The sequence below is a fragment of the Pseudoalteromonas sp. Z9A5 genome (assembly GCF_011378875.1).
GTDB lineage: Bacteria > Pseudomonadota > Gammaproteobacteria > Enterobacterales > Alteromonadaceae > Pseudoalteromonas.
Genome location: NZ_WTLC01000015.1, coordinates 1 through 57,671 on the forward strand (window position 1 = coordinate 1; position 57,671 = coordinate 57,671).

A 57,671-nucleotide genomic window follows, 5' to 3' on the forward strand; every position below is an offset into this window, starting at 1 on the left:
ATATGCACGAAGAGCGAACCCAAAAAGAGATAAAGAAAAAGGACGATTAAAATGCGGCCTGAATCCAATTATCTCTTAATGTCTAACCTATGAAGTATTATTAATATATACAGGGATTGAGCTATTACTAGTAAGTGATGTTGTTTGTTAGAAGCGAGGGCTTTTTAGTCGTTTATTGTTTTGCGTAATATTTAATTACGATAAATCAAACGTGGGTTAATTTAGATTCTCGTTTAAAAAAGGGCAGAGAAATTAATACAACAAGCCAGCACCTATGTGCTGACTTTTTATATGTTTATAACGGCTTATTAATTAATAATATAGCTTCTTTTGCAGTAACAGGTTTTGATTTTAAAAAACCTTGCCCGTAATGACACTGAGTTGCTTGAAGTATTGTAAGTTGGTCAGTTGTTTCTATTCCTTCAGCAACCACTTCTAACTTTAGAGATTGAGCAAGTGATAAAATTGCTTCAACTAATGGGTTCGTAGAGTCTTGTAGATGATCTATAAAGCTTTTATCAATTTTTAAAATATGAATCGGAAGTTGATGTAAATAACCAAGTGCAGAATAACCGGTACCAAAATCGTCAAGGCATAATTTTACTTTTAATGGCGAAAGCCCTTCAATTATTTGTGTCGCTAGCTCTAGGTTTTCTATTAGACCTGATTCTGTAATTTCTAAGCATAAAGAGCCCAGTGGAAGTTGGTATTTATTGTATATAGCATGTATTTGGGCAACAAAATCGAGGCTCGCAAAATGTCTAGACGATACATTAACAGTCACTTTTAAAAAACGATGCCCTTGTTTATGCCAATCTGATATATGTTGTGCGGCTAAATCAAGTAAGTGCAAATCAAGATTTATGATTTGGCCAGTGGTTTCAGCGATTGGGATAAAATTGTTGGGTGGAACAAAGCCTTTTTTAGGGTGATGCCAACGTACTAGAGCCTCAAAACCAACGACTCGGCTTGAGGAAATAGTAAAAATTGGTTGAAAGTAAAGTTCAAATTCGTTGTGTTCTATGGCGTGTTGTAAATCGTTTTCGATGTCGGCGTGAGTTTTAAGTTTTTGGCGCATAGCATTGTTAAAAAACTTAACTTGTCCTCGACCTGATGATTTAGCTTCGTACATGGCGGCATCAGCTTGTTGTAATAATTTATATGCTTTGTCGCTTGTATTATCATTATACGCAATACCAATGCTGGTGGAGGCTTGTAATAAATGACCATTAACATTGATAGGTTTTGAAAGAATTATTTCAATCCGTGTAAGTGCTTCATTTACTTGATTTCGATGAGTGATATTTTCCATGAAAATAGCGAATTCATCACCACCTAATCGAGCAAAGGTATCTGTATTTCGTATCGTACTTTTAATTAACTCGCATATTTTTATTAAAAAATGGTCACCAACTTCATGACCAAGAGAGTCGTTAATACTTTTAAAGCGATCAAAATCTAAATACAAAAGGGCATTACTTGTGCCTTTTTTAGCTCTTGCTAGGCGTAATATTGCATGCTTAATTCGCTCTATTAATAATGACCGATTAGCTAGCCCAGTAAGATCGTCATGAAGTGCTCTGTGTTCAAGCTCCTGGCGGACAAGTTGTCTATCAATAGCCATACTTATTTGCCTACTAACGTAGGTTAATAATGCGCTGTCTTGCTCGTTATAATGCAGTGTTTTATCGTAACTTTGTACAACAATAACGCCGCTCATTTGATCGTTGGTTTTAAATGGTACACCCAACCAAGATTCTGATTGCCTACCCACCATTTTAAAACATCCTTTATCAATATATTCTTGAAAGGACTGTTTATCGAGTAGTAGTGTTTGGTCTGTTTGTAGTAGGTAGTAAGATGCGGTGTCTTTTAGCTGCTCTTTAGATATTTTTTGATGTGCTTTAGTTTGAATGCCTTCTTCTACAATGTAAGCAATATCAAGAATATCGACTTGCTTATCGTACAGCGCAATAAAAAAGTTATCAGCACGTAGTAGGCTATTAATAATAGTATGTAGTGCTTCAAAAAACGTATCTAAATTACTCGCTTTGTAAGTTAAATTAGCTATTTGTAAAAGGCTGTTTTCGAGTTTTTGTGCATTGTTTAATTGTGTTACGGTTTGTTGTAAATTATTGACGGTGTTAACTTGATTTATTTTGGCGCTTAATAAATGGGCAACCGTAGTTAATATTTCAAGGTGAGAGTTAGTAAAGTAATTTTTTACTGGGTGTTCACAGTCAATTACCCCTAATACTTTTTCTTTATATATAAGAGGGACGCACAACTCTGATTGTGCAGGACGTTCATCGGCTATATAACGGCTATCTGTACTGACATCGTCAAGTATAATGGCTTTACCTGTTGAGGCTACAAAACCTGAAATCCCTTCACTAAACCGGATTACCTTTCTCTGTGCTCTATATTTATAACGCTCATGGGCAATGCCCATAGATGCAACTTGATTTAATGTAGAGGCTGAGTCGTCGGCTAGATAAATAACACAGTCAACAAAACCAAGTCTATTTACGACCTGTGTAGTGACGTATTCGAATAGTTCTGCAAGAGTATCAAGTTGTAATAGGCTTGACGAAAACTGATTAATAATACCAAGTTGTTCAGTTTTTATTTCTAGCGCTTTATTGATATCGATTTTGTTCGACATAGGCGATTATTATTTTTCTTATTATTTGTTAGTTCAGGTACTAAGTTAACTCAATCTGAATCGTTCTACAAAACAAAACGATGAATGTTTTTGATTTATGCAAAGTTTAGGTTCATTTTAAATGAGAGAGGTCGCTTATATCTACTGATTGGATAACTTCTACCCTACGTAGCAGACTATAGGAACACATTAGTTATCAAAATTAAGATGTACTCCTTAATAGCGCTTTTTGCTTTAGCCGTTTTACTATAAATTATTTGTTTTGCTGTAAGCCCCATACAGAGGAAAGGTCATCTTTATTTATGTAAATATTGTGATTATTTTTAATAAAATCTTTACTCGAAAACACCATATGCCTATGATCGGATAAATTCAGCCGTGGAACTAAAGTAATGACTAGTACAAATACAGACTCAGTAACAACATTAACGATAACTCGCCCTGATGATTGGCACGTTCACTTACGTGATGGCGATCAGCTAAAAGATACGGTCCGTGATATTAGTCGTTATATGGGGCGAGCGATTATCATGCCAAACTTAGTTCCTCCAGCTACCTGTACTGATACGGCATTAGAGTATAGAACACGTATTATTGCAGCCGGTCCACAAGGTAATTTTGAGCCTCTAATGGTGCTGTATCTTACGGATAAAACAACACCTGATGAAATTAAAAAGGCGAAAGCGACGGGTCAAATAGTTGCTGCTAAGCTTTATCCTGCCGGAGCAACTACAAATTCTGACTCAGGCGTAACTTCAGTTAAAAATATATACCCAGTGTTAAAAGCAATGCAAGAAGTAGGGATGTTATTATTAGTGCACGGTGAAGTGACTGATTCATCAATTGATATTTTTGATCGCGAAAAAGTATTTTTAGACACAATTTTAGGTGATGTCGTTAGCGATTTCCCTGAGCTTAAAATTGTACTCGAACATATTACGACTAAAGATGCAGTAGAGTTTGTAGTTAATGCTTCAGATAATGTAGCTGCTACTATCACAGCTCATCATTTACTTTATAATCGTAACCATATGTTAGCTGGGGGAATACGTCCTCATTATTACTGTTTACCAATATTAAAACGCAATATTCATCAACAAGCGTTAATGGCAGCTGCTATAAGTGGAAATAAAAAATTCTTTTTAGGTACTGACTCAGCACCACATTATAAAGATAAAAAAGAAGCAGCTTGTGGCTGTGCTGGTGCATATACAGCCCATGCACCAATTGAGCTGTATGCAGAAGCGTTTGAAGACGCGGGTGCTCTTGATAAGCTAGAAGGGTTTGCAAGCCACTTTGGTCCTGATTTTTATGAATTAGCACGCAACACCGATACGATTACATTACACAGAAGCCCATGGAAAGTACCTGCAAGTTATACTCTAGGTGATTCTCAAGTTGTACCTATCAAAGCTGAAGATACAATTGAGTGGCAAGTTAAGTAGGTAATGATTAAATAGATAAGTAAGTAAAAGCCGCATTATTGTTTGCGGTTTTTTTTCGTTTTATAAACCATAATTTAAAAATTAAAGGTGCTTAAAAACAAGGTGATTTGTTAAATTTTGGATAAAATTAATGTCAAAGCCATATATCATACAATAATATATTTGCAACTTTTTGCTTTTAAATTAATCAGTTGAAGATATTTAAAAGAATAGATGTGTTTTTAATAAATATTTTATAATTAATAGAGCGAAACAAAAAATAATGTGTTAATCTTAACTTGCTTTGAGTTTTTATGTATTGAATTTACGGATATTGTGCTGCGTTTAAGGTTACCGGTTTGGTTATTACTTGTTCCTGTACTGTACCTCCATATTTTTGAGCATTGACTCGGGGAGGAGATTGCCATAATAATATGGCTGAATTTTAATTATTGACTTACAGGAAAATTTAGTATGTCGGTTACTGGTAAAGTAAAGTTTTTCAACGAAGCTAAAGGCTTTGGTTTCATTGAGCAAGAAAATGGTCCTGACGTGTTTGTACATTTCAGCGCAATCACTGGTTCTGGTTTTCGCACTCTTAGCGAAGGTCAAGCAGTGACATTCAGCATCAAGCAAGGTCAAAAAGGCCCTGAAGCTGAGAACGTAGAAGCAGCATAATTTATTATGTGAACCTTCGTTCAACGTGGTGAAACAGTCTTCTGTTTCACCATAATTCCTCCTAGTACAAATCAATAAATATTATTCAAATACCCCTCAATAAAAATCATTAATAACATTATCAAATATCTCAATAACAATAATTAAAAATTACATATTCCCTCCAAACCTCTGACTGCATCTAATATGTTCCTAATCAATAACAACCTAAAATAATAACTAAATTTAAAGCACATACTTTAGTTTATGCTGATTTATAAAAGGTAAGTGTTATTTATACCAAACTTTCAGAACGAGTTTTAAGTGAGTCGTACATTTCGAACTAAAAAGTTTGTTGTAAACTTAAGAAGCTAAGTTTGGGGGATAATGATAAGTTTTTCTCAATAGTTAAGTATCTAACCAACCATATTTAGAGTTCAATAAACAACGGTATAAGATTTTTATTATTAAGGTTTTTAACAATTATGATAATTAATTACCGATCTAATTATGTTTAATCCTTATTGATTTAACAAAAGTGGAATTTTACCTAGCAAGTGAGTTTTTATGTCATAAAATCCAATTCAATAATGACTTTAATAAATTAAATTAGTTAATTTATTAGTATTAGTAAATAATTCTCAACACGTAGCATTTCTTCAACATCTCCAAATTTTATTTTTTATAAAAAATAAAATTAATATCAAATATCTACAACTTTTACTTTTAAAGAAATAGCAGATGATGATGTTTTTTTGTGCGATAAACGGTTTGTTTTTTCAGGTGAAGTGTTTGAAAGTAACAAAAAAACCATGAATTTGCTTAAAAAATAACTTTTGTAATATATATAAATATTTATTTATCTTTTTTTTTAACCCTAATTTGGTTTTAACTAAATGTTGCATTTTTGTTGTTTTTTCTGAGGGCATACCGAATAAACATACCTCTTAAAAGGCTTTAATCGAAATATTAAGAACGTAACTCGTTACAATAATGTTAACATTAAATTGGTAATACTTTAGTGTAAGCTTGCGATTAAGCATTTATTTACTGAGATTAGTAAACATCAAGTTGACAGCGCTTATTGCATTTAGCATTATTGGAAGGTTGATATCTATTAAAAGATATCAGGGTTGTTCTCTTCGGAGGATAATTAAATTATAAAAGTAACATTACTTAATTGGTTGGGAACTATGTCTGTTAAAATCAGAAAGAGTCTTGTAGCAACTGCGTTGGTTGGCGCATTTGCATTTGCAAGCAGCAATGTGATTGCAGATCCTTTGAATGACGTGCAAAACGCAGGTCAACAAATTCAAAAGGCTGCTGTTAAGTCTCAAACTAAAATTGACAATGTATATGGTCAAACTCAAGAGCTTATAGCTGAGTACCGTAGCGTTGTTGATGAGACAGAACTTATGAAAGTGTATAACGATCATGTATCACGTTTGGTTGATAGCCAAAATGCGTCGATAGAATCGTTTGATCGTCAAATAGCTACTATTGACGGCACTAAACAAAACGTTGTGCCTTTGATGTATCGCATGATCGATACGCTTGAGCAATTCATCAAAGCGGACGTTCCATTTAATCTAGAAACGCGTTTAGCACGTGTTGAAAGACTTCGTGAAATAATGGTTTCTGCGTCTGTAACGACGTCAGAAAAGTTCCGTCAAGTACTTGAAGCATACACAATAGAAACAGCATACAGTTCACTTGTATCTGCTTCACAAGGTACGTTAGAAGTTGATGGCAAGAGCATTAACGTTGATATTGGTCAATTAGGTCGTATTACTTACGTTGCTCAGTCTTTTGACTTAAAACATGCTTGGGTGTGGGATAACAACACTAAACAGTGGAAAGAATTAGGTGAAGAATACCTAAAACCTGTTAAAGAAGTGATCCGTATGGCGCGTAAGCAAGCGACATTAGAACTTGTTAAACTACCAATTTTTGGCGCGGAGTAATCAATAATGAAGAAACTATTTAAAGGTTTTGCTGTTGCAGCAGTACTAACTGTTTCTGCAGGTACCGCGCTTAATGCACATGCAAATACTGATGCTTTAGATAAAATTCTTGAGCAAGTAAAGCAAGAGCGTATATCTGAAGGTAAAATCAATAAGCAACGTGAGCAAGAGTTCTTATCAGAACGTGCTGACAAGCAATCATTACTTAACAAAGCTAAAAGCCAACTTGCTACTGAGAAGTCACGTGGTGAGAGCTTAGCTAAGCAATATGCACAAAACGAAAATACCTTAGCTGAAAAAGAAGCAGCTCTACAAAGTGCTCAAGGTACTTTGGGTGAGATGTTTGGTGTTGTACGTCGTGCAGCTCAAGACGCTATCGGTTCTATCGAAGCATCTTTAGTTAGTGCTGAAAAACCAGGTCGTGCTGAAATATTACGTTCATTAGCAGCTGCTAAAGAACTACCAACAGTTCGTGAATTAGAAGAACTTTGGATTTCACTTCAAACTGAAATGACAGAATCAGCTAAAGTTTCAACTTTTGAAACTGAAGTTGCTGGTCTTGACGGTAACCCGTCAATGAAAAAAGTAACTCGTATTGGTAACTTTAACTTAGTTACAGATGATGGTTACTTAATTTATTCACCAGAAACTAAGTCTATTCAACCTCTAGGTAAACAACCAGATGGTTACATTTTAGACGGTATCACGGCTCTTGAAAATACTTCATCAGATAACTATGCTGGTGTTTTCATTGACCCGACTCGTGGCGCTATCTTACGTATCAACACTCAAAAAGCGACCCTTATGGAATACTTCCATCAAGGTGGCGTAGTTGGTTATATCATTACAGCTTTACTAGCTTTAGGTATGCTAATTACTCTAATTCGTTTTGTTGACCTTACACTTACTACAGGTAAGATTAAGAGCCAACTTAAAAATGTTGCTACACCGAATACAAATAACCCATTGGGTCGTATTCTTAAAGTGTACCATGACAACAAGAAACAAGATGTTGAAAACCTTGAGCTTAAACTTGATGAAGCGATTCTTCGTGAAACGCCACGCATCGAAGCTGGTATCAATATAATTAAGATTCTTGCTGCAATCGCACCATTACTAGGTCTACTAGGTACAGTAATCGGTATGATCTTAACGTTCCAAACAATCACATTGTTCGGTACGGGTGATCCGAAGATCATGGCAGGTAACATCTCTCTAGCACTTGTAACTACAGCGCTAGGTCTAATTGCTGCATTACCACTTATTCTACTTCATGCTCTTGTAGCTGGTCGTAGTAAGTCGGTATTACACATCCTTGATGAGCAAAGCGCGGGTATCGTTGCTAGCCACGCGGAGAAGGAGAAAGCCTAATGCTAGTCCTGATGGAGATATGGGAATCTATCAGGGATTTTGTTGGCACAGGCGGCCAGGTTTTATACGTGGTCGCGATAGCACTCTTTCTAATGTGGGTTTTAATGATTGAGCGCTATTGGTTCTTACTTGCAGAGTTTCCTCGCACAGCGAAAGAAATTGTAGCAAAGTGGGATGCCCGCCAAGACACTACGTCTTGGTACGCACACAGAATCCGTGAAGCATGGATTTCTGAAGCGTCTGAAAAATTAGATCAGCGTATGTTGTTGATTAAAACATTAGTAGCTGTTTGTCCTTTAATAGGCTTACTTGGTACTGTTACTGGTATGATTTCGGTTTTCGAAACCATGGCTAGTCAAGGTACGGGTAATGCACGTTTAATGGCATCAGGTATTTCAATGGCAACAATCCCAACAATGGCTGGAATGGTTGCGGCACTATCTGGAGTATTCTTTAGCTCACGTCTTGAGACAAAAGCTAAAATGGTGAAAGCCAAACTTGTAGATAGCATGCCTCATCACTAGAGAGAGAATTAAATATGGCACGTAAACAACGTTTTCGTGAAGAAGAAGAAGCAGCGGTCGATATGACGCCGATGCTTGACATCGTATTTATCATGCTTATTTTCTTTATCGTAACTACATCGTTCGTTAAAGAGGCTGGTATCGAGGTCAATAAACCAAAAGCTGCCCAAGCTACTAAGCAAAAAAATGCTAACATTTTTATTGCTATTCGTAGTAACGGCGAAATCTGGGTTGATAAACAACAAATTGATGTTGAGCGTATTTCAGCAAAAATCGAAAGTTTATTAGCAGAACAACCTACTGAAGTTGTGATTATACAAGCTGATAAAGAAGCTAAACACGGCACAGTGGTTAAAGTTATGGACCAGATTAAAGCGACGGGTGATAACCTTAGAATTTCAATAGCTGGAGATCAGTAATGATTCGTTTTCTGTTTTCACTGATTGCAGGTGGGGCAGTTACTTTCGGCTTGTTCTACTTCATGGCCTTCCTCATCTCTGGTGGGGCTGACCGTAATACGGAACAAAAAGAGCAGATCATAGTCGAAATAATGACGAATCCGCCTGAATCTAAGGTGCAGGAGAGGAAGCGTGTACCGCCTCCTCCTCCACCACCGCCAAAGCAGCCGCCTAAACCGCAGCCGCCACAGCCGGAAAATAATAATCCAAACCCTGGTGCTATGTCATTTAATATGGGAAGCATTGATGTTGGTAGTTCGGCAGGTGGACTAAGTGGTCCTGGTGCATTTGGACGAGATGGTGATGCGACACCAATCGTTCGTATAGAACCAAAATATCCAACGCAAGCAGCACGTGATGGTAAAGAAGGTTGGGTTCAACTTTCATTCACAATTGATGAGTTAGGTGGCGTGACCGACGTTGAAGTAATCGACGCAGATCCAAAACGTATCTTTGACCGTGAAGCTAAACGAGCATTGCGTAAGTGGAAGTACCGTCCTAAAATTATTGACGGAAAACCACAAATACAACCAGGTTTACAAGTTCAATTAGACTTTAAACTTAACCAAGGCAATTAAGGAGGCGAGTAATGAGAAATTTTTCTAAAGTAACTGCTCTTGCAATTCTTATGTCTGTGTCGGGTGCAGTATTAACTACATCTGTTTTAGCGGCGCCAGATTACGCAAAGATTGAAGAGCGTAAAAAAGCAAAAACTAAAATCATGGGCGAGCGTACTGGTAAAAAAGTAATTAAAGCGTTTGATTTGTATGGTGAAGAAAAGGTTGAAGAAGCAATTGTTTTGCTTAGAGAAATTGAACCTTCAAATGACTTTGATAAAGCGACTGTAAATCGTTACTTAGGTAGCATGTACGCGCAAGTAGAAAAGTACGATGAAGCGATTCAATACACTAAGCTAGCAGTAGCTCCTGATGTTTTAAATTTCGCAGATCAAGAGCAATCACTTAAGCTATTAGGCGATTTACTTATTGGTACTCAAAAGTATCAAGAAGCTAAAAAAGCGTATGTAGCTTGGATTGACTTTACTGGTGATGAAGATCCGAAAGTTTATACGCGTATAGCGCAAGCTAACTACGAGTTAAAACAATTTCGTGATGTTTTTGAACCAGCAAACAAAGCAATATCGCTTCAAAAGGAGCCTAACAAGGCACCTTACCAATTAAAACTAGGTTCTTACTTTGAGCTTAAAGACTATAATAATATGGTCGAAGTTGGTGAAGAAATTGTTCGTGTTTGGCCTGATGATAAGAAAGCTTGGGTTAGTTTAGGTAAATATTACCTACAGACTGAAGACTACAAAAAAGGTCTTTCGACCATGGAAGTAGCTTACAAGCAAGGTTATTTTGACGCTGAAGTTGATTACAAAGTATTGTCTAACTTTTATTCTTTAAATGAAATTCCTTTTAAAGCGGCAGTAACGCTAGAAAAAGCAATTAAAGAAGATAAAGTTAAGCGTAATAAGCAAAATGTTAACGCAATTGCTAGTAATTACCATCGCTCAAAAGATCTAGAAAAAGCTGCTAAGTATTACGAAGAAGCTGCTAAATTTGATGAAGATGCTGAGCTTTATCGCAAAGCTGGTTCATTACTTTTACAATCTGAAAACTTTAGTGCTGCTGTTGTTCGTTTAAACAAAGCACTGGAATTAGGCTCTGATAAAAAGGGTACTATTTACTCAGATTTAGCTGAAGCGTACTACTACCAAGCTAAGTATAAGCAAGCATATGCTGCTATTACTAAAGCAATGGATGACCCTCGCACACGTAAGTTTGCAAAAGGTTGGGCAACGTACATTAAAGATAAAGCCGCTCGCAACGGTGTTAAAATTTAACTTTAATTTGCTTTAGCATCTTATAAAAAGCCCCTCTGGGGCTTTTTTTATTGGAATTAAATATGAACAGAACGCTGACTTTTTCATTGATATTATGTTTTCTTTTAACGGCTTGCTCAAAGCCGTCGCAGCCTTATAACTCATTCGAAGAGGCTCAAAGTGCATTAGAAGTTTTAAATTCTACTTTGGTACATAGAGGCAATATTTCTAAACAAAATTTAGACGAGCAGCAGTTTGCTTTTACTGATGCTTATTTAACTAAGCGACACGCTATTTATCAGCGTTTAATGGAAATGCAATTAACACAATCACAAGTTGAGCAAGTTAACTATATGGTGATTGCAGAGCGCTTTCCTGAGCGTTACTTTGCTTGGCCAGCCCAAATTAACGTATTAGAGAATATGCTTGCATTAGATAGCTCTGAGGAAGGGTTGGTAAAAATTAATAATTGGCTTAAATTTACTCAAAATCAATTAGACAGCGCTAAACAAAGTAATTTAAAATTAAACAAGACTGAACTTGCTCTCTTGCAGGTCTATATTTCTGATGCCATAAATAATGAAAACACACCTGAAGACTTACAGTTAGAATTAACAATACTTGATGATTATTTAACTCAATATAAACCCAGAGGCAGCGCTGGTTTACGAGGTCTTGCGAATGGTAGTGAGTGGTATCAGAGTAAATTAAATTACTTTAGTGGAGCTATTCACTCGCCACTTGAATGGGTTACTCTGTTAGATCAACAAATAAAGACGTTAGAAAAAGCACCATTTAGCTTTGAGTTGCAAACATCTCACGAACATTCATTTTTGGTGCAATTTTTAGAAGACCAAAAACCAGTAAAAGGACTGGATTGGTTAACTGGATTTACAATACTCCCCGTAATGGCAAATGAAAATTCGCTTTCTGTCGCTGATAGAACACTAATGCTAGCATTGATGGAAACAGATGTGGGTATTCATTATCATGCTTGGACTATTCCACAAGCAAGAGTTAACTTAATGAAGCGGTTGAAGATAAATGAGAAAGACGCTCAATATTTAGTCGACGATATTATTCTTTATCCGGCCCAAACATTTAGTTTTGCTCAGCAAATACTGTAATTAAATTATTTAGTGCGCTTATTGCGCGCACTTTTTACATCGTTGCGTTGCAGGGTCTAGCTCAAGTTGCTCCTTGGATATTTCCTCTTCGCAATCACAACAATAGCCATATTGACCAATTTCTATTTGGCTCACAGCAGCTTCTAACTTAGTCATTCGATTAATTAAAAGTTCATACTCAGGACCTAAATTTTCGGTTGCGTAATCTAACCATTCATTGGTTTGTGTTTTATTTAAAATCGTCATTAAATATTGGTGTGTTGGATAAACTGATTGCGACAGCATATTCAGTATTTTAGATTTTACTTGTGCTATTTCATCGTTTAATTTTTTTTGATGAGACATTATCAGTATAACCTTCTTCAATTGGTTTTATGTTATACCGATATTATGTATTTCGTTTTTGTTAGCCGTTATGATTTGAATCAAGTTGAGGTGCTTTGGCATACTTTTTTAGTACACTAGCCACGTCTTCTTTACTTTTTAATCGGCGTATTTCATCAAATAACTCTATTGCCTGAGGGTATTGACGCTTTAAATAACCTAACCATTGCTTTGTACGGGAAGCGAAATACTTTTCATCTTTAGCTGGGTCTTGATGGATAGCTGAATGAATTAAATGGTAAATTATATGCTCCCATTGTAATTCATTATAAGACTCACCATTGACGTGTGCCTTAATTTTTTTAGCTAAATCAGGGTGAGATAACGCACCTCGACCTAACATTAAGTCGCTACAGCCGCTGCGTTTTTGACATAACATTGCGTCCTCTACCTGCCAAATTTCACCATTAGCAACTACCGCAATATTTTTACCTTTTATTATAGGTGGTATTTTCTCCCAATACGCTGGAGGGTTGTATCCATCTCGTTTAGTCCTTGCATGGATAGCAACGCTATTAGCACCTGCACTGACTACCGCATCGACTATTTCTTGGCTATTACTATCATCGTCAAAGCCAAGACGTATTTTTGCACTTACTTCATGCTGGTCATCTACGGCGTCTCTAACTGCTTTTATTATTGAATACATGTGTTCAGGATCTTTAAGCAATACAGCACCACCTCTGCTTCTGTTAACTGTTTTTGCAGGGCAACCAAAGTTAAGATCAATACCGTGAGAGCCTAAATTAATTGCTTTAACTGCATTTTCAGCCAAAACATCAGCAACTTGACCTAATAATTGTATGCGAACAGGCGTGCCAGCACGTGTAAATCCATTATTGGCTAGTTCGGGGCAATAGCGATGGAATACTTTATCAGGTAAGCATGCTTCAACGACTCTTACAAACTCAGTTACGCATAAATCAAACCCACCAATATCAGTAAGTAATTGGCGCATTTTAAAATCAACAACACCTTCCATAGGCGCTAAAACAAGTTTCATAAAGAGATTAATTCTTTGGAAAAAGTGGACGCACAGTTTACCTGTAAATATCACATTGATAAATCCGTAATTATCATCCACATTTTCTTTAAAAAACGAAAAAGTAAATAATATTGAAAATAAATGAAAGTTTTTGTTCTTGATCTGGTCTACTTAACTATACAAACAATATACGAATGTAAAATATATTCGTAATTGGCATAAAATCACAATACTTGAGTTAAGAGAGCCACTAAATGAATACAATTAAAAAAAATACAATCGCGTTAACTTTAGGTGCAGTCGTTATTGGCTCTGCAGGTTTTGTATCAGCTGATGCACAAGCTAACCCATTTGAGTTTCAACAATTAGTAACTGGTTACCAATTAGACGCAACCGAAGGTAAGTGCGGCGAAGGCAAATGTGGTGGCGATGCAAAAGACGCCAAAGACATGAAAGCTAAAGCTGAAGCTGAAGGTAAGTGCGGCGAAGGCAAATGTGGTGGCGAAGGCAAATGTGGTGGCGATGCAAAAGATACCAAAGACATGAAAGCCAAAACTGAAGGTAAGTGCGGCGAAGGTAAATGTGGCGGCGACGCAAAAGATGCTAAAAGCATGAAAGCAAAAGCTGAAGGCAAGTGCGGTGAAGGTAAATGTGGCGGCGACGCAAAAGATGCTAAAGGCATGAAAGCAAAAGCTGAAGGTAAGTGCGGCGAAGGTAAATGTGGCGGCGACGCAAAAGATACCAAAGGCATGAAAGCTAAAACTGAAGGTAAGTGCGGTGAAGGTAAATGTGGCGGCCGTTAATTTATTAGTTTAGATAAGTTATGCTAAAGGGACCTTATGGTCCTTTTTTGTTATGTTAGAGGTGTGTATGGCACAGTATAAAAGCACAAATTTTGGAATGGTGGGTCTTGGTCTACGCCGAGAAATGCTTGATGAATTACTCGAGCATGTACCTAAACAAATTGATTTTTTAGAAGTTGCTCCAGAGAATTGGTTAAAGTTAGGTGGACGCTTTAAAAAGCAGTTTAAAACATTAACAGACGCAAATAACTTCATTTGCCATGGTTTGTCACTCTCAATTGGCTCGCCCGAACCATTAGATATAAAATTTATTAAATCGTTAAAAGTTTTTTTTGATGAGCACAATATAAAAATTTTTAGTGAGCACTTAAGTTATTGCTCGGGAACTGGACACATGTACGATTTAATGCCAATTCCATTTACACAAGATGCTATTGCACACGTTGTGCCGCGTATAAAGCAGGTTCAAGATATACTTGAGCGTCAAATCGCGATAGAAAACGTGTCTTACTATGGCGCCCCTGGGCAGCAATTATCAGAGCTTGAATTTACAAACACCATTTTAGAGCAAGCTGATTGTAAACTTTTACTTGATGTGAATAATATTTATGTAAACTCAATAAATCATGGCTATAACGCGCAAGAGTTTTTAACAAACTTACCTTCAAATCGTATCGCTTACGGGCACGTTGCCGGTCATTACAACGAAGCGGATGACTTAATAGTAGATACACACGGAGCCGATGTAATTGACCCTGTATGGCAACTACTTGATAGGGCATATGAGGTGCATGGTGTATTTCCTACATTGCTTGAACGTGATTTTAATATTCCTACTATGAACGTGCTTACAAAAGAGTTAGATATAATTCATGAGTTACAATCTAAGTACCTTGATTCAACACTTATAAAGCAGAGTGCTTAGCTATGGGCTTTATTGAAATACAAAACGAATTTATGGCGCATATTCGTAAACCCGCTATTAATAAAAAACCTAACGATATTGAAGATAGGCGAATGGCTATTTATCGAGATCTCTTTTTTAATAATATTGAAGGTTTTGTATCATCAGGTTTTCCGGTGTTAAAAACGTTATATACTGATAAACAATGGAATGTACTCGTGCGCCAGTTTTTTAGTGAATATGATTGCCATTCACCGTACTTTTTAGATATAGCAGGGGAGTTTATTAATTACTTATCAAGTAATTATAAAATGAAAAAATACGATCCTGTATTTATGCTCGAACTTGCTCACTATGAATGGGTAGAACTCGACGTATCTATAGCGATGCAAAATGAACTCGAAAAAAGATTAAAAAATACAGATATAACGAGTGCGTCACTTTGTTTATCGAGCTTGGTTCGTAATTTAAGTTACCAATTCCCAGTACAAAATATAAGTACTAGCTATAAGCCCACAGAGCCATCACCTCAGCCTAATTACTTTGTTGTATATCGTGATGAGAATGATGACGTTCAATTTTTGGCAACAAATGCGATGACTGCTTTGTTATTATCAATTATTGAGGCAAGTGAAGGCTCGACATTTGACGAAGTTTGCCAGCAGGTGTTAACTCATGCACCACAATTTAATGCAGAGCAAATTGCTCAAGGCGCATTGGTTACCCTCAGTGCAATGGCGGAACGTGGTGTAATTGTGACAAAAAATCAAGATTAAGGTCTTTATTGATGATTTTACATCGTCTATTATGGCAGCCTTATTTGCCGTGCTTAATAAAAGGTTGTACTAATGTCAGATGATAAAGACTTTAAAGATCCGTTCAACGCGACTTACTTTCTTGCATTTTTAGCTGTATTTGCAGGAATTGGTTGTTTAAATGCAATTTTAGGCTGGATCACTAGCTTAACTTAAATGCATAGCGTTTATTAAGGCTGTTGTTTTACTTCAGCCTTGAATCACTTTATTTATAATTATCCTATATAGATCGTGTTGACCTTTCAGGATTGAAACTTATTTAATCTAGAGGCGTTTTAATTACGGCGCGTGATTTATAACTTAATAGTTTTATAACTACTGCAGCGTTACGCTAATAACTTACACCCTTGTAAGAATAAGTAAAAACAAAGCAAAGCTTCCGCGTCTTGCCTACACCTCTACGTATATTCACATATTCAACAAAGAGTAAATTGCGCCTAGGAAGAACTCAATGGCAGTACATGTTATACCTTTAAACTGTGTTGTCGTGTAATTATAAGAATAATCAGACCACATAAGCTCAGTATGTCTAAAACAAACCTACTGCTCAAATTCAATTTCCAAATATAAATACGCCCATACTTAATACTTCTTTTAAAATAACGTCAAACTCGCATTTAAAGGTCACTTAAGGTTATAATCACCTGCTTTGTAATATAAACAATTGAGCAGTTAAAATTATGACTCAAGTAACACCAGCAATTATCAAAAACAGCATAACTACAATTGCTGATTATCCAAAGCCGGGCATCATGTTTCGCGATGTAACCACTTTAATGGCAAATCCAGAAGCATTTAAAGCTACCATTGACGCTTTTATCGCTGAATATAAAGATCAAGGATTTACTAAAATAATTGGTACAGAATCACGTGGCTTTATTTTTGGTGCTCCACTGTCTTACGCGTTAGGCATTCCATTTATTCCAGTACGTAAACCAGGTAAGTTACCGCGCGAAGTTATTCGTCAAGATTACTTACTTGAGTACGGTGAAGACACGCTAGAGCTGCATGTTGATGCAATCGTACCTGGCGATAAAGTATTATTAGTTGATGACTTATTAGCAACTGGCGGCACAATCGAAGCCACAGCTAAATTAGTTCATAAACTAGGTGGCGAAGCCACAGATGCTGCATTTGTTGTATCATTACCGGGACTTGGTGGTGAGCAGCGCATCAAAAAAATGGGTATTAAAATCCTAAAATTGGTTGAATTCGAAGGCGAGTAATCGATGAGTTATCAGGTTCTAGCGAGAAAATGGCGTCCTCAAACCTTTCATGAATTGGTTGGGCAGTCTCATGTTAAGCAAGCGCTTGTAAATGCGCTTACACAAAATAGACTGCATCACGCTTATTTATTCACTGGAACCCGCGGTGTGGGTAAAACGACCATTGCGCGTATTTTTGCTAAAAGCTTAAATTGCGACGAAGGTATATCTGCAAATCCGTGTGGTCAATGTAGCAGCTGTTTAGATATAGAAGCAGGGCGCTACATTGATTTACTCGAAATAGATGCGGCTTCTCGTACAAAAGTAGAAGACACCCGTGAAATACTCGATAACGTTCAATATGCGCCAACGCGCGGACGTTATAAAGTATACCTAATCGATGAAGTTCACATGCTTTCTAAGCATAGCTTTAATGCGCTTTTAAAAACGCTTGAAGAGCCACCAGAGCATGTGAAGTTTTTATTAGCGACTACCGATCCTCAAAAATTACCAGTCACTATTTTATCTCGCTGTTTGCAATTTAATTTAAACGCCTTATCGCAAAGTGAAATTAAAACACAGCTTGAACATGTACTTACGCAAGAGCAGCTTAACTATGACAATGATGCGCTTAGCATTATTGCAAAAGCCGCTGATGGTAGTATGCGTGATGCACTTAGCTTAACCGACCAAGCTATAGCGCAAACAAATGGTGATATTAATAATCAAGCAGTACAAACAATGCTTGGTTTGATGGATACACATTATAGCCAAAGCTTATTAGCTGCATTACTTGCACAAGATGGCGCTGCGCTAATGAGTGAAGTGGCAAATGTAGCGAGCCGAAATCCAAACTATATTGCTTTGCTTGATGATTTAATTGCGTTGACGCATTTAACACAATTAAGCCAATTAGTACCAGAAGCCGCTGCGCTTGATGAAACGAATGCTGACTATATCGCGCATGTCGCACAGCATACTAATCCTCAACAAATTCAAGTTTATTACCAGTTATTATTAAATGGTAAAAAAGACTTACAATGGGCACCAGAGCCTCGTTTAGGTTTTGAGATGATAATGCTAAGATTGTTAGCGTTTGAGTCTGCTGGTACACAAAGCCAGCAGTCTGAGCCAGTCTCGGGAGCTAAGCCAGTACAAAGTAATGCAGGTCGAGCCGATGCGTTACGCGATATATTGAATAAGAATAAATCAGCGAAGAAAAATTCTGAAGAACAACCAATACAACAGTTAGAACAACGTTCAACACAAAATCCAATACAAAAAAGTAGTCCTGTCGAAGAAAAACATACAGAACAACTTAGCGCTATTGAAGATAATAAAAAAAGTGTAGAAAGTAATACTCAAGCTAATAATCACGAACTTGAGTCCGAAGTTAAAAATTCTCCAGTAACATTAACGCAATCAGGTGGTTCTCAACACACTGCGAATGATAATGAGCGTCAAGTTAATAAAGTAACCGACGAGCAAGCGCAGCGTGAAAGTGAAGACGAAGCGTACATGCAACACAGTGATGTGGAGCAAACACTAGTTGCACAGTTTGATGATGTAATGAATAGCGCGGTTGACCAAGGGTTTAACTCTGTAAATCATTCACATAATAATGCTGAAAACAATTCAGGACCGAGCACCCCGGCTATACAGCAAGACCAAGACAGTGCTGCAAATGCCTCTATTGTAGAACGAGAAGCACAAGCTCAGTCGGCTATTGCACGTATTTTACGTGATAGAAATATATCAGGGGCGGGAACGCTTTCTAGTGCAAACAAGCGTGATGCACAAAGCACAAACAGTAATAAAAGTAATCCGGTAGTAAGTGATACTAATACTGGAAATAGGCACACTAACGTAAATAAAGTGCCTAGCGAAAATTCGACTGCCGCTACTACTATTGATAACAGTAATGCTTTGGCTAATAACAATACTGGTGCAGATGGTTTTAATGCATCATCAAATGGTACAAAATTAGACAACACACATATTGCACCAAGTCATTCAGATAACCCGCCACCGTGGGCTACGGATATGACAGGTGAGAGTGAAAAAAAGCCTGAGCTCCCATTAACCGGGAGCCATACACAAACGCAAGAGCCAATACAGCAAAGGCCTGAGCGAAAAATCGACTTTAGAGAAAAACACCAAACGATTACCGAAAACTTAGCGCCGGAGTTACTTGAGCAAATAAATCCTCAAAAAGTACCTGAAGTTGCTCCTCAAGAGCCTAGTATTCCTACGCCAGATGATTTTCAAAGTCCTATAAGTGAAATAAGATTTGCGCATCAACAAGACGAGTGGGCATATTTAATTAAACGAATGGGACTGGGTGGTCGTATGCGTCAATTTGCATTGCATTCAATTTTTACCAAACAAGGTAACAATTTACATATTGATGTCGACGAATCTCAAAAGCATTTAGATACACCAGTGCTACGTCAAAAGCTCGATGCTGCATTATCAAGTATTTATGAGCATAACGTCTCACTTAGTATTAATTTTGCTAAAGGCGTAATTGACTCTCCTTACCTTATTCAACAAAAAATTGATGTAGGTCGTCATCAACAAGCAATAGATGTGATCACTTCGGATAGTAACATAGTACAATTTCAACAAATATTTAGCGCCGAAATCGACGAAAATAGTATTCAGGCATTGTAATTCCTTACAATAGCCCTTATGTTCATGTTAATTAATGTATTAAAAAAGAAAGAGAGAAAGTTATGTTTAAAGGTGGAATGGGCAACATGATGAAGCAAGCGCAGCAAATGCAAGATCGCATGCAAAAAGCCCAAGACGAAATCGCAACTTTAGAAGTTGTTGGTGAAGCCGGTGCTGGCTTAGTTAAAGTAACTATGCTTGGTAACCACAACGTACGCCGTGTTGAAATTGACGCAAGTTTAATGGAAGACGACAAAGACATGATTGAAGACTTACTTGCAGCAGCTTGTAACGACGCTGTACGCCGTGTAGCAGACGAAACACAAGAGCGTATGGGTAAAGTAACTGGCGGTATGCAACTACCACCAGGTATGAAAATGCCGTTTTAAGTAAATAATGCAACTTTCAGATAGCCTAACCCAGCTTATAGAGGCGCTTCGTTGCCAGCCTGGTATTGGTCCTAAATCGGCGCAACGTATTGCCTTTCATTTATTAGAGCGCGACCGTAAAGGCGGCACTCAGTTGGGTAATGCACTTACCAAAGCAATGACAGCTGTTGGTCATTGTCAGTCTTGTCGTACTTTTTGCGAACAAGCGCAATGTGATATTTGTTTAAGTACAAAACGCCAAGACAGCGGTATATTGTGTGTTGTTGAATCGCCAAGTGACGTACTTGCGATTGAGCAAACGGGTCAATACTTAGGTTTATACTTTGTATTAATGGGGCATTTATCGCCGATTGATGGTATAGGTCCTAAAGAAATTGGTCTTGATGTACTTGATAAAAAATTATCACAAGGCGGTATAAACGAAGTGATTTTAGCAACCAACCCGACGGTTGAAGGTGAAACCACTGCACATTATATTGCTCAACTTTGCCATAAATACAAAGTAGGCGCTTCGCGTATCGCCCACGGAATACCTGTTGGTGGCGAACTTGATTTAGTTGATGGCACTACTCTCATGCATGCCTTTAGTGGTAGAAGAGCGGTTACCGAAAGCTAATTTAAAAGAGCTATTTGATAATAATTTTAAAAGCCCACACAATTTAAATTGTATGGGCTTTTTTGTTTTTAAACGCAGGTATTGTTTTGTTATTCGTAATTTATTTATGAACTGTGTATTCTACGTTATGTATCTAATTGGTAAGGAATGCAATGCAAGATAATAAACAACAATATCAGGGATCTTTGCTTACTAGTAAGCGTTTTTTTCCGCTTTTTATTACGCAGTTTTTTTCGGCAATAAACGATAATATTTACAAGCAATCAGTACTTATTTTATTAATATTTCAAGCCGCGAATGTTGCTGATGGTGCTTTTTATTCTAATTTAGCAGCAGGCTTATTTATTCTTCCTTTCTTTTTATTTTCGGGAATGGCAGGTCAACTTGCAGAAAAAACCGAAAAATCAAAACTGATTAGAATTGTAAAACTGTGTGAAATACCAATTATGGCAATTGGTGTTGTGTCTATTTTAACTCAATATGTTTGGTTGATGTTAGCCACTGTATTTTTAATGGGATTGCAAAGTACATTTTTTGGTCCATTAAAATACTCTATTTTACCCCAACACGTAGCGCCAAATGAACTGACAAAAGCGAATGGTTTAGTTGAATCAGGTACATTTGTTGCGATACTAATCGGGACTATTTTTGGTACTTATTATATAACGCAATCAACGGGTCCCATTTTTATAAGTATTGCAGTGCTAGTGTTAGCTGTTATAGGTTATGCGAGTAGCCGATATATTCCAATTAGTGAAGCGAACGACCCTAATTTAACATTTACTTATAATATTTTTTCATCCACAAAAAGTGTGTTTAAAGCACTTAATTCGCAAACCGAGTCGGTAGGTAAATCTGTTCTTGGTATTAGTTGGTTTTGGTTGATTGGTGCAATAATTTTAACTACTTTACCAAGCTATGTGAAACATGTGATGGGAGGCAATGAACTGGTTGTAACCAGCGCGCTTGTTGTGTTTTCGCTTAGTATTGCAATTGGTTCCTTATTGTGTGAAAAACTATCTCGTTCACGTATAGAGTTAGGTATTGTGCCTTTTGGTGCTATTTTAATTACCTTGTTTTTATACTTACTGAGCCAAGAGCCCGCTATTAGTGCATATACAAATCAAAGTAATGAATTGTTAACTCTTGAACAAGTGCTAAAAACAGGCGATATATTGTGGCATTTTGTATGGATGGCAGGCATTGGTATTGGCTCTGGTTTTTATACTGTACCGCTGTATGCGCTTATTCAACAGCGCACAGAGGAATCTAGTCGCTCACGAGTTATAGCCGCTAACAATGTCTTAAATGCGTTGTTTATGGTGGGCAGTGCTATTTTAAGCATTGTTACGTTGTCTATTTTAAAGTGGAGTATTTCAGAACTTCTGTTGTTACTTGCTGGTTTAAATCTACTTATCTCTATTTATATCTATACAAAAGTCCCTGAGTTCTTTTTACGTTTTGTTATTTATATTTTGGCTATTTGTATGTACAGAGTGCGCACAAAAGGGGAGAGTAATATTCCGGATGAAGGCGCTGCTGTTGTTGTGTGTAATCATGTCAGTTTTGTCGATTGGATGTTTATTTTAGCAACATCACCAAGACCAATCCGATTTATGGTATTTGCCCCTATTTATTATTCACCAGCACTGCATTGGTTATTTAAAATGGCTAAAGCTATTCCAATTGACAGTGAAAAAACCAACCCTAAAGCGTTTAAAAAAGCCTTTGACGAAGTTGCATCCGCGCTTGATAAAGGCGAGCTCGTTGGTATCTTCCCAGAAGGGAAGCTAACGAGTGATGGCTCAGTGGATATTTTTCGCCGTGGAATAGAACGTATTATTAAGCGCTCACCCGTACAAGTTATTCCGGTGCATTTAGGTGGGTTATGGGGGAGCATGTTTAGTCGAAAAGCTAAGTGGCAATTACCCCGATTAAAATGGTCTTTAGTGTCTGTTACCGTAGGTGAAGCTATTGCCGCTGACAAAGTAACTGCTGATGATTTGCGCGAGCAAGTTTTGGCTTTAAAAGCGCTTCATTCTAAAGGTATTGATTAACTTAATGATTAACACAACACCTGAGTCTAACTTGATAGATCATATTATTATTGACGACTTTGTAGCGCCTAAATGCGATGGGTTTATTGACATATTATATCAAGATGATGATATTTTGCTTATTAATAAACCCAGTGGGCTATTGAGTTTATCGGGCAAAAACCCGCTTAACTGGGACTCAGTACATTATCGTTTAGTGCATGGTCAAAAGGGATTAACAGCCGCTTTTCCTGAAGCGAAGTTACCGCACCGATTGGATTTGGGTACGTCTGGCATTATGATTGTTGGGCTAAACGGTGCAGCGTCAAAGCACCTTAATAAACAATTTCAGGCACGCATAATTCATAAGCGTTATGTAGCGATGCTAGAGGGAAGCTTGGCTGTTGATGAGGGGCAAATTACTGCACCAATAGCGAAAGACAAGCTGCTTTTTCCGCGTGTTAAAATTTGCCAAACTACGGGTAAAGCTGCAGTGACTGAATACAAAGTGCTTGAGAGATTCAAACAACCATACAGAACCCTAGTACAATTTACACCCGTGACTGGGCGCACTCATCAATTAAGAATACACAGCCAGTTTATAGGTCATCCTATTTTAGGCTGTGATTTGTATAAAAGCGCGCAAAGCGAACACATGGCAGAGCGCTTGCAGCTGCATGCGAGCGACTTACATTTTGAACATCCAACCAGCGAAAAACGCATTCATGGTCAATGTCCTTGTCCGTTTTAATTATCTAATGTAATAATCGTTAAACGATTATTACATTAATACCAAGGCGTTTAAGCCCCTCTAAATAATTGTTTGGTATATTGCTGTCGGTAACCACGGTGGTGACTGCTGCCGGTTCAAGAATTTTATGTAGGCAAACATGTTCGAACTTAGATGAATCAGTAACAATTATTATTTCAGACGCGATTTTACACATCACTCTATTCAACACTGCTTCAGCTTCAAAGTATGTGGTAATACCGCGTTCCATATGAAAACCATCAACGCCTAAAAATAGTTTATCAACATGTAAATCTTCTAAGCACTTTTCAGCTGAGCTGCCAAAAAAAGACATGTTTTTACGTCTTAATGTACCGCCAAGTAACATAACGTCTATTTCGTCATACACCGACAGCTTATTCACTACATTTAAACCATTAGTAATAATAGTCAAATCTTCTTTATCTTTTAAGTGCGCCGCAATTTGAATGGTGGTCGATCCCGAATCTAAAATGATTGAATCACCAGAGTTAATTAATTGGGCTGCGGCTTTACCAATACTGAGTTTTTCTTCAGCATGGAGTGTTTGCTTTCGGTCTATGGCGAGTTCGGTTTCAATTACATTTGTTTCTTTCAGCATTGCCCCCCCGTATGAACGAGTTGCAATACCTTGCTGTTCTAAAAAACGCAGGTCTTTTCTTATTGTAACAGTTGATACGTCATACTTTACGGCGAGGTGAGGAACTTGTACGCTGCCTATTTCCTTTAACATTCGACTAATTTGCTCACGTCTTTGGCTAGTGTCGCGCATAATTTCCCTTTTATAAAAAGTTTCAAACTTAAATAATGAAGCCTGATTATATATGAAATGAAACATTTTACCAATAAAGCCTTTCGGTTTTATAAATAATTAGAAAAATAATATGCGCTATAAATTAAAGTATAGCGTGATGATTCGCCTACCTATCTTTTCAAGTGTATCAGTAAGAGGGAGAAACTTATTTAATGTAAAAGCCACTCGAGATGTGAGTGGCTTGGTATCAAAAAGAAGTCATAAAGAGTATCGTTTTATTTAACAATTACTAGTTTAAACCCTTCGTTTAAAACTCTGAAACGAGCTTGTCGACAACGGCCTCAAGATAATCTTTTTGTGCAGTATTAAACCCCATATGTTTAACCCTTATGTTCCCATCCTTGCCTATTAGATAGGCTGTTGGCATAGCTATAATTTCGTAATCAGTGCCCACTGTACTGTTATAGCCAGCTACAACAGGGTATGAAACAGGGTGTTGAGTTAAAAACGCATTAGCAGCCTCAGACTCTTGCTCTAAGTTTATTGCAATTACCTCAAAGCCTTTGTCTGTATACTCTTCTCGCAGCGCATTTAAAAAAGGAAATGAGCGGCGACATGGTACGCACCATGACGCCCAAAAATCAACATACACTACTTTGCCTTTATAATCGGATAGGGTGATCGTGTGTTCATCGTTTAATAACGGTAAAGAAAATGCTGGTGCAGTATCTTTTACCGCTAACGGCTGAGCTATACAAAAAGAGCACCCTATATACAACAATAAATAGATAATTGACTTCATTAATTAATCGCCTTTGTTGGCGTCAACTCTAATAATAAGTAACCTTTAAATTGAGTATTTAACTTAGCGTTAGTACCTGAGGTTGTGCCTAAAATTTTATTATTCACATAGTCTTTTATTTGATACTCGCCTTGTTCTAACCCTCTTAGTTCCACTTCGCCATCCCAGCTATCGGCATAAAATGCGTAATACATATTAGCGCCTTTTTGTATTGCATGGGTTTCTGGGAGGTCAAAACCAATATCGTATAACTCCCCTAAATAGATACCTTTAGGCAGCATTTTTTCTTTGTATATATCAATCCATTTTTTCCATGTTTGTTCTGTTTCTTTATCTAAGGCAAATTCAGCGGCAATACCCGTTGAGTTAGGCATGGTAAATTTTGTACCAACAATGCCTCCAATGCCAACTGATGAAGCAAAGTCATTGGCATTATCACTAAGCTCAACATGATCTCCATAATAAGGTGATGATTCGCCCATTAAACCTTTTAGCGTTTTTCCCTTGTGGCGTATTTGCCAAGACGATAACGGATCTGAGCTAACAGTTTGATTCATAAAAGGCAAGTTATGGAAAGCGTAAGATGTGCCGCAAGGACAAATTTCAATCACCGCATCGGGTTTTACTTCTTTTGCTGTTTTAAATATTTCTTCCCAATACTCGGCTAACTTTTCTACAGACTCTTCTGGGTATGCATGATTGTGTGCAGGGTTATAACAAGGCGCAACGCCGTTGAGGTGTTGTCCGTCAATCTTAAGCCCTTCATATCCCCATTCCCCCAGCATTTTGCGAACAAGTGCTTTACTGTGCTCAATTGTGTCTTTGTAGGCAGGGCAAAGGTAAAAACTATTCCACCATGTTACGTCTTGAACAGCTCCATTTTCATCAAGTAATAACATGTCGGTGTGTTCGTGTAATAAGTCGGTGCCAGGATCTACCGCTAAAGGAGCCCACCATAATTTTGCTTTTAGCCCTGCTTCGTTTATTTTAGATACAAAGGCTTTCATATCTTCATCGCCATTAGGGAACTTTTTACGGTCTAAGTACCAATCACCTTCAGCTGTCTGCCAGCCATCATCGAGAACAGCCCATTCTAAACCCATTTTTTTAGCGGTTTCTAATGTACCAAGTACTTCATTTACGTCAAAGTTACGGTCGTAACCCCACGCACACCAAATTGGCTCGTATGCTGAGTCGGGTACATCAGCCATTTTTAACCCTTTATCAGCCATTACTTTGCGGTAGCTTTTAAGTGTGGCGTAATAATCGTTATTATGGACGTTAACAAAGGTTTGAATGGTATTAAGTGTTTCACCTTTTTTGAGTTCATTTCCTTTCTCAAGCTCAACGTGAATTGTTGCACCGTTATCTGTTTTTGTATAATTAAGTGGTAATGAAACTAATTTAGGCGATGTTTCGGTATGACCGACGGCAATACCTATATCTTTTCGCCATAAATCGACTATTGCAGTGCCGCCGCCGTAATCTGATGAGTTCATACCCATGTAATTTTTCTGGCTATAACCAGGTGTGATTGGGGTTATCCAATCTCTTCGATCTTCATAAGAAGCGCCCTGATAAGACCAGTAGGCGGGCTGCTCGGTTTGAACCGTTTTATTGTCTGAAAGTGTGTAGTCGTTATTAACCCATTTAACAATTTTAATATTAGCGTCAGTTGTATTCGTGTAACTCACATTAAAAAATGCCATAGTCGGGTAGCGTTTATATACACTCACAACAGTTTTTTTAAGCAGTCCTTGTGATGATATACCGCTTAGCTCTACTTGGGTGCCGTAGCCTAATTCGTTTTCTATTGGCTGCACTTTTTTTTCAATAAAGTTAAAGTCGCTAATCACGTTTTTATCAAGTGTCACCACATATTCACTAGGCTTAATGTCGCCTAACGCTATTTGGTTTCCGTTTACATTCCCGACAATATGACTATGCAGTAAATTATTAAATTCTAAAGAAAGAGCATCTGTTTTTACGGTGTAAACTATATCATTGTTGATAGTTGAGTTAATTGCTTGTTTAGAGCAGCTTACAAGTGAAAAAGTGCTAATGGCGCAAATGAGTAAGTTAGAGGTGTAATTTTTTTTCATTATTTAACCTTTAAAATAATATATGTTGAAAGTGCAAAGCTAACGATTAGTTTGCACTTATATTGAAAAAACGAACGGCGTTGTTAGCATACAAATTATCAACAACGCTTTTTGGTAATGCCAAACCCACGATATCGCCATCCACTTCAGGCACACTTAATGACTTATCTGTATTTAGATACAGCCAGTCTTCAGTCCATTTTTTATGAGCTTCTTTTTTAAGCTGCATATCAGTAGCGTCAGGAGCGTGAGTTAAATCAGTCGCATATAAAATACGAGTTTGATATTTAATAAAAAATTCACGTACTTTCTGTTTATCGAGTTTTGATTGATACTGAATTTGCCCCATTCTTGCTGCCAAATCGACAACTGCATTTGGGTAGGTATCTAAAAATAAGGCTATTTCATCAACGCTCCACTCTAAACTTGCTAAGTGTGCTCCCATAAAATGCATATTAGGGTGCTTATTAAGCATATTGTTACGAACTTGCATTTGTTGCTCATAGCTTGGCATTTCAGGGTGTAAATACATATGGTATTGCGGATGAGCTGCAAAATATTGTTTATCATTATTTACCGTCATTTTACTCACAGGTAACCAGCAATTTTTAGGCTCGCCTTGATGACCAATCAATGGAATGTTTTTATTGGTTAAATGGTTAAAAATAGGATCGAAAAGAGGATCGTCAATCATTACCAAATTTTGCTTTTGGTTTTTAAAATCCATCCCTATGTTTTTCCATACTTTTACTGCTTTAGCGCCTTTATTTATTGCCAAATCAATGCGTTTAATTACATTGTTTTTCCATTGGGGTGTGTCTGCACCTTGCATTGAAAACGTGGTAACGAAATAAAAATTAAGCGGGTATTTTTTCGAAAGTAACTGCGCAATACTCGCTTGTTTATCAATACTAGGAAAGTCGGGGTAGTCGACGTTTATTGATAGTAACTTTATGTTGTCTTTTTGCGCTTGCTCAATAAAAGCCGCAGACGTGTTATTGGCATGTACATGAGCGTCAATTTTATTTACTGAGTAGTAATCGCTCATTGTGTAGTGTGCGTTGTTAGCTTTATCACTTACGCCTGAGCAACCGGTTAGAGAAAATGCGAAAATAGAAATAGCGCCAATGTGTTTTTTCATAATAGCCTCTCAAAAATTAGTTACTTGATTTGTTATCTTCAGGTTCTATAGCCAATAATATTGCTGCGATAATGGCGAGTATGATGCCTAAAATCTTAAATTCATTCGGGATAATTCCAATAAAAAGAATACTTAATATTGAAGAGATTAAAGGGGCACCTGCGTTTGTTAAAGGCGACACTACCATTGCTTTACCATAACGAAATGCATAAACCAGGCATAAAGCACCAATAGAATTTAGGATTTGAATACCTGCAATTGATGGGATTGTACTAAAATCAAAGTCTTTTAATGATTGTGTATCAGTCATAAAGTAAGCAACAGGAATTAATAGAAGCGCTGTAATTGTCATGTAAAAAAAGATGCTTTCGGCGTTCATGTGGTTATTAGAGAACTTCATAAAAAAAGCTTGTAGCCCCCATGCAGCCATCACTGAAATAGCGAGTAAGAACCATACTAAATTGTGTGTACTTGATTCATCGCCTTGTGAGTATTCAAATAATGGCAGTGTTATTAGCGCTAAACAAATACCAATAGTGCCTAGCTTGCCAGTACGTTCTTTGAGTAATAAAAAAGACAAAACGATAGTGATGAGTGGCGACAATGAAACAATGGGGAAAATAAGGTAAGCAGGGCCGGTATCTACAGCATGGAACAACAGCATTTGACCACCAGAGCCAAGAAACCCAATTGTACACCCCAGTAAAATTGAGTATTTATCAGTTGCTAATTTCCAGCCGACTAATTTAAGCGCAATAACACAAGGTATGACCATCGTCACAGCCCAAATAGAATAAATAATTGTTGAAGGAGTACTGCTTGCGAGCATTGCGGTCAATGCACCCCATAATCCCCACATAACGGTAACAGCGACCGCGAAAAGTAACCAAGGTTTTTGCATTTTATATATCTCTTATTATATTGGTGATATCTTTTTATCGTATTTATATGATGTGAAGTTATATGTAAACGTTGTTATCGAATGCCTATATATTTTATATAGGCATTCGTTTTTAGCACTAAAACTTAAAAAGATGCACGTACGCCTAAGCTAAGTGTTCTTCCATATAATTGAATAGAACCGGGCATATCATCTCGACCTTGAAATGTTTGGTTTGATTCATCAAGCAAATTTTGTGCTTCAACAAAGACTTGAAAGTTTTCATCAATGTTATATTGCAATGACGCGGAAACAATATATTGCTCATCCATAGATGTTTGATAATCATCACCAAGAGGGCTAAATGAGTCAGTTACGTAGTCATCGGTATAATCGAGTGCTATTTGGGTGCTGAATTTATCATCTTCATAAATGAATGAAACAGAGTATGAGTTATCAGCAACGCCTGTTAACGGACCCGCATCTACCCCATCGATTGTTGTACTAGTGTCTGTATAGGCATAGCTTGCGGTAAATCCAAAGCCACTTTCGAAGAATTTCTGTACACTTAGTTCAGCACCTAAAACTTCTGCTGAATCGCCGTTAATAGGCTGAGTTACTTGGAATGTTTCGGATGCAATTTCTACTTGAGTGGTATTTATTGTAATAAAACCGTCTAAGTCTTTCCAAAATATAGCACCGGCTAACATTCCACCTTCTTCAAAATACCATTCTAGAGAAAGATCGGCTTGATCTGAAAATACCGGCTCAATACTTGGGTTGCCACTAATCGCCATAGTGAATAACCCCGACTGTGCGTTATCGGTCGTAAGTGGAGCCAATTGATCTAAAGTTGGTCGCGATAATGACTGTGCTAATGCGCCACGTAACAAAAGATCTTCGCTAAGGTAAAGGCCCGCATTTATTGCTGGGAGCAATTTGCTATAGCTTCCTTGTGCTTCTTGGCCGGCACTGTCTGAATAGGTAACATCCCAAGATGGATTCGCTGCGTCGGGGTTAACGATTTGTATAGACTGAATAGAGTTATAAGAATATTTAGACGACACTTCGGTTTCAATCCAACGTAAACCAACATTGGCAAACCATTCTTCGCCGGCTAAATCGGCTTGAACATAAATTGCGGTCGTATCTTCTGTAATATCATAAGAATTTACAGGGTTAAAAATAGGTGACCATAAATCAGACTCATTCTCGCCAAATGTTCTTTCATTCCCTAAATAGTCTGTAATTGTTTGACCATCTGATGCCGCTAAACCGGCCGCATAATCAGGGATACTAAAAATCGGAAAAGAGCGGGGGATATTTGCAGAATCACCAGCAAAAAAATCATCATAAGGGAATTCTCTGGTAACATCAGCGCCCACTTCGCCAAAAGTGAACGGATAGCCACAATAATTACAGGCGCCTAGTTCATAGTTATCGTAAGCGGTATTTGTTTTATCTCTTGATGTAAACGCAGCACCAAACTGTACTTTTGGCATGTATTTATAATCGAGAAGTAGCTCCGCATCTAATGAAACACCGGTAACGGTGTCTTTAATGTCGCTGCCATCACGAGCAGCCCAGTGCGGTGAAAAATCGTCATTCCCAAAGTCGTCAGATGTTCTACCTTGTGTCCAGTTTGCAATGTAATCAGGTAAACCGCCAGAATTAGATTCGTAATGACCAGTATGCGCACCAGGCGCACCTGCAACAACGTAAGTGTTTTTACCGCCGGAGTCACGCTCAGAACTTGATTGGTAAATATCACCTTTAATAGTCAAGTCATCGGTCGCATTAAAAGTACCACTTAAGCCAAACATTTTGGTATCAACAGTTCTGTGTTCATCCAATGTGATTAATTCCATCGATACATCTGCAATATCCATTGCTGTTACAACATTACCATCGAGAACAATATTAGATAATCGATTTTGTGCAGCGCTTTCGTCTGCCATATAAAAAGACTGCGAGTATCCAGTTGCATCAGATTCTAGTTTGGTAAGCATTACATCGGCAACAAGTTCAAAACGATCGGATACTTTCCATTCAATCGAAGACGTAACACCGGTGCGTTTAAAGTCAGTCGCATAAACACCGAGTGCGTATGAACCAGGCATAACAAGGTTGGTTTCATCAGATGTGATATTTCCATCATTGTTTACATCGTATGATATTTCATCATCGACACCAAAGAAGAAATTATCAAACATCTCATCGGTGCGTCGAGTGCCTGTTGAGTGTGATAAGCCAAAAATGAAGCCAACGGTATCATCAGCGAACGTATTACTATAAATAGCATTTAATTTTTTACCGGTATCTTCTGATAAATCATTGTAATCAGCGGTAGCAGAAAAAAGCATTTGCTGGCCTGGGTTATCAAAGGCACGCGCTGACTTAAGGTTAACAGCACCACCAATACTGCCTTCTATATTTTTGGCTTCTACTGATTTCCATACATCCGCGCCACTTATCATTTCAGAAGGGAGTACATCAAATGCAAAGTTACGACCGCCATCGTCGGTTGCTAAAATTCTGTTGTTAAGTGTTACAATACTAAATTCTGGTCCTAGTCCTCGAATATTTACATATTGAGCTTCACCACCACGTGTTCGGCTAACTGTAATCCCCGAAATGTGAGAAAGGGAATCCGCTACATTATTATCAGGAAACCGACCCAACTCTTCGGCGGCAATTGAATCAACTAAAGATTTAGCCTCTTGTTTTATATCTGACGACTTAGCAAGACTGCCACGTACACCTGTAATACTAATTACTTCAATGTCTGTACTTTCTTGCGTTTCTTGAGCTAGCACTTGTTGATGACATGCGCCAAATATTGCAATCGTCAATAAGGTTTTTTTAAAGCTGATCCTGTTGTTCATAATATTCACCTGTTGGATTTTTTATTGTAATAAATATAGAAATCATTCTACTAAACCGCACAATCATACTGGAGGACATTGAAACTACTGTCAAACGAAAAGTGACAATAAAATGAAATTAAATTAAAGTAATATTAACAATTGAGATTGATTTGCAATCTAAATGCATCTTTTTATTTAACTTTAGTGTTTTTAAATTCAAAGTGAAGCTAAATGAAACTAAAAGTTGTTTACTTGTTTCTATGTTTGTTTCATACTCAGCTCAGTTATTTAAAAACATTTCAGTTTTAACTGCTTTATTAGGAGGTCAATTGAAAGTATTACTAGATTTAATTCAACAGCATAAAATGGGTAAACAAAATGGATTATATTCAGTGTGTTCATCACACCCATTAGTGCTTGAGGCTGCTATGAAGCATGCATTAAGTAAGGGTGAACATCTGATAGTTGAGGCAACGTCTAATCAAGTGAATCAAGACGGTGGTTATACGGGGAAAACACCGAGTGATTTTTATGATCTAATCCATGTTTTAGCTAATAAAGTAGGTTTACCTCTTAATAAAGTTATTTTGGGTGGAGATCATTTAGGCCCAAATTGTTGGCAGGATTTATCCGCTGATGAAGCGATGGCTAAATCAGATGTACTTATAGATGCTTATGTTAGTGCTGGTTTTAGAAAAATTCATTTAGATTGTTCAATGTCTTGTTCAGATGATCCTGTTCCCTTGGGGGATGCTGATGTTGCTAAACGTGCGGCTCGGTTGTGCGCTGTAGCTGAAAAAACATGGCAGAAAGTAGGCGGTGAACCACCAGTGTACGTTATAGGTACAGAAGTGCCGGTTCCAGGTGGAGCGCAAGAAGGGCTCGATTGCTTAGAAGTTACATCGCCTGAAGCGGCGAATGAAACAATTAATGTGCATTATGACGCGTTTAATAAAGTGGGCTTAAAAGATGCTTGGGAGCGTATTATTGGTTTAGTTGTTCAGCCAGGTGTTGAGTTTGATCACCATAAAGTAATTGCCTTTGAGCCAGAAAAAGCGGTCGTATTGAGTCAATTTATTGAGTCAAATAAAAATATGGTGTTTGAAGCACATTCAACTGATTATCAATCCGTTGGGCATTTGAGTGAATTAGTAAAAGGGCATTTTGCCATATTAAAGGTTGGTCCGTGGTTAACATTCGCGCTTCGCGAGGCCGTTTGGGCTTTAGATGCTATTGAAAAAGAGTGGATAGACTTAGAATCACTCTCAAATGTAAAAAGTGTCATTTTAGAAGCAATGCATGAAAATCCAGTCTATTGGAAAAAGTATTATGCAACAGAGGCAAAACAACAAGCCTTAGATTGCCAGTACAGCTTAAGTGACCGAGTTCGTTATTATTGGCCTACGCCAAAAGTTGATTTTGCATTAGATCTATTGATTAATAATCTTCAGCTTTCTCCACCGCCTTTAACGCTACTTAGCCAGTTTATGCCCGAGCAACATCAAGCTATTAAAGATGGAAAACTAAAAATGAATATACGTGAATTAATTTTTCATAAAATTTCTCAAGTATTAGAGCAGTATTCTGTTGCTTGTAATACAGCTGTTAACGCTCAAAAAAAGGACGCTTAACCTATGACTTACTTAAACTATTCTCAAGATTTATTAAAAGAGAAAGACGCGTATTGGACGGCAAAAGAGATTCAACAACAGCCAGCGTGTTGGGATAAAGTGCTGTCTAATTTAATACAAGTTCAGCCTAGTATTGATGCATTTTTGAAACCTATTTTAGCAAAGCCTAATTTACGTATTATTTTTACAGGCGCAGGCACATCTGCTTTTGTTGGCGAGAGTATTGCCCCTGCGGTTTGTGCTAAGTTAGGTAAACGAGTAGAGGCGATAGCTACAACTGATTTAGTATCAAATCCACATGATTATTTTCAATCGGATATACCGACTCTTTTAGTGTCGTTTGCTCGCTCAGGAAATAGCCCAGAAAGTGTTGCATCTGTTGACTATGCTGATTCATTAGTTAAAGAGTGTTACCAGTTAGCAATTACATGTAACGAAGAGGGCGAGTTGTATAAGCGTTGCTCTGGTACTAATAAATTTGCTTTATTAATGCCTCCAGAAACAAACGACATAAGCTTTGCAATGACGTCGAGCTTTAGCTCGATGATGTTATCTGCATTGTATGTATTTTGTCCGGTAGAAAATTTCAAATTACAATTTGAAAAAAGCATGGCCGCTACAGAGTCGTTAATAACGCGCTATGACCAAATAATAAAAACAGTTGCAAATAAAAAGTACGAACGCGTTATTTATCTTGGAAGTGGGATATTTAAAGGGCTTGCTCGAGAAGGTGCATTAAAATTACTTGAGCTTACCGACGGTGTAGCAGTGTCGAGCTTTGATTCTCCGTTAGGATTCAGGCATGGACCAAAAGCAATTGTGAATGATAAAACGCTCGTTATATTATTTATTTCAAATCACCCGTTAACGCGTAAATATGATTTAGATTTACTCACTGAGCTAACCGGTGACTCAGAAGTAGGTGAGATTATTGTCGTTGATGCTAAAGCAAGTGAAGAACACACTGGTTTTGAATGTTTGTCTTTATCAGGAATGGAAAATGCAGAAGATATATTTTTGCTTTTCCCTTATATTGTTTGCGTGCAAATGTATGGTTTTGAGCATGCCTTAGCGATCAATAATACACCCGATAACCCTAGCTCATCTGGAACAATAAACCGTGTTGTGCAAGGTGTAAATATCTATGCTTTATAAGCAAAGATAATTGAACAGGAGAAACAATATGTATTATTTAGGTGTTGATGGCGGTGGAACAAAAACGGCGTTTACATTACTTGATCACGCACATAATGTAGTAGCAAGCCATGAATCTGGAACTTGTTACTATGTTGAAGTTGGCTTAGATGGCGCACAATCGGTTTTAGAGTCGGGTGTTAAAGCACTGCTTGAGCAAGTGAACGGTTCAGTAGATGATATTACTTTTGCTTTTTTTGGGTTACCCGCATATGGCGAAGACAGTAAGTTAATTGATGAAATTAATGCTTTGCCGTCACACTTTATGCGCTCTGATAAGTATCATTGTGATAATGATATGGTCAATGGTTGGGCTGCTGCATTTAATGGTGCTGACGGTATTAACATTGTTTCAGGGACTGGTTCAATCGCTTATGGCGTGAGTAAGAACCAAAATGCTCGCTGTGGTGGTTGGGGGGAGCTTTTTAGTGATGAAGGCTCTGCTTATTGGATTGGCTGTAAAGGACTGCAAGTATTTACAAAAATGAGTGATGGGCGCTTAGCCAAAGGGCCGCTATACTTTTTATTAAAAACGACGTTTCATATTGAAAGTGACCTAGATATTACAGGATTAGTGCTTTGTGATTGGAATGGGGATAGAAGTAAAGTGGCTTCTATTTCTACTTTAGTTTGTAAGGCTGCTTCAGAGGGCGACAAATACGCCATAGCCATTTTAGATGATGCGGCTAACGAATTAGCTGAAATAGTTGAAGGGGTTCGTAAAGTATTACCGTTCGCTGAAGATGAAGAGGTTAAGGTATCTTATTCTGGCGGTGTGTTTAATGCTGGGGCATTAGTGCTGTTTCCTTTTATTAATGCATTAAAGCGTTTTTCGAGCAACTATAAACTTTATGAGCCACTTCATAGCCCCGTTGTTGGTGCTGCTTTATACGCTAAGCGCTTAGCTAATTTAAAAAATATAAAATAAAAATGAAATAATGATTGGGGCGTGTTGATCTTTGGTGGCTGAATTTACAGCGGTGTGCTTGGTATTTAAGCAAGGCAGAGCCTATGATGTGTGGTTGTTCCCCATAAATAGACGATAACGCGGTATAAAGGCAATGCATGCACAGCCCTTTGGGTTCTTTTAGGACCCAAAGGGTGCAGGTAAGCGGCGTGAGCAGGACGCGGAAGCTTTGCTCAATTTTTATTTATTCTTATATGGATGTAAGTCAATAGAATAACGCTGGAGCAGTTATCGAGCCCGCCAGATTACAAACCTCGCGCCGTGATCAAATCGCCCCTTGATTGAACAAATTCCAATTCACAAAGAACAACACACCCTAAGGTAATTTGCTTTTATAGCCTACACGGATGCAGGCTATAAGAATAACGAAAGGGCTGTTTCCTATGTCAAATTATGATTCTCCTGTAATAAACACCTGGGTGAGCAATAAATTAAATAGCTTCTTTTTACTTTTTCTTATCAAAAAAATATTTGTTTTCCCTTGAAGTTCTAACACCTCACCCCATATTAAGTGCATAACGCAGACACTTTGCAAATTGGAGATATATAAATGACTGCAGCACAAAAAGAAACATTAGGCTTTCAAACAGAAGTAAAACAATTATTAAACTTAATGATTCATTCTCTTTATTCTAATAAAGAAATATTTTTACGCGAGCTTGTGTCAAATGCATCAGACGCAGCAGACAAGTTACGCTTTTTAGCGCTATCTCAAGGCGACCTTTACCAAGGTGATGCCGATTTACGTGTACGTATTAGCGCAGATAAAGAAGCAAATACCATTACTATTTCTGATAATGGTATTGGTATGACGCGCGATGAAGTAATTAGCTCATTAGGTACTATTGCAAAGTCAGGTACTGCTGATTTTTTTAAAAATTTAACGGGTGATCAAAGTAAAGATTCACAGCTAATTGGTCAATTCGGTGTTGGTTTTTACTCAGCATTTATTGTTGCCGATTTAGTGACTGTTCGTACACGTAAAGCAGGCGAAACAACGGCTTACGAGTGGGAATCTCAAGGTGAAGGTGAATACACGCTTCAAGAAATTGAAAAAGAAGGCCGTGGTACCGACATCATTCTACATCTTCGTGATGAAGAAAAAGAATTTTCTGACGATTACCGCTTACGTGGCATTGTTACTAAATACTCAGACCATATTTCTACACCAGTACAAATGTTTAAAGCAGAAGTACCTGAGTCTGAAGGCGAAGACGGCGAAAAAATCCCAGCAGTACCAGGTGAATGGGAAAGTATTAACCGTGCAACGGCATTGTGGACGCGTGATAAGTCAGAGCTTTCTGATGAAGAGTACAAAGAGTTTTACAAGCACGTAAGCCACGATTGGGAAGATCCACTTAGCTGGGCACATAATAAGGTTGAAGGTAAAACTGAATACACTAGCCTTTTATACATCCCTAAAAAAGCACCTTTCGATTTATGGAACCGTGAACGTCAAAGTGGTTTAAAACTTTATGTACAACGTGTGTTTGTAATGGATGATGCTGAGCAGTTTATGCCAAGCTACCTTCGCTTTGTAAAAGGTTTATTAGATTCAAACGATTTACCGTTAAACGTATCTCGCGAAATTCTACAAGATAACAAAGTAACGCAAGCTATTCGTAAAGGGTGTACATCACGCATTATTAAAATGCTTGAGCGTATGGCTAAAAACAAAGCTGACGATTACCAAGTATTTTGGAACGAGTTTGGTCAAGTAATGAAAGAAGGCCCAGCTGAAGATGCAGCAAACAAAGAAGCTGTTTGTAAGTTATTACGCTTTTCTTCTACTCATACTGATTCAGAAACGCAAGATGTGTCGCTTGAGCAATATGTTGAGCGTATGAACGAAGGCCAAGACAAAATTTACTACGTTGTTGCTGATACATTCACTTCTGCGAAAAACTCACCGCATTTAGAGATTTTCCGCAAAAAAGGAATTGAAGTACTGCTATTAAGTGACCGTGTTGACGAGTGGATGATGAGCCACTTAACTGAATTTGCTGATAAGCAACTACAGTCAATCACACGTGGTGATCTAGATTTAGGTAAGCTTGACGACGAAGAAACTAAAAAAGCACAAGAAGAGTCTGAAAAAGAAATGGCTGGCCTTGTTGAGCGTATTAAAACAGCACTAGGTGAAGATGTTAAAGAAGTACGCTTTACGCATCGCTTAACAGACTCTCCAGCATGTGTTGTAAGCGACGACAATGACATGAGCTCACAAATGCAAAAGCTAATGGAATCCGTTGGTCAAGCAGCCCCTGAAGCTAAACCTGTGTTTGAGCTAAACCCAGAGCATCAACTTGTTAAGCACTTAAATGATGAACAAGATGAAGATAAGTTTTCACAGTGGTCACATGTTTTACTAGACCAAGCATTACTTGCAGAGCGTGGTACACTTAAAGATCCAACAGGATTTGTTACCCGCTTAAACAAGCTTATGCTTGAACTAAGCAAATAGTTAGCTACTTAACTTAGTCCTGAATTTGGACAAGAAAGTATAAATTATATACTTTAAATAAAAGGGAACATGTGTTCCCTTTTTTAATGCACTGTAAATACACTTGCAACTCATCAATTAGTATAAGTTGCTTGAGTATCGGCGGCGCTTGTGGAAGAATTCAGGCTTTAAAATAATTATCCATACTAGGGGACAATAATATGCGCATTATACTTTTGGGCGCGCCGGGTGCTGGTAAAGGTACTCAAGCTCAGTTTTTAATGGACAAATACGGTATTCCACAAATCTCTACTGGCGATATGTTACGTGCAGCAATTAAAGAAGGCACGCCACTAGGCTTGGAAGCAAAAAAAGTAATGGATGCTGGTCAACTAATTTCTGATGATATTATTATTGGTTTAGTAAAAGAGCGTATTACTAAAGCGGATTGTGAGAAAGGTTTTTTACTTGATGGTTTCCCACGCACAATTCCTCAAGCCGATGCAATGAAAGAAAATGGCGTAGTGGTTGATCACGTTATTGAATTTGACGTTGCGGATGAAGTAATTGTTGAGCGTATGGGCGGACGTCGTGTTCATCCTGGTTCTGGTCGTGTTTACCACATTGTTTATAACCCGCCAAAAGTGGAAGGTAAAGACAACGAAACTGGAGATGACTTAATTGTTCGCGCTGACGATACTGAAGAAACAGTACGTAAACGTTTAGGTATTTACCACGAGCAAACTATGCCATTAGTTGATTATTACCAAGCAGAAGCTGCGGCTGGTAACACTCAATACCATAAATTAGATGGTACACAAGCTGTTGAAGCTGTTAGTTCACAACTTGGTGAGCTTTTAGGTTAATTACAAAAGCACATTAAAAAAACCGCCAACTGGCGGTTTTTTGTTTTAAGGCTGTTTAGCATTACTTAATTAGCACTACTTAATTAGCATTACTTGATCGGCATTACAGCGTTTTGAGTTTCTCGATTATGCTATCGTATTCTGGTTCAGTTGAAAGGCTAGCTACTAACTGTTTATAAACTACTTTATGGCTTTCATCTAAAATAAGCACAGCTCGCGTTAGTAAGCCCATATCTTTAATAATCAATCCATAGTTTTGACCAAAATCACGCCAAACAGAATCAGATAAAGTAATTACTTTGTCGATATTTTCGGCTTTGCAAAAACGTTTTTGAGCGAAAGGTAAATCAGCACTGATTGTTAACATTGCCACAGCGGGGAACTGTTTTGCCACTTTTTCGTTAAAATGCTTGGTTTGCAAGCTGCAAATGCCAGTATCTAAACTTGGAACAACACTAATTAAAATAGCTTGTCCTTTATAGTCATTAAGTGTAACTGGTGTAAACGCATCATTCACAACTTTAAAGTTAGGCGCGCTATCACCAACAGAAACACCTTTACCTAATAAAGTTATAGGTTTACCTTGGGCTGAGACTTTTCCTGCATCAAGTGTGTTTTCAGGGATATCGGATGCTACAGCCACAGAGCAAAATACACTCAAGGCAAAAGCTAATGAACGAAACATAAGGTATTTCCTTTTAAATTAACGCAATAGGCGGCAGTGTATTATACTGCGCCATAGTAACCAAGCGATTATGTAGTTCTAATGGAGTAGTTATTAGTTCTGTCATTTAAAAATTGTAACTGGGTTAAACTTTGATTAACATATAGTTATAAACAATATCTTTAATAATAAAAATAAAATAAAACCAATATAACTTTGATATTTATAACTGGTTTAAAAATAGAGAGATAGTATGTCAACATCAGTACTAATATGTGATGATTCGAAATTAGCGAGGCGCCAGTTAGCCCGCTCTTTGCCTGACGATTGGGATATTAAAGTTGAGTTTGCGCTTGATGGTGTTGACTGTATTAGACAAATAAAATCAATCCAACCTGAGATCCTTTTCCTCGATTTAAATATGCCCGAAATGGATGGTTATGAAGTATTAATAGCTATGCAAGAGCAGGGACTTAATATACTTACCGTTGTAGTCTCTGGTGATATACAACCGAGTGCACACCAACGAGTGCTCGAACTCGGTGCAATCGATTTTATTCAAAAGCCTTGCTCGGCAGAAAAACTAGCAAACATAATTGAACACCATGGCATTAAAGATAAAGCTATGCGTGAGCGCCTTTCTCATTCATTAGGTGAGCAAGTTGACCCTGATGTACGTGATATATACCAAGAACTTACAAACGTGGCTATGGGGCAGGCAGGAGACTTACTCGCACGCTTGCTTAATGTATTTGTAAAACTCCCCATTCCGAATGTAAATATTTTAGAGGTGAGTGAACTTGATATGGCACTGCGCTCTATTGATAGTAATGCATCTACTTCGGGTGTTTGCCAAGGTTTTATTGGTGGTGGTGTATCGGGTGAGGCATTATTATTATTAAATGATTCTAGTTTTAAAGAAATTGCGTCTTTAATGAATTACGATGGTGAGCTAAACGATAAAGTTGAGCTTGAATTACTTATGGATATAAGTAACATTTTAATAGGGGCTATTTTAACGGGTCTTTCAAAGCAGCTTGATATGTCGTTTAGCCAAGGTCACCCCATAGTACTTGGTCAACATAGAGATGTATCCGAATTAGTAAGAGCGAATAAACCTCGATGGCAGCGAACGCTTGCTATTGAGATTAGCTACGGCATAGAAAATCACGATATAAATTGTGACCTTATGCTGTTATTTACTGAAGATTCACTTAAAACTTTGAAATACAAAGTTGCTTACCTATTAGAAGATTGAGTTATGGCTGCTGATTTAGAGATGACTGAGATCCATTGGTTAATGGATATGTTTAATACCGTCGATGTAGGTCTTGTGGTACTCGATAGGGACTATAAGGTATGTGTATGGAATGGTTTTATGGAAAACCATTCAGGACTATTACCAAGTGCGGTAAAAGATAAAGATTTATTTGATTTATTCCCTGCAATAGACGAAAAATGGTTTAGAAGTAAGTCTGAGTCAGTATTTGTATTAAAAAATCGTTCATTTACTATTTGGGAACAGCAACCTTATATATTTCGCTTTAAAAATTATCGCCCAATTACGGGTAAAGCAGATTATATGTATCAAAATGCTACTTTTATTCCTCTTACAAATACCATGGGTGAGGTTAGTCATATTTGCATTATTCTTTATGATGTAACCGATATTGCGGTTAATAAAAAAGAGCTGGAAGACTTAAATAAAAAGCTAGAACAAGTGAGTCAAACCGACAGCTTAACGCAATTGGCTAATAGAGGTCATTGGGAGAGTACGCTAAGACAGGAGTTTTTACGTACAAAACGCAGTGAAGGCTGCAGTACCTTACTCATTTTTGATATTGATCACTTTAAAAAAGTAAATGACGAATACGGTCATAGCTGTGGAGATGAGGCTTTACGTCATCTTTCAAAGTTATTACGCTCAGCGCTACGTGAAACCGATATGGCGGGACGTTACGGGGGCGAGGAATTTGTAATTACTTTACTTGATACAGATAAAGAAGGTGCGTCTATATTTGCAGAGCGTTTAAGGCAATTAATTGAATCAAAACCTGTTTCATATAAAGATCTTGAAATTAATATGACTGTAAGTATTGGCTTTGCCTGTTTTAGTAATGAATTTAAAGATCATGAACGTTGGATTGAGGCTGCTGATAAGGCGCTCTATTATTCTAAAAATAATGGTCGTAATAAAGTAACAGCTTACGATGATATTGAAGTGGTAAAATAAGTTTAAGTAAAGACATTATTTTTCTACTAATTTGTGTCAAACACTTCGAAACGAGCAGTTATGACCCGTTAGCTTTTTCTGGCGATAATCAAATAACAAATTGCTTGTTTCTTCAACACTAAAAGTAACAACATAAATGTGCTTGTTACTATTCAATATTTTCACTCTGTTGTATGGCGAGAGTCATCTTTTGGGCATTGACCAATTATTGAGACCTCATCAAAATTTGACTCTTGTTCTAGTTTTACCTTAAAGCCCCATAGTCTGTAAAGATGCTTAAGCACTTCTTCGTGCGAGTTTGCTAAAGGAATATTGTTATGGGGTACATAGCGTAGGGTTAGTGAACGGTCACCTCTAATATCAACGTCATATACTTGAATGTTGGGCTCATGATTACTTAAGTTGTACTGCGCTGAGAGTGCTTCTCTCACTGCTTTATAGCCATTGTCGTTATGTATTGCGCCAATTTCTAAATGGGGATTATTAGTATGATCAATAATAGTAAATAATTTAAAATCACGAATTAACTTAGGCGATAAAAACTGGCTAATAAAACTCTCATCTTTAAAGTTTTCCATTGCAAAATGCAGTGTATCTAGCCAATTACTGCCTGCATATTCAGGAAACCAGCGTTTATCTTCTTCAGTTGGGTGCTCACATATTCTGCGAATATCAACCATCATATTAAAGCCTAAAGCATATGGGTTAATGCCTGAATAATACTTACTGTTATAAGGTGGCTGATAAACTACGTTGGTGTGGCTTTGTAAAAACTCTAACATGAAAGAGTCGGTAAGTTTTCCCTCATCATATAAGTGATTAAGGATGGTGTAATGCCAAAAAGTTGCCCAGCCTTCGTTCATTACTTGAGTTTGTTTTTGTGGGTAAAAGTATTGCGAAATTTTACGAACAATACGTATAACTTCACGTTGCCAAGAGTCGAGTAATGGGGCATTTTTTTCAATAAAATACAAAATATTTTCTTGAGGTTCAGAAGGAAAATGGCGTACTTTCTTTTTGGTTTCTTGCTGTTGCTCAGGAATAGTCCGCCATAATTCGTTTACTTGCGATTGAAGGTAGTCTTCGCGCTCTTGTTGGCGTTTTTGCTCTTCAAATAGCGATATTTGTTGTGGACGTTTGTAGCGATCGACCCCGTAATTCATTAATGCATGACATGAGTCGAGTAGAGCTTCTACTTGTGTAATACCGTGCTTCTCTTCACAGCGGCTTATGTAGTTTTTAGCAAATACCAAGTAATCAATAATTGAGCCAGCATCGGTCCAGGTTTTAAATAAGTAATTACCTTTAAAAAATGAGTTATGCCCGTAACATGCGTGCGCCATTACAAGCGCTTGCATAGGTAGAGTATTTTCTTCCATTAAGTACGCAATACAAGGGTCTGAATTTATCACTATTTCGTAAGCGAGGCCCATTTGTCCGCGTTTATAGTTTTGCTCGGTTTGAATAAACTTTTTACCGTATGACCAATGGCTGTAGCCAATGGGCATACCAACGCTTGAATAAGCATCCATCATTTGCTCTGCGGTTATCACTTCAATTTGATTAGGGTAGGTGTCTAACCTGTAGTGAGCTGCAACGCGAGCAATTTCACCTTGATACTCATCTAATAAATCAAAGGTCCAATCTGGGCCATCACTCATTCGTTTGTCTTTCATAATGCTACCTCGCTTTAGGCTATGCAGAGTTTTGCTGTTGACGACCTTTTTTAAATAGCTCCCTAAAAATTGGGTAAATATCTTCAACGCTTTGAATATGTTGTATGGCGAAATTATTATGGCTGTGTGTTATGGATTCATATTCGCGCCATAGGCTTTGATGAGCACGAGTGGTTATTTCAATATAAGCAAAATAACGTACTGCGCTTAAGAGCTTATTACGTAAAATTTCACCACACTGCGGGGTGTCGTCCGCCCAGTTATCGCCATCAGAGGCTTGTGCGGCGTATACATTCCACTCGTTTGCGTGGTAACGCTCTTTTATTATTTCGTTCATTAATTTAAGAGCACTTGAAACAATAGTGCCGCCAGTTTCTTGGGAATAAAAAAACTCTTGTTCGTCTACTTCTTTTGCTTGTGTGTGGTGGCGAATATAAACAACTTCTATATCTTTATAGCTGCGTGTTAAAAATTGATAGAGCAAAATATAAAAACGCTTTGCCATGTCTTTTGTTGGCTGATCCATTGAGCCTGACACATCCATAATACAAAACATCACCGCTTTGCTGGTGGGGTGAGGGCGCTTTTCGTAGTTACGAAAACGCAAATCGTAGTTATCAATAAACGGAACCGACTTAATTTGCACTTTTAATGCTGCAATTTCTTTTTGTAATAAAGCAATTGCCGCTTTATCGTTATGTGGACCAGCAAGCAGCAGAGCAAGTTGTTCTTCGAGCTCTTTTAAACGGCGTTTTTTACCTGCACTCATTGCCACACGGCGTGCAAGCGAGCCTTGTAATGAGCGGACAATATCAATATTGCTTGGCATGCCGTCGCTACAAAATCCTGCGCGATGGGTTTTCATTTGTACTAACTTATCAAGCTGGTTTTCTTGTAAGTTAGGGAGCTCTAAATCTTCAAACAGTAAATCAAGGTATTCATCTTTTGATATTGAAAATACAAACTCATCTTGTCCTTCGCCCGAATCGCTGGCGTCACCTTCACCGGCACCGCCGCCTTGTCCGCCTTTAGGGCGCTCAATTTTATCACCTGTAGAAAACTGATCGTTACCAGGGTGAATTTGTTCTCTATTCCCGCCTTGCCCTTGATGAAATGTAGGTTCGCTGATATCGCGCTGTGGAATAGAAATACTCTCACCAGAGCTTGAGTCGGTAACACTGCGTTTGTTAATCGCATCTGAAACCGCTTCTTTAATTTGTTTTTTATAGCGCCTAATAAAGCGCTGGCGATTAAGCGTACTTTTATTTTTTCCGTTTAAACGCCTATCTATAAAATGCGCCATATTGACCTCCTATATACTACGACTATGAAGGTTATTGCGATTTTCTAACCCGTAAATACCACTCAGAAAGCAAGCGAACTTGTTTTTGTGTATAGCCTTTTTCGACCATACGGTTCACAAAATCCTCGTGCTTTTGCTGATCCTCTGCAGACGTTTTAGTATTAAACGAAATTACGGGGAGCAAATCTTCGGTATTAGAGAACATTTTTTTCTCAATAACCGTGCGTAGTTTTTCGTAGCTTGTCCATAGTGGGTTTTTACCGTTGTTGTGCGCACGGGCACGCAATACAAAGTTCACTATTTCATTTCGGAAATCTTTAGGGTTAGAAATACCTGCTGGCTTTTCTATTTTTTCAAGTTCGGCATTAAGTGCCTCGCGGTCAAATAGTTGTCCCGTATCAGGGTCGCGATATTCTTGGTCTTGTATCCAAAAGTCTGCATAAATAACATAACGGTCAAAAATGTTTTGTCCGTATTCTGAATACGATTCTAAATAAGCGGTTTGCAGTTCTTTACCTATAAACTCTACATATTGCGGAATTAAATAGCCTTTTAGAAAGCTTAAATAACGCTCTTCTATTTCGCTTGAAAATTGTTCGCGCTCTATTTGTTGCTCAAGTACATAAAATAAGTGCACTGGGTTTGCGGCAACCTCAGTGGTATCAAAATTAAACACGCGAGATAAAATCTTAAACGCAAAGCGGGTAGAAAGTCCCGTCATGCCTTCATCAACACCTGCGTAATCACGATATTCTTGATACGATTTTGCTTTAGGATCGGTGTCTTTTAGAGTTTCGCCATCGTATACCCGCATTTTTGAATAGATACTTGAATTTTCTGGCTCTTTTAAACGTGATAGCGTTGTAAATTGCGCCAATGTTTTAAGTGTACCTGGTGCGCATGGCGCGTTGTATAGCTCGCTGTGCTCAAGTAATTTGTCGTAAATTTTAATTTCTTCAGTTACACGTAAGCAGTAAGGTACTTTTACAATATAAACACGGTCTAAAAATGCTTCGTTGTTTTTATTGTTTTTAAAGGTTTGCCACTCAGACTCATTAGAGTGAGCGAGGATCATGCCATTAAAGGGCAGGGCACTAATACCTTCTGTGCCGTTGTAGTTACCTTCTTGGGTTGCGGTAAGTAAAGGGTGCAGCACTTTAATAGGCGCTTTAAACATTTCTACAAATTCCATCAGCCCTTGATTAGCTAAACATAAAGAGCCCGAGTAGGCGTATGCATCAGGATCGTTTTGGGCAAAGTGCTCAAGCTGGCGAATATCGACCTTACCCACTAGCGCCGAAATATCTTGGTTGTTTTCATCTCCAGGTTCGGTTTTGGCAATGCCTATTTGGTTTAAAATTGAGGGGTAGCGCTTAACCACTCTAAATTGGCTAATATCACCATTGAATTCTTTTAAGCGTTTGCCAGCCCAAGGCGACATAATGGTTTTTAAGTAGCGCGGTTTAATACCGTATTCTTGCTTTAGTACATCGGCGTCCTCTATTGGGTCAAATAATGCAAGAGGATGGTCGTTTACCGGAGAGCCTTTAATTGAATAAATAGGTACTTGTTGCATTAAATATTTGAGTTTTTCAGCAATGGATGATTTACCACCCCCAACAGGTCCAAGCAAATAAAGCACTTGCTTGCATTCTTCAAGTCCTTGGGCGGCGTGTTTTAAATAAGAGACTATTTGCTCAATGGCGTCTTCCATACCATAAAAATCAGTAAAAGCTGGGTAGCGTGCAACTACTCTATTAGAAAATAACCGGCTTAGTCGTGCATCCGTTGCGGTATCTACCATGTTTGGTTCGCCAATTGCCATGAGTAGGCGTTCTGGTGCGCTGGCGTAGGCAGACTTATCGGTTTTACAAATCTCAAGAAATTCAGCGATACTGTATTCTTCTTCCTGTGCCGCTTCGTATCGTGCTTGGTAATGCTCAAAAATCGTCATAATAACCTCCGAAACCCGCTGTAAAAAGGTGCTTACCTTTTAAAGTCTAGTCGCGAATGTGTATTTTTGTGCAATAAAATTAAAAATTTAAGTGAAAAAAGATCATGTTACTAAAAGTGTTTTATTAAATAGTAAGGTGTTTAGGAGTGATAAATAAGAAACAAAAAAAGACGCCTAGGCGTCTTTTTTACATTAGCGTTTAAAGGCTAATTAAGCGAAGTTAGCGTTCGCGAATTCCCAGTTAACAAGCGACCAAAAACCTTTAAGGTAATCTGGACGAACGTTACGGTAATCAATGTAGTAAGCGTGTTCCCATAAATCCACTGTAAGGATTGGAGTAACGCCATCATCAGTTAATGGTGTAGCAGCGTTAGATGTATTAACGATGTCTAGTGAACCATCAGCAAGCTTAACTAACCACGTCCAGCTTGAACCAAAGTTATTTACTGCTTTGTCATTTAATGCAGCTTTAAACGCATCAAAAGAACCCCATTTAGCGTTGATTGCATCAGCAACTGCGCCAGTAGGCTCGCCGCCGCCGTTTGGAGATAAGCTGTTCCAGTAAAAAGTATGGTTCCAGATTTGTGCTGCGTTGTTAAATACGCCGCCTTCTGATGAACATACGATCTCTTCTAGAGATTTGTTTTCAAACTCAGTACCAGGGATTAAACCATTAAGCTTAACCACGTATGTGTTGTGGTGTTTGCCATGGTGAAACTCTAGTGTTTCTTTTGAAATATGTGGCTCAAGTGCGTCGATTGCATATGGTAGTGACGGTAGTTCAAATGCCATTTTTTTATCTCCATCTTCTTTGGTTGATAGTCCATTTGGTAATACGTAATGCCTGTTGGAACAGACCAGTTACCTATACCAAGCGGTAATATAGTGTTACTATAATTGTTGAGTATTTTACTCAAGTTTAAGCAAACAGCAATGCTATTGCGAAAGACTATTTCAATTGCGGCTTTATTTGCCCATATTAAGTTATATATTTGTGGTCACGATGAGTTATTTTCAAGACCTAAATATATTTAGCTATCGTTACTTTGAGGTTGTAGATGGAAACCATTGATAAAATTAAACAGCAAATTTCAGAAAACCCAATAATCCTTTTTATGAAAGGGTCACCAAAATTACCAAATTGTGGTTTTTCTTCACAAGCATCGCAAGCGTTAATGTCATGTGGTGAACCATTTGCATACGTTGATATTTTACTTAATCCAGACATTCGTGCTGAGCTTCCAGCATACGCAAATTGGCCAACATTCCCGCAATTATGGGTAGATGGCGAATTAGTTGGTGGTTGTGACATTATTATAGAAATGTTTCAACGCGGTGAATTACAGCCGTTAATTACAGAAACTGCTGCAAAATATAAAGAAGCTGACGCAGAGTAATTTTATTACTCAACCTGCTATCAGGTTATCAAGCTCTTTAAACACAAAGCCACTTTTTAAGTGGCTTTGTTGTTTTGAATGTACACTGTTTTAAATAATTTTAACTCGGGTTAGAAATCTACTAACAGGTTAACTATAAAGAGTAGGAGTTCAAATTAAGGTAGCTGTTTATAGACTCACTTTTAAACTATCTTTTTTTATTTTAAAAATTTGCATACATTATCTAGGGCTTGTTTATCTTTCGAGGGTAAAGCCAGTAGGGTAACGAAGAAGCAATTACCGACCCCACTAGTTTACAAACCTCGCGCCGTGATTAAATCGCCCCTTGATAGAATAAATTTTAATCCTGAAAGGGCAGCAGGTCTTCGTGTACTACTATTACTAATTTTTTCAATTATCAGATATGCCTTTTTTATTAAGTTAGTTTCCCAATATAACGAGTTTGAATTAAAAATCACTTAGTAAGCTAGAATTTTACTTAGCTACTCATTGATTCGTGTCCTTGTTATTAAAACCGAATATTTACACCTTTTATAAAATAATCAAATAACCAGCACAACACTTATACCAATCCACAATAATGCTTAATCAATTTGAGGGGTTAAACCTGACGCTAACTGCGTTAAAAATTTTTGCCTTGTTATCGACAAAGTTTTCTTACCTCAAAATAGACCATTTATTTAAGTTAATTGGCATTACATTGTTTTAATAACGATAAAAATAAGTTTTATGGGTACTGCTGCTTAAGAGAAAACATATAAATGTAGGAAAAAATAAATCATAAGTAATTAAAATTTATATGTTTAATATACTTTGATTGGATTTTTAACATGTACTCGAACATAAATAATGTTTATAAAAGATATATCGGTAAATAAAAATTCATTATTAAGAGGCTAAAAATGCCACAAATATTAATAACTATACAAAGGAGCGGCAAAAAGCAGAGAGGTTAAACCATAAAACTTCGTAAATAGCATAAAACTATCTAAATGTTAACTGAATAACTTTAGTTTTCTTGAATATTTATTCACTTGGGTGCTGCTTTACGTTTACGTAAGCTGTATCTTGAGGGGTGTTTGTTTTTACAAAATGTTAAACTTGACACCGGTGTTATGAAAAAATAACGACCAATATAGCGCTAATTGTTAAAATTGATGATAAAAAAGAAATGTTGCTATGAGGTGAGAAATATTCAAGAATGTGAATATGTATTCAAAGTGCTATTGACTCTATTTAAGATAGAGGCTAGTTTTGTCCGTCTGTTAGCAAATCGTCGAGTAGTTCATCCACGCTAACAGTGCAGCAAGGGGAGGGGTCTATGTTATACGACTCAAAGTTAGAAAAAGAAAATTGTGGCTTTGGCTTAATTGCCCAAGTTAATGGTCAGGCTAGTCATAGGCTTATACGTACTGCTATTACAGGGCTGGATCGTATGCAGCACCGTGGCGGTATATCTGCTGATGGTAAAACAGGCGATGGCTGTGGTTTGTTATTACAAAAACCAGATAGTTTTTTTCGTGCTATTGCCAGTGAACATAATTGGCATTTAGGTAAAAACTACGCAGTGGGTATGATTTTTTTAAATTCAGACCCTGTTTTAGCGCAAGCTGCAAAACAAATACTTAGCGAAGAATTAGAAAAAGAGACGTTAAATATTTTAGGTTGGCGTGTAGTCCCAACCGATCCTTCAATGCTGGGTCCTATCGCTGTACAGCAGCTACCAGGGTTTGAACAAATTTTTGTTAGCGCGCCAGAAGGTTGGCGTTCTAAAGATTTAGAACGTCGCTTATATGTGGCACGCCGCCGTGCTGAAAAACGCATTGTTGATGACGAAGCATTTTATATTGCAAGTTTATCTGGGTTGGTAACTATCTATAAAGGCTTAATGATGCCTGCAGATTTACCGAACTTTTACTTAGATTTAGCTGATATTCGTATGACAAGTGCGATTTGTGTTTTTCATCAGCGTTTTTCTACTAATACACAACCACGTTGGCCACTTGCTCAGCCGTTTAGGTATTTAGCACACAATGGTGAAATTAATACCATTGAAGGGAACCGTCAGTGGGCACGCGCGCGCTCTTATAAGTTTGCGTCACCGCTTATTCCTGACTTACAAACAGCAGCGCCGTTTGTAAATGAAACAGGCTCTGATTCATCAAGCCTAGATAATATGCTTGAGCTATTTTTAGCTGGTGGCATGGATTTATTCCGCGCTATGCGTATGCTTGTGCCGCCTGCATGGCAAAAAAATCGTGCAATGGATGACGACTTACGTGCATTTTACGATTTTAACTCTATGCACATGGAACCATGGGATGGCCCTGCCGGTATTGTTATGTCGGATGGTCGTTTTGCGGCTTGTAACCTAGACCGTAACGGACTTCGTCCGGCGCGCTATGTAATTACACAAGATGGTTTTATTACACTCGCATCAGAAGTGGGTATTTGGGATTACACTGCCGATGAAGTTGTAGAAAAAGGTCGTGTAGGACCTGGTGAGCTGTTAGTAATCGATACTAAGCTTGGCAAAATTTGGCACTCTGACGAAATCGACCAAGATTTAAAATCTCGCCATCCTTATAAATCATGGCTTGAAGAAAATGTTAAACGTTTAGTTCCATTTGAAGAACTTACTGAGCAAGACGCCGGTAATCGCTCTTTTGATGATGAAACGTTGGTTAAGTACCAAAAAATGTTTGGCTATACCAACGAAGAACTCGATAGCGTTATTCGTGTAATGGGTGAAAATGGTCAAGAAGCAACTGGCTCAATGGGTGATGACACGCCATTTGCAGTGCTTAGTGAAGGGCACCGTTCGCTTTACGACTATTTCCGTCAAAAATTTGCGCAAGTAACCAATCCACCGATCGATCCATTGCGTGAAAATCACGTGATGTCACTTGCTACCTGTATTGGTAGTGAGCAAAACGTATTTAATGAAACAACAGGTCATGCTAAGCGTTTACAGTTTGATACACCTATTTTAATGTACGCAGACATGCAGCAGTTACTTAATGCTGATGAAGCGCATTACAGCTACTGTAAAATTGATATTACCTACACAGTTGAAGAAGGTTTAGAAAACGCGGTTACGCGTATTTGTGACCAAGCTCAAGAAAAAGCAGCCGCTGGTTGTATCATGCTTATTTTAACAGACCGTAATTTTGATGAAACGAATTTACCAATCCCTGCGGCAATGGCTGTAGGCGCTGTACAAAATCGTCTTGTAGATAACAATTTACGTTGTGAATCAAATATTATTATTGAAACAGCGAGTGTGCGCGATGCGCATCAATTTGCTGTGTTACTAGGTTTTGGTGCAACAGCAATTTATCCGTATCTTGCTTATGAATCACTTGTAGCAATGAGCGATAACAAAATTATTGATAAGTCGTACTGCGAGGTAACTCTTGCGTACCGTAAAGCTATCAATAAAGGCTTGTATAAAATTATGTCTAAGATGGGCATAAGTACCGTTGCATCTTATCGTTGTTCAATGTTGTTTGAAGCCGTTGGTCTATCTGATGCTATTGTTGAAATGTGCTTCAAAGGTGTTGCAAGTCGAATTAAAGGCGCTTGCTTTACAGATTTTGATGACGATCAGCAAAGCTTACACAAACTTGCTTTAAGCAAGCGTAAATTATTAAGCCACGGCGGCTTGTTTAAGTACGTACATGGTGGCGAGTATCATGCTTATAATCCTGATGTAATCCAAACTCTGCAAAAAGCAGTTCGTTCTGGTGAATACAGTGATTACAGTGAATATGCAAAACTTGTTAATACGCGTCCTATTGCCACTTTACGTGACATGCTTGCGCTTAAAATTCCAGAGCAAGGCATTAGCATCGATGATGTAGAGCCTGCAGAAAACCTATATAAGCGTTTCGATTCAGCAGCAATGAGTATTGGTGCATTATCGCCAGAAGCTCATGAAGCACTGGCAATTGCAATGAATCGCTTAGGCGGTTGTTCAAACTCAGGTGAAGGCGGTGAAGATAAACTTCGTTATGGTACCGAGAAAAACTCGCGTATTAAACAAGTTGCTTCAGGTCGATTTGGCGTAACGCCGCATTACTTACGTAGTGCCGATGTTATTCAAATTAAAGTAGCGCAAGGTGCAAAACCAGGCGAAGGCGGTCAATTACCGGGTGAAAAAGTAACCCCATACATTGCTAAACTTCGTTATTCGGTTCCCGGTGTTACGTTAATTTCGCCACCACCACATCACGATATTTATTCAATTGAAGATTTAGCACAGCTGATTTTCGATTTAAAACAAGTAAACCCTAAAGCGCTAATTTCTGTGAAACTGGTTTCAGAGCCCGGTGTAGGAACAATTGCAACGGGTGTTGCTAAAGCATATGCCGATTTAATTACGATCTCTGGCTATGATGGCGGCACAGGTGCAAGCCCACTTACTTCGGTTAAGTATGCTGGTAGTCCATGGGAACTTGGTTTAGCCGAAACGCAGCAAGCCCTTGTTGAAAACGGACTACGTCATCGTATTCGTTTACAAACAGATGGTGGTTTAAAAACAGGTTTAGATATAATTAAAGCGGCAATTTTAGGTGCAGAAAGCTTTGGCTTCGGTACAGGTCCAATGGTTGCGCTTGGTTGTAAATACTTACGCATTTGCCACTTAAATAACTGTGCGACCGGTGTTGCAACACAAGATGAAACGTTGCGTCAAAAGCATTACCACGGCTTACCAGAAATGGCGATGAACTACTTTAAGTTTATAGCGCAAGAAGCACGTGAAATCATGGCAAGCTTAGGTGTTGTAAACTTAACTGATTTAATCGGTCGTTTAGATTTACTAGAAGCAATTGAAGGTAAAACAGCAAAACAGAAGAAAATTGATTTATCGTCTGTTTTAGCTCAACCAAATAACCCAACGGGTGAAACACTTTATTGCAGTACACCAAATAGCTCGCATTACTTAGGTAAGTTAAACGAAAGTTTGCTTGCTAAAGCACAAGAGGCAATCGACACATCAAGCGGTATTTCGCTTGTGAGTCGTATTTGCAATACCGACAGATCGGTAGGTGCAATGCTTTCTGGTTATATTGCTGATAAACATGGCAACCAAGGTATGGCAGCTGATCCTGTAGCAATTGAACTACACGGTACTGCAGGTCAATCATTTGGTGTGTGGAATGCGGGTGGTCTTGAAATGACACTAGTAGGCGATGCTAACGATTACGTAGGCAAAGGTATGGCGGGTGGTAAGTTAGTTATTCGTCCACCATTGGGTTCATCGTTCGAAAGCCATAAGGCTACTATTGCTGGTAATACATGTTTGTATGGCGCTACAGGTGGGAAACTATTTGCAGCAGGTTGTGCTGGTGAGCGCTTTGCGGTTCGTAACTCTGGTGTGCAAGCGGTTGTAGAGGGCGTTGGCGATAATGGTTGTGAATACATGACCGGCGGCGTTGTGTGTGTACTGGGTAATGTAGGCGTTAATTTTGGCGCAGGTATGACCGGTGGTTTTGCTTATATTTTAGATGAGCGAAACGATTTTGAAAAACGCATTAACCCAGAGCTTGTCGAAATAGTAACGCTAGACGAATTAACATCGCATCAAGAGCATTTACGTGGATTAATAGCTGAGCATTTAGAGCTTACCGGTTCATGTAGAGCAGAAAGTATTTTAGCTAACTTTGAATTGTATTTACCTATGTTTAAATTAGTTAAGCCAATTTCAAGTGATGTAAAAAGTTTACTCGGGCATCGCGCTCGCAGTAGCGCTGAACTACGTGTTCAAGCGCAATAAGGGGGAAGTATGAGCGAAAATGTATATCAATTTATAGACGTGCAGCGTGTAGACCCACGCAAAAAACCAATATCGTCGCGTAAAAAATCTTTCGTGGAAATTTACGAACCCTTTTCAGAGAATCAGGTTAACTCGCAAGCAGACCGTTGTTTAGATTGTGGTAACCCTTACTGTGAATGGAAATGCCCAGTGCATAACTACATTCCACAATGGTTAAAGTTAATACGTACGGGCCGTATTATAGAGGCGGCTGAGCTTTCTCATCGTACAAATAGTTTACCAGAAGTGTGTGGGCGTGTTTGCCCGCAAGACCGCCTGTGTGAAGGTTCGTGTACATTAGATGAAGAATTTGGTGCTGTAACAATTGGTAATATTGAGAAGTATATTACCGATGAAGCATTTAAAATGGGCTGGAAGCCTGATATGTCTTATGTAACATGGACTGATAAAAAAGTAGCTATTATTGGTGCCGGTCCTGCAGGCTTAGGTTGTGCAGATATTTTAGTACGCAATGGTGTTAAACCAGTGGTATTTGATCGCCACCCAGAAATAGGTGGACTACTAACGTTTGGTATTCCTTCTTTTAAACTTGAAAAATCAGTAATGCAAAAGCGTCGCGAAATTTTCACTGAAATGGGCGTAGACTTTAAGCTAAATGTTGAAGTTGGTGTTGATATTACGCTTGAACAAATTTTAGCTGATTATGACGCTGTGTTTTTAGGAGTTGGTACGTATCAGAGTATGCGTGCGGGTCTTGAAAATGAAGATGCGCCAGGTGTTCACGATGCACTGCCGTTTTTGATTGGTAATACAAACCGTGTAATGGGCTACGACGAGACAAAACAACCTTGTATTGATATGGCTAATCAAAAAGTAGTTGTACTTGGTGGTGGTGATACAGCAATGGACTGTGTGCGTACATCTATTCGACAAAATGCTGCAAAAGTAACGTGTGCATATCGTCGTGATAAAGAAAATATGCCAGGATCTAAACGCGAAGTTAAAAACGCGAAAGAAGAGGGTGTAATCTTTACTTACAATGTTCAGCCTAAAGGCATTGTACTGAACGAAAATGGTAAAGTAACTGGCGTTAAAATGGTGAAAACTAAATTAGGTGAGCCTGATGCAAAAGGCCGAAGCCGCGCTGAAGAAGTACCTGGTTCAGAGCATGTAATTGAAGCCGATCAAGTTATAATGGCGTTTGGTTTTCAGCCTCATAAAATGGATTGGTTAGAAAAGTATGATGTAGAAATAAACCACTGGGGTGGTATTAATGCTCCAGAGCAAGGTGAGTTTACACATCAAACTACTAACCCGAAAATATTTGCCGGTGGCGATATAGTGCGAGGCTCGGATTTAGTGGTAACTGCTATTTTTGAGGGACGTAATGCTGCAGAAGGTATTATGGATTACCTTAAAGTTTAATCACTTTTTTTAAGAATATTAAAGCAAGCCTTTGGGCTTGCTTTTTTTTGTTTTTAAAAAAGCTAAATAACCTGAGCTCTGATTAATCTATTTATCTCGAACAGTTATTTTAAACCTAATTACGTGACCTAAATTACAGTAGGCTTACTACTGATGCTCAAATTGATTTGTTTTCATTGGATATTCTGACTAAAGAAATACAAATTTAAACATAACGAAGGTTTAAATATTTTACTAAACCTCATAATCGGAGCTTAAGTTAAATAAATAATTTTTAATTTGAGAGGCAAACAAAATATATTTTTTAAAAGCCTAATGAATATTTATCTATATTTATATGTTTACTATTTATAAGCATACTTCTTGATTTAAGTATTAAATAAGTACAAATTAGAGGTTACTTAACACAAGCTTACTTTTTAATAGCGGTGAGTGTGAAATTTATAAAAGAAAACATATATCAATTATGCACAAATACTCAGATAACATAGAAAGAAAATTAATAGTAAGATTCTTTTCGTCAATAGGCTTCAGTGCCACATTTTTAATGGCGTGCGTTGCTTTAATAAACGATAGTTATTTGTTATCTGTTACCCTTTATATTTCATCAGCAGTTTATGTTTGGGCATTTTGTATTTATACAAAAACCGAAATGTCAGCAAGTGCTATTTTATATAACTTGTATGCGTTAATGATTTATTTAGTTTTAACTGGCGGTGCTGAAGGTACCGGTCCTATTTGGATATTTATTGTATCACCAGTTACATTTTCAATAAGGGGTTTAAGGCGCGGGATATGTGATATTATTTTATTTTTATCAGCAATTACCTTGGCTTTTTATTGTGCAGAAAGCTTTAATATATACAGTTATGAACCTGCGCAATTTCCTTATAGAATTATATTGTCATTTATTTTAGTTGCTTTACTCAGTGGATATTATGAACATTCGAGATCAAAATATAGCGATAAAATAATTGCTCTGAGCCAAAAAAATGAATTACTAGCAACCATAGATCCATTAACTAACTTACCTAATCGCCGTTATACAATGAATAAGTTAACTGAATTTAAAAGTAATCATTTGGATAGCAATATACCCTTTGTATTACTTTTAGCTGATGTTGATAATTTTAAAAAAATTAATGATACATACGGACATGATTTTGGTGATGAAGCACTTATACATTTAGCTAATATATTTAAAGAAAGCATTTCTGAAAACACAGTTGCCTCGCGTTGGGGTGGAGAAGAGTTTTTAATTGCCTTACCAAATACATCACTCTCAGACGGTATCAATCTTGCTGAAAGTATTCATGGTGCACTTCGTCACTTGCCAATAAACACTCCTTCAAACTCTCTAAACCTAACATTAAGTATTGGAGTGATTCAAAGTGTGGCAAGTCGATCTATTGATTTAGATATAAAAAGTGCAGATGAGCTTTTATACAAAGCAAAAAAGCAAGGTAAAAATCAAACTTGCTCTTTGTAGTTAATTCTTAAATCTATATCTATTTTAATCCATAGAAAAAGAATCAAGAGAAGGTCTTACTTTTGCCTTGCGACGTTTTACACTCATGTAGCAAGTTAAGCTGCATAACAGTTGTAGGGTAAGCACCACCCAGTAGCTATTACTTACAAAGCTACTTAGATTTTCATCAATACTGCCCACTATATTTAGCGTAGTCAGTGTCAATTGAATTACCAATACAATACTTAAAAAATGTAACAACTGTTGTTTAAATTGAGTGTGTTTAAATTTACTAAAAATAATTAAGGTCACACTCGTTATCAAAAATAAGTAACTCACTCCTAAAGCTGTAAAAGCTAAAGTACTTTGCATTAAATTTATCCTTAATGTTTTATCCGTTATTTAAAACAATATTAGTCAAAATATACTGGCAGCTCTAGGCATGCGCCATTATTAGTTCTTTAGCATTTGCTTTAGCTGTTTTACTTATGTTGTCGCCACCAAGCAAGCGAGCTATTTCATTTACTC

46 protein-coding genes (1 of these 46 running past the window's edge) are annotated in these 57,671 nt (G+C 37.8%); 30 read left to right on the top strand and 16 right to left on the bottom strand.

Features of this window, described 5'->3' with window-relative positions:
- Positions 1-295: 295 nt before the first annotated feature.
- Entirely contained in the window at positions 296-2,665 is a 2,370-nt protein-coding gene (locus GQR56_RS09380) for an EAL domain-containing protein (RefSeq protein WP_166110691.1), read from the bottom strand.
- Between the two features lie 392 nt (positions 2,666-3,057).
- On the opposite strand from GQR56_RS09380, the gene pyrC reads away from it, so the two are divergent.
- The 9 genes from pyrC (at position 3,058) to GQR56_RS09425 (ending at position 12,018) form a co-directional block, all read left to right on the top strand.
- Positions 3,058-4,110: a dihydroorotase gene (pyrC, locus tag GQR56_RS09385; protein WP_166110694.1), complete on the top strand. Its 1,053-nt coding sequence runs from the start codon at positions 3,058-3,060 to the stop codon at positions 4,108-4,110.
- A gap of 453 nt (positions 4,111-4,563) precedes the next feature.
- Positions 4,564-4,767, top strand: coding sequence for a cold-shock protein (locus GQR56_RS09390; RefSeq protein WP_002961702.1), 204 nt, complete (start codon positions 4,564-4,566; stop codon positions 4,765-4,767).
- Between the two features lie 1,172 nt (positions 4,768-5,939).
- On the top strand, positions 5,940-6,710 hold the full coding sequence (locus tag GQR56_RS09395; protein ID WP_024611639.1) for a DUF3450 domain-containing protein: 771 nt from the start codon (positions 5,940-5,942) through the stop codon (positions 6,708-6,710).
- Between the two features lie 6 nt (positions 6,711-6,716).
- On the top strand, positions 6,717-8,081 hold the full coding sequence (locus tag GQR56_RS09400; RefSeq protein WP_024611638.1) for a MotA/TolQ/ExbB proton channel family protein: 1,365 nt from the start codon (positions 6,717-6,719) through the stop codon (positions 8,079-8,081).
- On the top strand, positions 8,081-8,605 hold the full coding sequence (locus tag GQR56_RS09405; protein ID WP_024593935.1) for a MotA/TolQ/ExbB proton channel family protein: 525 nt from the start codon (positions 8,081-8,083) through the stop codon (positions 8,603-8,605). Before GQR56_RS09400 ends, GQR56_RS09405 begins: the two co-directional genes overlap by 1 nt.
- 14 nt (positions 8,606-8,619) lie before the next feature.
- Complete coding sequence (locus GQR56_RS09410; protein WP_007583867.1) at positions 8,620-9,024, top strand: biopolymer transporter ExbD; 405 nt, start codon at positions 8,620-8,622, stop codon at positions 9,022-9,024.
- Positions 9,024-9,641, top strand: coding sequence for an energy transducer TonB (locus GQR56_RS09415; protein ID WP_024611637.1), 618 nt, complete (start codon positions 9,024-9,026; stop codon positions 9,639-9,641). Before GQR56_RS09410 ends, GQR56_RS09415 begins: the two co-directional genes overlap by 1 nt.
- Before the next feature lie 11 nt (positions 9,642-9,652).
- A complete protein-coding gene (locus GQR56_RS09420; RefSeq protein ID WP_024611636.1) occupies positions 9,653-10,912 on the top strand; it encodes a hypothetical protein in 1,260 nt (419 codons plus the stop codon).
- A gap of 62 nt (positions 10,913-10,974) precedes the next feature.
- Entirely contained in the window at positions 10,975-12,018 is a 1,044-nt protein-coding gene (locus GQR56_RS09425) for a hypothetical protein (protein WP_166110697.1), read from the top strand.
- Between the two features lie 18 nt (positions 12,019-12,036).
- On the opposite strand, the gene GQR56_RS09430 is transcribed toward GQR56_RS09425, so the two are convergent.
- Together GQR56_RS09430 and GQR56_RS09435 are read right to left on the bottom strand one after the other, a co-directional pair.
- Positions 12,037-12,363 carry a TraR/DksA C4-type zinc finger protein gene (locus GQR56_RS09430; protein WP_024611634.1) on the bottom strand — a complete coding sequence of 109 codons (327 nt, stop codon included), beginning with the start codon at positions 12,361-12,363 and terminating at the stop codon, positions 12,037-12,039.
- Between the two features lie 61 nt (positions 12,364-12,424).
- Positions 12,425-13,405 carry a tRNA-dihydrouridine synthase gene (locus tag GQR56_RS09435; RefSeq protein WP_024611633.1) on the bottom strand — a complete coding sequence of 327 codons (981 nt, stop codon included), beginning with the start codon at positions 13,403-13,405 and terminating at the stop codon, positions 12,425-12,427.
- Positions 13,406-13,641: 236 nt separating this feature from the next.
- On the opposite strand from GQR56_RS09435, the gene GQR56_RS09440 reads away from it, so the two are divergent.
- The 10 genes from GQR56_RS09440 (at position 13,642) to GQR56_RS09480 (ending at position 23,579) form a co-directional block, all read left to right on the top strand.
- Positions 13,642-14,190 (top strand): hypothetical protein, encoded by a 549-nt coding sequence (locus GQR56_RS09440; RefSeq protein WP_166110700.1) that lies wholly within the window; start codon positions 13,642-13,644, stop codon positions 14,188-14,190.
- 67 nt (positions 14,191-14,257) lie between these two features.
- The gene (locus GQR56_RS09445; RefSeq protein ID WP_166110703.1) at positions 14,258-15,115 is read left to right on the top strand and encodes a DUF692 domain-containing protein; all 858 of its coding nucleotides are present in this window, start codon (positions 14,258-14,260) and stop codon (positions 15,113-15,115) included.
- 2 nt (positions 15,116-15,117) lie between these two features.
- Positions 15,118-15,870 carry a putative DNA-binding domain-containing protein gene (locus tag GQR56_RS09450; RefSeq protein WP_166110706.1) on the top strand — a complete coding sequence of 251 codons (753 nt, stop codon included), beginning with the start codon at positions 15,118-15,120 and terminating at the stop codon, positions 15,868-15,870.
- Positions 15,871-15,942: 72 nt separating this feature from the next.
- The gene (locus GQR56_RS21645; protein WP_002962301.1) at positions 15,943-16,065 is read left to right on the top strand and encodes a hypothetical protein; all 123 of its coding nucleotides are present in this window, start codon (positions 15,943-15,945) and stop codon (positions 16,063-16,065) included.
- Between the two features lie 524 nt (positions 16,066-16,589).
- Entirely contained in the window at positions 16,590-17,135 is a 546-nt protein-coding gene (gene apt, locus GQR56_RS09455; protein WP_024611629.1) for an adenine phosphoribosyltransferase, read from the top strand.
- A gap of 3 nt (positions 17,136-17,138) precedes the next feature.
- Positions 17,139-19,787 (top strand): DNA polymerase III subunit gamma/tau, encoded by a 2,649-nt coding sequence (gene dnaX, locus GQR56_RS09460; RefSeq protein ID WP_166110709.1) that lies wholly within the window; start codon positions 17,139-17,141, stop codon positions 19,785-19,787.
- 62 nt (positions 19,788-19,849) lie between these two features.
- Complete coding sequence (locus GQR56_RS09465) at positions 19,850-20,176, top strand: YbaB/EbfC family nucleoid-associated protein (RefSeq protein ID WP_024611627.1); 327 nt, start codon at positions 19,850-19,852, stop codon at positions 20,174-20,176.
- Positions 20,177-20,183: 7 nt separating this feature from the next.
- Positions 20,184-20,792, top strand: coding sequence for a recombination mediator RecR (gene recR / locus GQR56_RS09470; protein WP_024611626.1), 609 nt, complete (start codon positions 20,184-20,186; stop codon positions 20,790-20,792).
- A 152-nt stretch (positions 20,793-20,944) separates the two neighbouring features.
- The gene (locus GQR56_RS09475) at positions 20,945-22,849 is read left to right on the top strand and encodes an MFS transporter (protein ID WP_166110712.1); all 1,905 of its coding nucleotides are present in this window, start codon (positions 20,945-20,947) and stop codon (positions 22,847-22,849) included.
- Positions 22,850-22,853: 4 nt separating this feature from the next.
- Entirely contained in the window at positions 22,854-23,579 is a 726-nt protein-coding gene (locus GQR56_RS09480; RefSeq protein ID WP_166110715.1) for an RluA family pseudouridine synthase, read from the top strand.
- Between the two features lie 19 nt (positions 23,580-23,598).
- On the opposite strand, the gene agaR is transcribed toward GQR56_RS09480, so the two are convergent.
- The 6 genes from agaR to GQR56_RS09510 all read right to left on the bottom strand — a co-directional run bounded on the left by agaR (position 23,599) and on the right by GQR56_RS09510 (position 32,161).
- Positions 23,599-24,369 carry a transcriptional repressor AgaR gene (gene agaR, locus GQR56_RS09485; protein WP_166110718.1) on the bottom strand — a complete coding sequence of 257 codons (771 nt, stop codon included), beginning with the start codon at positions 24,367-24,369 and terminating at the stop codon, positions 23,599-23,601.
- A gap of 289 nt (positions 24,370-24,658) precedes the next feature.
- Positions 24,659-25,153 carry a TlpA disulfide reductase family protein gene (locus GQR56_RS09490; RefSeq protein ID WP_166110721.1) on the bottom strand — a complete coding sequence of 165 codons (495 nt, stop codon included), beginning with the start codon at positions 25,151-25,153 and terminating at the stop codon, positions 24,659-24,661.
- A complete protein-coding gene (locus GQR56_RS09495) occupies positions 25,153-27,255 on the bottom strand; it encodes a glycoside hydrolase family 36 protein (protein WP_166110724.1) in 2,103 nt (700 codons plus the stop codon). The genes GQR56_RS09490 and GQR56_RS09495 overlap by 1 nt, the downstream gene beginning before the upstream one ends.
- 46 nt (positions 27,256-27,301) lie before the next feature.
- Complete coding sequence (locus GQR56_RS09500; protein ID WP_166110727.1) at positions 27,302-28,396, bottom strand: amidohydrolase family protein; 1,095 nt, start codon at positions 28,394-28,396, stop codon at positions 27,302-27,304.
- Positions 28,397-28,412: 16 nt separating this feature from the next.
- The gene (locus GQR56_RS09505) at positions 28,413-29,297 is read right to left on the bottom strand and encodes a DMT family transporter (protein ID WP_166110730.1); all 885 of its coding nucleotides are present in this window, start codon (positions 29,295-29,297) and stop codon (positions 28,413-28,415) included.
- A 125-nt stretch (positions 29,298-29,422) separates the two neighbouring features.
- Complete coding sequence (locus tag GQR56_RS09510) at positions 29,423-32,161, bottom strand: TonB-dependent receptor (RefSeq protein ID WP_166110733.1); 2,739 nt, start codon at positions 32,159-32,161, stop codon at positions 29,423-29,425.
- Positions 32,162-32,472: 311 nt separating this feature from the next.
- Between GQR56_RS09510 and GQR56_RS09515 the strand changes: the two genes are divergently transcribed.
- The 5 genes from GQR56_RS09515 to adk all read left to right on the top strand — a co-directional run bounded on the left by GQR56_RS09515 (position 32,473) and on the right by adk (position 39,244).
- A complete protein-coding gene (locus tag GQR56_RS09515; protein WP_166110736.1) occupies positions 32,473-33,774 on the top strand; it encodes a D-tagatose-bisphosphate aldolase, class II, non-catalytic subunit in 1,302 nt (433 codons plus the stop codon).
- 3 nt (positions 33,775-33,777) lie between these two features.
- A complete protein-coding gene (locus GQR56_RS09520; RefSeq protein ID WP_166110739.1) occupies positions 33,778-34,929 on the top strand; it encodes an SIS domain-containing protein in 1,152 nt (383 codons plus the stop codon).
- 28 nt (positions 34,930-34,957) lie between these two features.
- Complete coding sequence (locus GQR56_RS09525) at positions 34,958-35,896, top strand: BadF/BadG/BcrA/BcrD ATPase family protein (protein ID WP_166110742.1); 939 nt, start codon at positions 34,958-34,960, stop codon at positions 35,894-35,896.
- Positions 35,897-36,485: 589 nt separating this feature from the next.
- Positions 36,486-38,399, top strand: a complete 1,914-nt coding sequence (gene htpG, locus GQR56_RS09530) for a molecular chaperone HtpG (RefSeq protein WP_166110745.1) — start codon at positions 36,486-36,488, stop codon at positions 38,397-38,399.
- Between the two features lie 200 nt (positions 38,400-38,599).
- On the top strand, positions 38,600-39,244 hold the full coding sequence (gene adk, locus GQR56_RS09535) for an adenylate kinase (protein ID WP_007584076.1): 645 nt from the start codon (positions 38,600-38,602) through the stop codon (positions 39,242-39,244).
- 103 nt (positions 39,245-39,347) lie between these two features.
- Here adk and tpx read toward each other — a convergent pair whose 3' ends face one another.
- Entirely contained in the window at positions 39,348-39,929 is a 582-nt protein-coding gene (gene tpx, locus GQR56_RS09540) for a thiol peroxidase (protein ID WP_024611622.1), read from the bottom strand.
- A gap of 232 nt (positions 39,930-40,161) precedes the next feature.
- On the opposite strand from tpx, the gene GQR56_RS09545 reads away from it, so the two are divergent.
- Positions 40,162-41,166 (top strand): response regulator, encoded by a 1,005-nt coding sequence (locus GQR56_RS09545; RefSeq protein WP_024611621.1) that lies wholly within the window; start codon positions 40,162-40,164, stop codon positions 41,164-41,166.
- Positions 41,167-41,169: 3 nt separating this feature from the next.
- Complete coding sequence (locus tag GQR56_RS09550) at positions 41,170-42,141, top strand: diguanylate cyclase (RefSeq protein ID WP_166110748.1); 972 nt, start codon at positions 41,170-41,172, stop codon at positions 42,139-42,141.
- A 161-nt stretch (positions 42,142-42,302) separates the two neighbouring features.
- Here GQR56_RS09550 and GQR56_RS09555 read toward each other — a convergent pair whose 3' ends face one another.
- The 4 genes from GQR56_RS09555 to GQR56_RS09570 form a co-directional block, all read right to left on the bottom strand.
- The gene (locus GQR56_RS09555; protein ID WP_166110751.1) at positions 42,303-43,817 is read right to left on the bottom strand and encodes a SpoVR family protein; all 1,515 of its coding nucleotides are present in this window, start codon (positions 43,815-43,817) and stop codon (positions 42,303-42,305) included.
- Positions 43,818-43,836: 19 nt separating this feature from the next.
- Positions 43,837-45,120: a YeaH/YhbH family protein gene (locus tag GQR56_RS09560; RefSeq protein ID WP_007375849.1), complete on the bottom strand. Its 1,284-nt coding sequence runs from the start codon at positions 45,118-45,120 to the stop codon at positions 43,837-43,839.
- 31 nt (positions 45,121-45,151) lie between these two features.
- Positions 45,152-47,074 carry a PrkA family serine protein kinase gene (locus GQR56_RS09565; RefSeq protein WP_166110754.1) on the bottom strand — a complete coding sequence of 641 codons (1,923 nt, stop codon included), beginning with the start codon at positions 47,072-47,074 and terminating at the stop codon, positions 45,152-45,154.
- Between the two features lie 210 nt (positions 47,075-47,284).
- Positions 47,285-47,866 (bottom strand): Fe-Mn family superoxide dismutase, encoded by a 582-nt coding sequence (locus GQR56_RS09570; RefSeq protein WP_024611616.1) that lies wholly within the window; start codon positions 47,864-47,866, stop codon positions 47,285-47,287.
- A 266-nt stretch (positions 47,867-48,132) separates the two neighbouring features.
- Here GQR56_RS09570 and GQR56_RS09575 point away from each other — a divergent pair, with 266 nt between their 5' ends.
- The 4 genes from GQR56_RS09575 to GQR56_RS09590 all read left to right on the top strand — a co-directional run bounded on the left by GQR56_RS09575 (position 48,133) and on the right by GQR56_RS09590 (position 57,164).
- Positions 48,133-48,471 (top strand): Grx4 family monothiol glutaredoxin, encoded by a 339-nt coding sequence (locus tag GQR56_RS09575; RefSeq protein ID WP_004335359.1) that lies wholly within the window; start codon positions 48,133-48,135, stop codon positions 48,469-48,471.
- Positions 48,472-49,792: 1,321 nt separating this feature from the next.
- Entirely contained in the window at positions 49,793-54,250 is a 4,458-nt protein-coding gene (gene gltB, locus GQR56_RS09580; protein WP_166110757.1) for a glutamate synthase large subunit, read from the top strand.
- Positions 54,251-54,259: 9 nt separating this feature from the next.
- Positions 54,260-55,675: an FAD-dependent oxidoreductase gene (locus tag GQR56_RS09585; RefSeq protein ID WP_024609574.1), complete on the top strand. Its 1,416-nt coding sequence runs from the start codon at positions 54,260-54,262 to the stop codon at positions 55,673-55,675.
- 466 nt (positions 55,676-56,141) lie between these two features.
- Positions 56,142-57,164: a GGDEF domain-containing protein gene (locus tag GQR56_RS09590; protein WP_240920924.1), complete on the top strand. Its 1,023-nt coding sequence runs from the start codon at positions 56,142-56,144 to the stop codon at positions 57,162-57,164.
- Positions 57,165-57,188: 24 nt separating this feature from the next.
- Here GQR56_RS09590 and GQR56_RS09595 read toward each other — a convergent pair whose 3' ends face one another.
- Positions 57,189-57,515, bottom strand: a complete 327-nt coding sequence (locus GQR56_RS09595) for a hypothetical protein (RefSeq protein ID WP_166110760.1) — start codon at positions 57,513-57,515, stop codon at positions 57,189-57,191.
- A 64-nt stretch (positions 57,516-57,579) separates the two neighbouring features.
- A protein-coding gene (gene recN, locus GQR56_RS09600) for a DNA repair protein RecN (RefSeq protein WP_166110763.1) crosses the window boundary here: on the bottom strand, positions 57,580-57,671 show its end. 1,582 nt of this gene lie beyond the right edge of the window; only the last 92 of its 1,674 coding nucleotides appear in the window; its start codon lies beyond the right edge, outside the window; it ends in the stop codon at positions 57,580-57,582.

Excerpts from the sequence above, each read along its gene's own strand:
- GQR56_RS09380 (WP_166110691.1), bottom strand. The coding sequence starts at position 2,665 with ATGTCGAACAAAATCGATATCAATAAAGCGCTAGAAATAAAAACTGAA.
- pyrC (WP_166110694.1), top strand. The coding sequence starts at position 3,058 with ATGACTAGTACAAATACAGACTCAGTAACAACATTAACGATAACTCGC.
- GQR56_RS09390 (WP_002961702.1), top strand. The coding sequence starts at position 4,564 with ATGTCGGTTACTGGTAAAGTAAAGTTTTTCAACGAAGCTAAAGGCTTT.
- GQR56_RS09395 (WP_024611639.1), top strand. The coding sequence starts at position 5,940 with ATGTCTGTTAAAATCAGAAAGAGTCTTGTAGCAACTGCGTTGGTTGGC.
- GQR56_RS09400 (WP_024611638.1), top strand. The coding sequence starts at position 6,717 with ATGAAGAAACTATTTAAAGGTTTTGCTGTTGCAGCAGTACTAACTGTT.
- GQR56_RS09405 (WP_024593935.1), top strand. The coding sequence starts at position 8,081 with ATGCTAGTCCTGATGGAGATATGGGAATCTATCAGGGATTTTGTTGGC.
- GQR56_RS09410 (WP_007583867.1), top strand. The coding sequence starts at position 8,620 with ATGGCACGTAAACAACGTTTTCGTGAAGAAGAAGAAGCAGCGGTCGAT.
- GQR56_RS09415 (WP_024611637.1), top strand. The coding sequence starts at position 9,024 with ATGATTCGTTTTCTGTTTTCACTGATTGCAGGTGGGGCAGTTACTTTC.
- GQR56_RS09420 (WP_024611636.1), top strand. The coding sequence starts at position 9,653 with ATGAGAAATTTTTCTAAAGTAACTGCTCTTGCAATTCTTATGTCTGTG.
- GQR56_RS09425 (WP_166110697.1), top strand. The coding sequence starts at position 10,975 with ATGAACAGAACGCTGACTTTTTCATTGATATTATGTTTTCTTTTAACG.
- GQR56_RS09430 (WP_024611634.1), bottom strand. The coding sequence starts at position 12,363 with ATGTCTCATCAAAAAAAATTAAACGATGAAATAGCACAAGTAAAATCT.
- GQR56_RS09435 (WP_024611633.1), bottom strand. The coding sequence starts at position 13,405 with ATGAAACTTGTTTTAGCGCCTATGGAAGGTGTTGTTGATTTTAAAATG.
- GQR56_RS09440 (WP_166110700.1), top strand. The coding sequence starts at position 13,642 with ATGAATACAATTAAAAAAAATACAATCGCGTTAACTTTAGGTGCAGTC.
- GQR56_RS09445 (WP_166110703.1), top strand. The coding sequence starts at position 14,258 with ATGGCACAGTATAAAAGCACAAATTTTGGAATGGTGGGTCTTGGTCTA.
- GQR56_RS09450 (WP_166110706.1), top strand. The coding sequence starts at position 15,118 with ATGGGCTTTATTGAAATACAAAACGAATTTATGGCGCATATTCGTAAA.
- GQR56_RS21645 (WP_002962301.1), top strand. The coding sequence starts at position 15,943 with ATGTCAGATGATAAAGACTTTAAAGATCCGTTCAACGCGACTTACTTT.
- apt (WP_024611629.1), top strand. The coding sequence starts at position 16,590 with ATGACTCAAGTAACACCAGCAATTATCAAAAACAGCATAACTACAATT.
- dnaX (WP_166110709.1), top strand. The coding sequence starts at position 17,139 with ATGAGTTATCAGGTTCTAGCGAGAAAATGGCGTCCTCAAACCTTTCAT.
- GQR56_RS09465 (WP_024611627.1), top strand. The coding sequence starts at position 19,850 with ATGTTTAAAGGTGGAATGGGCAACATGATGAAGCAAGCGCAGCAAATG.
- recR (WP_024611626.1), top strand. The coding sequence starts at position 20,184 with ATGCAACTTTCAGATAGCCTAACCCAGCTTATAGAGGCGCTTCGTTGC.
- GQR56_RS09475 (WP_166110712.1), top strand. The coding sequence starts at position 20,945 with ATGCAAGATAATAAACAACAATATCAGGGATCTTTGCTTACTAGTAAG.
- GQR56_RS09480 (WP_166110715.1), top strand. The coding sequence starts at position 22,854 with ATGATTAACACAACACCTGAGTCTAACTTGATAGATCATATTATTATT.
- agaR (WP_166110718.1), bottom strand. The coding sequence starts at position 24,369 with ATGCGCGACACTAGCCAAAGACGTGAGCAAATTAGTCGAATGTTAAAG.
- GQR56_RS09490 (WP_166110721.1), bottom strand. The coding sequence starts at position 25,153 with ATGAAGTCAATTATCTATTTATTGTTGTATATAGGGTGCTCTTTTTGT.
- GQR56_RS09495 (WP_166110724.1), bottom strand. The coding sequence starts at position 27,255 with ATGAAAAAAAATTACACCTCTAACTTACTCATTTGCGCCATTAGCACT.
- GQR56_RS09500 (WP_166110727.1), bottom strand. The coding sequence starts at position 28,396 with ATGAAAAAACACATTGGCGCTATTTCTATTTTCGCATTTTCTCTAACC.
- GQR56_RS09505 (WP_166110730.1), bottom strand. The coding sequence starts at position 29,297 with ATGCAAAAACCTTGGTTACTTTTCGCGGTCGCTGTTACCGTTATGTGG.
- GQR56_RS09510 (WP_166110733.1), bottom strand. The coding sequence starts at position 32,161 with ATGAACAACAGGATCAGCTTTAAAAAAACCTTATTGACGATTGCAATA.
- GQR56_RS09520 (WP_166110739.1), top strand. The coding sequence starts at position 33,778 with ATGACTTACTTAAACTATTCTCAAGATTTATTAAAAGAGAAAGACGCG.
- GQR56_RS09525 (WP_166110742.1), top strand. The coding sequence starts at position 34,958 with ATGTATTATTTAGGTGTTGATGGCGGTGGAACAAAAACGGCGTTTACA.
- htpG (WP_166110745.1), top strand. The coding sequence starts at position 36,486 with ATGACTGCAGCACAAAAAGAAACATTAGGCTTTCAAACAGAAGTAAAA.
- adk (WP_007584076.1), top strand. The coding sequence starts at position 38,600 with ATGCGCATTATACTTTTGGGCGCGCCGGGTGCTGGTAAAGGTACTCAA.
- tpx (WP_024611622.1), bottom strand. The coding sequence starts at position 39,929 with ATGTTTCGTTCATTAGCTTTTGCCTTGAGTGTATTTTGCTCTGTGGCT.
- GQR56_RS09545 (WP_024611621.1), top strand. The coding sequence starts at position 40,162 with ATGTCAACATCAGTACTAATATGTGATGATTCGAAATTAGCGAGGCGC.
- GQR56_RS09550 (WP_166110748.1), top strand. The coding sequence starts at position 41,170 with ATGGCTGCTGATTTAGAGATGACTGAGATCCATTGGTTAATGGATATG.
- GQR56_RS09555 (WP_166110751.1), bottom strand. The coding sequence starts at position 43,817 with ATGAAAGACAAACGAATGAGTGATGGCCCAGATTGGACCTTTGATTTA.
- GQR56_RS09560 (WP_007375849.1), bottom strand. The coding sequence starts at position 45,120 with ATGGCGCATTTTATAGATAGGCGTTTAAACGGAAAAAATAAAAGTACG.
- GQR56_RS09565 (WP_166110754.1), bottom strand. The coding sequence starts at position 47,074 with ATGACGATTTTTGAGCATTACCAAGCACGATACGAAGCGGCACAGGAA.
- GQR56_RS09570 (WP_024611616.1), bottom strand. The coding sequence starts at position 47,866 with ATGGCATTTGAACTACCGTCACTACCATATGCAATCGACGCACTTGAG.
- GQR56_RS09575 (WP_004335359.1), top strand. The coding sequence starts at position 48,133 with ATGGAAACCATTGATAAAATTAAACAGCAAATTTCAGAAAACCCAATA.
- gltB (WP_166110757.1), top strand. The coding sequence starts at position 49,793 with ATGTTATACGACTCAAAGTTAGAAAAAGAAAATTGTGGCTTTGGCTTA.
- GQR56_RS09585 (WP_024609574.1), top strand. The coding sequence starts at position 54,260 with ATGAGCGAAAATGTATATCAATTTATAGACGTGCAGCGTGTAGACCCA.
- GQR56_RS09590 (WP_240920924.1), top strand. The coding sequence starts at position 56,142 with ATGCACAAATACTCAGATAACATAGAAAGAAAATTAATAGTAAGATTC.
- GQR56_RS09595 (WP_166110760.1), bottom strand. The coding sequence starts at position 57,515 with ATGCAAAGTACTTTAGCTTTTACAGCTTTAGGAGTGAGTTACTTATTT.